This window comes from Vibrio sp. D173a, assembly GCF_030248475.1.
In genome coordinates this window covers 1-43,983 of sequence record NZ_JAHGAH010000178.1, presented here as the reverse complement: position 1 = coordinate 43,983, position 43,983 = coordinate 1, and the positions used below count along the sequence as shown (strand labels likewise).

Sequence of the window (43,983 nt, the reverse complement as noted above, 5' to 3'; positions counted from 1 at the left end):
CATTGGGGTCCACTTCTATTTATAAACACGCTGCTATTTGCGTAAACCGACACAAAAAAACCCTTGGCATCACACCAAGGGGTTTTCGTTTAAGTTTGCTCTGGATCGCAAAAGCAGAAATTACTCGTCTGCAGGAATGTCCGCAATTTGTTGCAAGCTGTACGCCGTTAACGGGTCTATCTCTTTTACGATTTCTTCAACCTGCTTAATCGCGTCTACAGACGTGCTGGCTTTACGATAGCTCAAATAGATAGGACGGTACCAATCTTCTACGCCAGACACCTTGTGGAGCTGCCCGCTTGCAATAAACGGCTCTACCAGAGACGCTGGTAGGTATGCACTGCCACCTTTCTCTAAAACGAAGTCTAACGCGATACGAGCGGTAGAAGTACGAAGGTAAGGCGCTGGGATTTTCGGGTGACGTTCTGCGTGTTCTGAAGCGAAGCGCGTGCCCCAATCCACATACACGTATTTCTTATCAAACACCGTATCAAGAGAATCTTGCTCGGTAGACACCAACACCAACACCACGTCAGCGACTTTCTTGCAGTTAAGCTCATCCGCTTTGATTTGATCGAAGGCGAACGCCATATCGAGAGTGCGCTCAAGCAGGCTGCGGCTTAGCATCTCACGCCCCATGACTTCAGCCATAAAGCCGTAACCACCAAATGAGTCTGTTACCACACTCAAACAGTTTTGCAGATAAGCGTCCCAAATGTTCGGCGTACCACCCATGGTGAGCTGCAACGCTTTGCCATCTTCAAGGGATAATTCGAGTTTGGCTTGCTGCAAGGTGGTCACCATCACCTCGGCATAGCCTATTAAACGCTCACCTGCGGAGGTCAACTTTATGTTATTTCGATCACGAATAAACAACTGCGTATCGAAATAACTTTCGAGTTGTTTGATGCGTGCGCTCACAGCGGCTTGAGTAATGTACAAGTTCTCAGCAGCTCGTCCGAAGTGACGAACCTTTGCCAGCTCTAAAAATGTTCGAAAGACCTTTACATCCATAAACCATCTCCTGGTCAATATAAAACCAGATTAACAACTAATTAAAATTTTGACGACAAAAAAGTTTTGTTTTTCTTTTGTTAGCTTTGCGCCTAATTTTCGCCGTAATTCATCACATTCATCAATAACGGTTACAGAGGCTGTTGATATGTCTGACACTGAATTTCGTCATGGCAAAAAACGTTTTTACGACAACGTAAAATTCCCACGCGGCTTTGCAAAGTCTGGCGATTTTACTCTTTCAGAAGAGGAAATTCTAACAATTTATGGGGATACTATGCTTGGCCTAGAGTCAGGCGAGTTGACACCTGAGAACAGCGAAGAAAAACACTTCGTAAAAGTTCTGGAAAACCCAGGCAAAGCGAAAACTAAGATCGAGCGCACTTGGCTTAAATACGTACAGCTAGCTCGTGGTCGCAAACGCTTCCACACGCTAAACGGTCGTAACAAACCAGAAGCGTCAGATGACTACGCAGAAGAGAGCCTAGCAGAAGACGATTAATCGACACTGCCAAGTTTTAATGCTTGGCTAAACTGCGGAACGATTCGTTTTGTGGTGTTGCAAAAAACTTTTTCTTTTCCAAAAAGCCCGCAGGTGGAATCCCTTAGGGCTTTTTCATTTTTAATAAACCCATTATTTGGCGAGTACTCACTTCGCCAGCATGGCGACCTTCTTCAAGAAGCTGTCTTTGAGGTGCTCTTGGTCGTACTCTAGATGATAGGTATTGTGGAAGCCCACCTTTAACTCCACGCCATTGCCTCTAAGAAACACGTTATAGCCATCGTAATCAGAAAAGGCTTCTACCCCTTCATACATCTTGCCAAACTCAGAAGGTGTGCCGTTGTTCATCACACATTCGTATGCTTGCAGCACTTTGGTTATGTCTAATTCGTTTCTCATTGCGATTCCCTCAGCAATAAACACTCTTTAATTACGGTTAAGAAAAAAACGCCGTGCTACACCATAGATTGCGTGAGATCATATGTTCGACATTTTTCTTCCCTCTCTACTACGCAGCTCGGTTCAATTTAGCTCGCTCATTCAATCAAAAAACTTAATTTCAGTCATAAATTTTAAACGCTAATCAACTAACCTAACTTCTTTATATAAAAGGGTAACGGCGAGAAGCAAAGGTAAAAACTGTTGATAAAAGCAACATTGGTTAAAGAAAAAGCAAATTTTTGACCTAAAACAATAGCAGATTGTCATCACTTATTTTATAATGCGAATTAATGTTTCAGGACATCTTAAATTCCAATAACTAGGGGCACAAAATGAGACTTATCCCGTTAGCTCAAGCAGCACAAGTAGGCAAGTGGGCAGCAGCACACATCGCTAAGCGCATCAACGACTTCAAACCAACTGCTGAGCGTCCGTTCGTTCTGGGTCTACCTACTGGTGGCACTCCTCTAGCAACTTACAAAGCATTGATCGAACTTTACCAAGCTGGTGAAGTGAGCTTCGAACACGTTGTGACTTTCAACATGGACGAGTACATCGGTATCCCTGCGGATCACCCAGAATCATACCGTTCATTCATGTACACAAACTTCTTCAACCACGTGAACATCCAAGAAGCGAACATCAACCTTCTTAACGGTAACGCGGAAGATCACGAAGCGGAATGCCAACGCTACGAAGACAAAATCAAGTCTTACGGCAAGATCAACCTATTCATGGGCGGCGTAGGTAACGACGGTCACATCGCATTCAACGAGCCAGCATCTTCTCTGTCTTCTCGCACTCGCATCAAGACACTAACTGAAGACACTCGTATCGCGAACTCTCGTTTCTTCGATGGCGACATCAACCAAGTTCCTAAGTACGCACTAACTATCGGTGTTGGTACGCTACTAGACGCTGAAGAAGTGATGATCCTAGTAACTGGTCACAACAAAGCACTTGCTCTAGAAGCAGCTGTAGAAGGCAGCGTAAACCACCTATGGACGGTTTCTGCACTTCAACTTCACCCTAAAGCAGTGATCGTTTGTGATGAGCCTTCACAACAAGAGCTTAAAGTGAAGACAGTTAAGTACTTCTCTGAGCTAGAAGCGGAAAACATCAAAGGTTTCTAATCCTTCGGGTAACAACCAAAAATAAACACTGAATACACAAAACCCGTGAGTCATCACGGGTTTTTTCGTTTTTAAAGATTAGCAGGTTTAAAGGTTTAGGAATTTAAACAACCGCTAGCGAAGCGTTTAATAAGCTTGAATACCAAACTGGCGCAGACGTTTTGGTAACACCTCATCGAGCTTATCTAACTCGCTCAGTTCAACTTCAATGAGGTTGAAGTTATGCTGCTCGTACACCGCACGAATCTTCTCTCGCTCCGCTTCTAACATCTCGCCAGTATCGCTGCCCCAAAACTGCAAATAGACCTTGCCACCTGGTAGGTAGAAATCGCTTGTCACGTCTTGGTCGATCGGCAGCTGACGCTCATAAGTGTGTACTACTCCTGCCAAATACAGCCAGTTATCGATCAGAAGCTCCCCTTTAGAACGAACGTAGTGTCCGTCCAATGTACGGTGTTTGGCTTCAAACTTCTGGCGAAAACTAGAAAATGACTTATCAGTGGAATGGGACTCGGCATCTTGCCCTAAAAACTCAATCACAGACTGCTTGAGACGCTTGTTACGCAGTACTACGTCGTGCCACACCACGAAGGTATTCTGCGACTCTTTATCAGTTCTCTGCTGCCCACCAGCGCGGATTCCGGCTTCGGTCAAACTCCACCCTTCTTCGGATTTGCTGATCCAGCCTAATTCGCTTAACAGCTGGTTCATGCGCTTGGCATTGAGCTTAAGCTTCTCGCCCAACTGGGTTGCGCTATAGGTTTTGCCAGACGTCGCCGCAAGCTCGATGTGCAAGTTGGTCGGCCATACGATGAACTGCCCAAATTTAGGGTGATCGACATACTCACCGCCGAACTTGGCGCCCTCTTCGGTCAAAATCCATTTCTCGTCTTGGCGAACAATATAGCCAGCGCGTTTCAGCTCAGCAAACAGCAGCTTGGCTTCTATCTGACGCATTTTTGCCAGCGCCGACGTCGATATTTTTTCAGACACGATTCATGCCTCCCGCTACTGTTTGAAATAAGGTAAGAACTTGGATATTAACGCATTGATTTGATTGCTTGAAGTAAGAATAGATCGAATATGCTGATAGCAAAAAGCCAGTCTCACAGGACTGGCTTTTGTTTTGTGGAGCGAGGCAGGTTACTTAATAAAAGAAATACAGCCTTGCAGAATCACTAGGTTGACGATGTCGATAAAGAACGCGCCAACGATAGGCATCACCATAAAGGCTTGTGGTGATGGACCAAAGCGGTTAACGATAGAGCCCATGTTCATGACCGCCGTTGGGGTTGCGCCCAGACCAAAGCCACAGTGACCACTTGCGATGACTGCTGCATCGTAGTTGCTGCCCATCACGCGGAACGTCACGTAGTAAGCAAAAACCGCCAAAATCACCGATTGCACCGCCAAAATGATGAGGAACGGGATTGCTAAGTCGAAGATGTTCCACAGTTTTAAGCTCATTAGCGCCATCGCTAGGAACAAAGACAGCGAAACTGTACCAAGAATATCGACCGTTTCCACATCCACTTTGCGTACTTTGGTCACTTCCATGATGTTGGTGATCACCACACCAATAAACAGCGCGTAAACGAAATCTGGAATCATCAACCATTTGATGCCAAAGCTACTCACCCAACCTTCTAAGTAGCCAGCACCTGTGACACACAGCAGGATGATCGACAAGCTCTCGACCACTTTCTTCGCGGTTACGCGGTCTTCTTCGTGCTCGTTGTAAGTCACCAATTCAGGGAAACGTTCGTGAGTCTGGTTGGTGCGCCCGTATTCAGATTCAAGGTTGTGCTTATCAATCAAGCTCTGCGCTACTGGGCTGCCGATGATGCCACCAATCACCAAACCAAAGGTAGCGGATGCCATTGCCACTTCTAAAACGTTGTGCAAGCCATACATGTCTTGGAAGGTTTGCGACCATGCTGCGCCCGTACCGTGACCGCCAGACAGCGTAATCGAGCCTGCAATCAAGCCCATTAGCGGGTCTAAGCCGAGCGCCGTTGCCAAAGATACACCGACCGCGTTTTGGATAAGGATGTACACCGATGCCACAGCTAAGAAGATAAATACCTTAGCGCCGCCTTTAATCAACTGGGTGTAGTTCGCAGCTAAGCCAACGGTAGCGAAGAACATCAACATGAAAGTGTTTTGCAGCGGTAAATCGAAAACTAAATCCACGCCATTGAAATGCATCGCGGTGATCGCACATGCGACAATCAAACCACCCACGATTGGCTCGGGTATATTGAATTTCTTTAAGATCGGTAATTTAGCGTTAACGAATTGTCCCAAGAACAACACACAAATAGCGACGAGAAACGACTCTTGTGGACCGACAGAAATGGCCTGATTCATAAAACCTTTTTGTCTCCTTTTTCTCATCCTTTGAGTAAAAACTCGCAGGTTGAGCGGTATTTAGGCAGGTCAGAGTGCATACTGAACGTAGGTTTTCTAGGGTCTAAGCCCACTAAATTCTCGTTAGATAAGAAAGCAATAGCTCGGATATTCACCCAATTCTCACTCAATGAAAAAACACACTTTTTCACCAAGTTTTGTGGCGCAATTTTCTCGTTTTCATCGCCCTTCTCAACTTATGAGAAGTGAACAATTTTTTGCCAGCTTTTGAGGGCAAAAACGTATGCGATTGCGCGCAAATTTTGCGTGAAACTCCGATGCCAACTTTGGCGAAATGTCATCAACAAAAGAGATTGAGAAAATAACTCAAGAAGATTAGCGCTTTCTATCTCACCCTTAAGGTGTTATACATATATATAACACCAACCCAGCCAAGGAAACCAATCATGACGCATTGGCATGATCGCCAACCGATTTTCCGTCAGTTGGCTGACCAGATCACCCAGCAAATATTGCAAGGCACCTGGCAAGAGGGCGAAGCTTTGCCTTCGGTACGCAGTGTCTCTGCGGATATGAAGATCAATCACCTGACGGTCATGAAAGGCTATCAGTTATTGGTTGATGAAGGATTGGTTGAGAAGAAACGTGGGCAAGGCATGTTTGTCGCCCAAGGTGCAAAAAAACAGCTGCTTGCTGATGAAAAAGCACGTTTCCTTGAACAACAAATTCCGCAGATCGCCGACACACTCCAACGTCTGGATATGTCACTTGATGAATTTATCCAACAAATCCAAACACATATTGAAGGTGACCAATGAGCGCATTAGTCAGTGTAAAACACGTCTCCAAGCAATATCGTCAGCAGGGTGAAGCGCTGCATGACGTGAGCTTTGATCTACAAGCGGGTCAGGTGCTTGGCTTGCTAGGTCATAACGGTGCGGGTAAATCGACTCTCATTAACGCCCTACTCGGTGCACACGAATATCAGGGCACCATTCGCATCAACGGCTTTGAGCCAATCATGCAACGCGACAAAATCATGCCGAGCTTATCTTACATTTCGGATGTGAACGTTCTGCCAAACTGGATGACGGTTGCTCAGCTGCTCGATTACACCGAGGGCGTACACCCAGGTTTTAATCGCAGCAAAGCCGATGCCATGCTTCGTCAAACCGATATCAAGCCGCGTGCACGCATCAAATCCCTATCGAAAGGCATGAAGGTGCAATTGCACTTGGCTGTCGTCATCGCGACCAATACGCAGATTCTGATTCTAGACGAGCCAACGCTTGGCCTGGATTTGGTTTATCGCGATACCTTCTACCGTCATTTGCTGGAATGGTTCCACGATGGCGAGCGTGTGTTGATCATAGCGAGCCATGAAGTATCGGAAATCGAACACCTACTGACGGACGTGCTGATCCTTAAACACGGCCGACCTGTTCTGCAAACCTCAATGGACAGCATCAGCGAAGATTACTTCATTCTTGATGCCAGTGATGAGCATCGCGCACAAATCGAAGCGCTGAAACCACTGTCATCGCAAAAGGGCTTGGGCACGACTAAATGGTTGCTGTCATCACAATACGCAGAACAAGTTGCAGGGCTGGGTAATGTGTTTGGCGTCAAGCTTGCGGATCTGTTCTTAGCATTGCAGAAGGAGGCAGCATAATGAAATCGATTGTCGCGATGTTGCGTAAAGAATGGCTAGAGAACCCATTGGTTACGCGCGTGCCATTATTTATGTTTGCCTGTGGCGTGCTGCTGTTTGTCAGCTTAATGAGTAGCTCGACACTGCAACACAATATGTTCTTCCAAATGAGCTTTGGTGGTGATGTCAGTGATATCCACAAAGAGCTCGGTGATGACGTCAACATGCTGATCACAGGTGGCATTGGTTTGTTGTCTATCCTGCTTGGCACTCAATACTTCCCAAGAACGCTACGTAAAGAGCGCTCAGAGGGCAGTATCATGTTTTGGCGCAGTATGCCTGTCAGTGACGTAAAAACCCATCTGGTGAAGCTGGCGTTTGGTTTATTGGTGATTCCATTGGTGTGTTCGGTATTGGTTTTCGCTGCGGACTTTATGCTGTGGATGTTGAATGTTTCAACTGACCACCAGTTGGCGTTGTTGTATCGCCAGGCATCATTGGGTTTCGTGCTGCTGAACTGGATTGAATTTTTACTTCGAATGGTAGTGGCTGGCGTGTTGTTATTGCCGCTTGCACTGACCGCAATGGCAATCTCACAGAAAGTGAACTCACCACTGTTGGTCATCTTGATTGGTATTTACGCGCTACGCTGGATGCCGATTGCGATGTTCAACTTCTATGGACTGGATGATTTCTTCTCAGCGATTTTCTATCTACCGCTGCACGCGATTCTTGCACCAAACCCGTTCAGCGCGATTCCAGATGCAGGTTGGATGAACGTTGGGATTTACGCCTTCATCGGTGTGCTTGCTTGGACGGCTAGCATCAAGTTCAGCCGCACTGTGAACTAACAAGCACAAGCAAAACAAACCCATCAAAAGCGAGGTACTGTCCTCGCTTTTTTATTTCCGAACCCATTTTATTTCCGCACCCAGGCAGCATTTGCGCTAAACCACTTTGACTAAACTAGGTAGCAAAGCGTCGATGTTTTTCACTTCATCGAACTGAGCCAACTTTCGCTTTATCTGCTCTGCTGGCAGCGGTTGTGCTCTTGCGATGTAGCGATTTTTCAACAGAAACGCCACTTGATCCCATTGTTGTAAATGGGAATGGGCCATCAGCAGGTATTGTGAGATAACGTCTTGCTGCGCGTGACTTCCCCCCAGCTTGCTGTGCAAATCTCTCACCTGGTTAATCAACTCAATGCAATGACGGTAGTTCGAACTGTGGTACGCCTTGATGGCCTGCATCAACTTGCTGCCTGTCATAAACTCCACTTCCTGAGTTTGTAGTGGCGAACTGATAATTTGCGTTATATTAGCATCTAACTGGTCATGATGATCGGTTTTCGCTAACACCATGGCATTGTGAATTTCAGTAAACATGATAGTGCTGTCGGCCGAAATCTCTAGCGCTCCGGCACTCAATCGATTCCAACGTTCTCCAACATCAGCTCCCATGAACTCCAAGCGAGCCAGCAACGAAGCTGCGTTTTGAATATCAAGGTATATCGAAGACTCTGCAGGATAGATGTGCTGATCAAACAAAGCCAGGGCATCATCAATATTACCTTCCTCAAGATGGAACAACGCAAGGTGCCACCAAAGGTGACCTCGAAAGGCATTGTGATTCGCAAATGTACTCGCATGACCTTGCAAGAACTCGATGCCCTCTTTCGCCTCGCCTTGCATCTCAAAAATATGAGCCATCGTATGCTTGGCGATTAGATCTTGATGGTTCAACCCTAACGTCTGGCGCGCAAATGCTTCGGCCAATTCATATTCCCCCGCCTCTTCGAGTGCAAAGGCATGAGCGGCGGCAAACATCCAATATCCTGGTGTCTGCTCATCCCAGTAGGGTAAAACTTGCAAAGAAACTTGCAGTGCCCGTTGCTTTTGGCCAAACCAAAATGTTTGCCCCGTAAATTGGCGATAGGCAATGATATCCAAAGGCCAAAGACTCAGAATATGTTGCCATGTATCCAGAGCCCCCTTCAGATTGCTTTGGCTCCATTGTTTCAACGCATGCATGTGCAGCGCTTCACGTTTGGTTGCCGATTGCGCGAACTTATCCAACTGTGTAGCCATTTTAGCCACGATGGGTAAAGTAGAACGACGCCCATCACTCGCATGGCTGTACGCCTTAAAAATCCATCCCATCATAAAGTCCGGATAGCGCAGTAGCAGCTGATCGAGATCGCTCATTGCACTGGGAAGAAAGGTCAACGTATCTTCGAGAATCCGTTCAAATTGTTCTGCGCCTGCGGCATCAATGCCGTTCATCTCTAGCGCTCTTTTGTCTTTAATCATTACATACCTACCAGTAGATAGTTATTGGATTTAAAATAATACCCGCACTTATCGCGGGTAATATTATGAAAATATTAGCGTTTAAGGAGTGCGAGACAACTCGCCTTCACGCTACGAATGTAATCAGCATCTTTAAACTGAGAAAGTAACATACTGCCTTCCAGCGCAACAAAGATTAGCCTTGCAACTTGGGCGGATTCCACTCGTAAGCCAAACTCTCCATTTTCTGCACCCTGATCAATGATTTTTTGTAGCCATTGCTCATTCGTTTGTACAAAGCGCGACAGCAGCCCTTCTAGACCATCTGCCAAAGAGTAAAAGTCAGAAGCGTACATGCCACACAAACACAGCTTATCTTGCTCGCGTACACCAATAAAAATATCAGCCAACGCTTCAATTTTTTCCTCAGCACTGCTTGGTTGGCTCTCGATCTGAATTAACGCCGCTTCGTAGTTTGCGAGATAGCGTTCAAACACCGCTTCCGCCAAGTCTTGCTTGGTTTTGAAATGGTAGTGAATACTCGCGGTCTTGATACCCAGTTCATTTTGGATATCGCGAAAGCTAAAACCATTAAAACCTCGGCTTTGTATGTAGCTTTCAGCAAGGTCGGCAATCTTTGCAGCCGTTGGGCTAAGTTCTTTCATGTGGCTTCCACCTTAAACATTTTCGCAAAAGATAGCATGCCCTCACAAATCTGTCTACCTACCGATAGGTATTGTTTATTTTTCAAAAAAGACTTAACCTACCTATCAGTAGATAATCAACATCAAGGGCAAACAATGAAATACGATTTTATTATTATCGGAGGCGGTTTAAGCGGTCTCTACACTGCAGCGTATCTAGAGAAAACAGAGCATAGCTACTTGCTACTTGAGGCAAGAAGCAGACTCGGTGGTCGAATTATTTCTTCTGCGAGCTTGGCTGCACACAGTCAAAGTGACCAATTTGACCTCGGTCCATCGTGGTTTTGGCCCAACATGAACCATCGCGTCATGAGGCTTGTCGACAACTTATCGCTGCCCATCTTAGAGCAGTACGAAACTGGCGATATGTTAATCGAACAAGCCGGGTAGGCTGGTATTCGTCAAGTTTCGAATCAATTTTTTTCTTCTCCTCAATCCATGAAGGTATCGGGTGGCATGGCGCAATTGGTGGCAGGAGTAGCAAAGTTACTCAACCCAGAAAACATCAAATATGGCCATCAAGTACACGCAGTAAGCCATACTGAAGCTCAAGGTTATAGCGTCGATGTTACCCACCAAGCAGAGCAGTTGACTTTAGAGAGTGAGAACATCATCTTTGCGCTCCCTCATCGTTTGATTGCTAATAACATCCGCTTTACGCCAGCCCTTCCAGAAACGGCGTTGAACGCGCTGGACAAAACGCCCACATGGATGGCCGCTCACGCGAAATTCTTCGCCATTTATGACCGACCTTTCTGGCGTGAAAACGGATTGTCTGGTTACGCAAACAGCCAAGTTGGTCCATTGGTGGAAATTCATGACGCCAGTGCTGAAAATGGTCATGCCGCCCTGTTCGGTTTTATCGGTTACGATGCTCAAGCTCGCGCGAAGTTAGGCGCTACCGAATTGAAAACCATGGCCGTTGAGCAACTAGCGCGACTCTTTGGTCCTGAGGCCTATAACGTCACGGAAGTAAAACTGCTGGACTGGTCGAAAGAGGCATACACAGCGGTTGAAAAGGATCACACCATGCCAACTCATCATCCACGTTATGGGCTCAACGCATCACTGGAGCAATTAAGCCAGCAGGGCATGTACTTTGCGGGAACGGAATCGGCAAAAGAGTTCGGCGGATTTATTGAGGGCGCATTAGAAGCAGCAGAGAGTGTGATCGAACAGCTCGCCGCTCGTTAAATTGCATTATCCATTCATTTATGGGGAGATTACTGCTCCCCGTAACCCAATCGTCCCTTACTTCTACTTCTACTTCTACTTCTACTTCTAAAAAATATTGTGATAGTACTTCTGGCGGGTTAAGTCCATAATCCCACGCTCAACGAGCATCGAGCTCTTATCCTAAAACCATTAAGTAGAACAACAGCAATGACAGCACAGTCAACGGTCATTCTTGGACTGTATAACCCTAAAGATCCAACCAATGTGGGCGCGGTGATGCGCGCAGCAGGGTGTTATGACGCCACGCAAGTTCGTTATAACGGCACTCGCTATAATCGCGCGGCAAAATTCCGAACCGACACCAAGAACATGCACGAACGTATCGATTTGGTTGAAATGGACGATCTCACTGCTCACCTTGCTGAAGACGTGAAAGTGGTGTGTGTTGAGTTGGCCGTCGGCGCTACAGCGTTGCCTCTTTTTGCACACCCAGAAAACGCGGTGTATATCTTTGGCCCTGAAGATGGCTCACTTCCGCAAGAGGTTGTCGATAAGGCCGATCACGTGGTGTATGTACCCACCAATGGCTGCATGAACTTGGCGGCAACAGTCAATGTTGTCTTGTATGATCGTTTGGCGAAAAACCTTGGCACGATTGACGACCATCAACAAGTGATGGCTAACCGAGACAACAAGAATCGATTGAAGGTCAAAGACTGCGTAACAGCGCAATAATTTAGATTCGGTACTGCTGAATAAAAAAAGAGCCTATATCGAAATATAGGCTCAAAGCAGTGAAAAAGTGTGCGTGATTTTTGATTAACGTTTTAGTTATGCAACGATAGCTGAAACTTTCACCGCATCGCTAATGGTGCGGTAGTTTGGAGAGAACTGCTGTACGCTCGCAATGACTTCGTCATAATCAGCCTGAGTCCCCTCACCTTTTACTTCAAATTGAAATTGGATTTCATCAAAGCCAACCGGCGCTTCTTCGCTCACATTTAGGAAGCCACGTAAATCCAAGGCACCTTTGATGGTTAGTTTCACAGCGTCTAGCTTGATACCACGAGCACTCGCACCCGCAACAAAACCCACCATCATGCAACCAGCCATGCCGCCCAATAGGTAATCTTGAGGTGTTGGGTATGCATTGTTGCCCAATAGCTCTTCTGGTTCACCAACTTCGAAACTGAAGTCTTTGACGATTTCTTTTCCGCCAACCTTTTGATTCAAAGTACGGATTTCACTGTGAACGCCGCCTTTCCATTCGGCAACAATGCCGTATTCAGAGATCGCCTGCGTTGCGTCTTCAGTGATCACTTGAGTGTAAGCTGCTAGGTCATCGAGTTTAATGCCGTTTAGTGGTGAGTTATCCATGATATGTCCTTGTTATTATTTGATGTCGTGTTTACTACTGAATTTTTAATTGGGGCCTTTAGGGATGGGGTGAAAGGCCCCAATTTGCACGTTTAGTGAGGTTAGTTACGGCCAGCCATTACGCCGCCGTCGACGTTAAGTACTGTGCCAGTTACCCAAGATGATTTGTCTGACAGTAAGTACTCAATCGCGTCCGCCACATCTTCTGTTGAACCGATACGGCCGATTGGGTGGAAGTCATTGAAGCCTTGTAGTGCTGATTCGATTTCTTCTTCCGCGATAAATGACTTGTAAATCGTCGACATTACAACAGCTGGTGCTACAGCATTTACGCGTACGCCGTGATCACCAAGTTCGATTGCTAGGTTTTTCGTCAGAGCATGAAGACCTGCTTTTTGCATTGAGTACGCTGATGATGGCGTTGCTTTAATTGCTTGGTGAGCCCACATAGAACCGATATTTACGATCGCACCGCCACCGTGCGCTTTCATGTTTTTCGCCACGGCCTGAGTGATGAAGAAAAACGCGCGGTTCATGTCTAGTTGTAGGTCGTAATCACGCTCTGAGTGGTCAAGGAAATCAACTGGTTTGAAAAAGCCAGCAGCATTAACCAAGTAACCAATATGACGTTTTTCAGCATTCAATTGTTCGATGAAGCTTTTCACTGCACTTGGGTCATACAGGTCAACTTGAGCGGTCTCTACCTGACCTTTGGTCACACTTTCTAAATCCTGTTTTGCTTCAGCGAGGTTGTTTTTATCGTGTGAAAGAATCATAACAGGTACACCAGCTTTAAGAAGTCGTTCTGCTGTCGCTTTACCCATACCTGATGAGCCGCCTACGATAAGTGCAATTGAAGATGTGTTGAACATAATACGTTTCCTTTCCCTTATTTAACTACCTACTAGTAAGTAGGTGGTGTTTTTATTAAAAAAGGAGGTGGTTTGGGGCCCAGCTCCTCGTCAGTGGTTGCTACTTTAAGATCATATTATTTTTACGTCAACAACTTTATCTACCTACTGGTAGATATATTTTATCATTTATTTATTATTCAATACTTTAATGCTAAATATTTTTTATTTAATCCGCTCAAATCATCAATAAATACAAAAAAGGCCACAGATAAACTGTGGCCTCTATAAGCATTTTTATCAATCTAACCAAGGAACGAGATGTAGCCCTGTAGAATGATCAAGTTAACGATGTCGATAAAGAATGCACCAACAATCGGCACAACCATGAACGCTTGTGGTGATGGACCAAAGCGGTTAACGATTGAACCCATGTTCATTACCGCGGTTGGGGTTGCACCCAAGCCAAAACCACAGTGACCGCCTGCAATAACTGCTGCGTCGTAGTTGCTACCCATCACCTTGAACGTTACGTAGTAGGTGAAGATAGCCAGAATCACTGACTGCACGCCTAGAATCACCAAGAATGGGATCGCTAGATCGAAGATGTTCCATAGTTTCAAGCTCATCAAAGCCATCGCTAAGAACAGGGACAGCGATACCGTACCTAACATATCGACCGTTTCGGCATCGAGCTTACGAATCTTGGTCACTTCCAAGAAGTTAGTGATGATCACACCGATGAACAACGCGTAAACGAAGTCTGGAATCATCAACCATTGGATGTCGTAAGTGCTCACCCATTGTTCTACGTACTTAGCACCGGTTACACAGATCAATAGGAAGAACAGTTTCTCAACCACTTTTTTCGCGGTTACTTTGTCTTCTTCGTACTCGTTGTATGTCACCAACTCTGGGAATTTCTCGTGGGTTTTCGCATCTCGACCACCACGTCCATACTCAGATTCGATGTTGTTCTTTTCGACCAGACGCTGTGCAACCGGACTGCCGATGATACCACCGATGATCAAACCGAATGTTGCTGACGCCATCGCGATTTCCAATACGTTATTCAAACCGTAAACGTCTTGGAAAGTTTGTGACCACGCCGCACCTGTGCCGTGACCACCTGACAGAGTAATCGAACCAGCGATAAGCCCCATCAGCGGATCTAAACCCAATGCCGCTGCCAGTGAGACACCGACACCGTTTTGAATGATGATGTAGAACGACGCGACGGCTAAGAAAATGAAAACCTTAGCGCCCCCTTTCATCAACTGAGTGTAGTTTGCTGCCAAACCAACAGTAGCAAAGAACATCAGCATGAATGTGTTTTGCAACGGTAAGTCGAACTCCAAGTCGACGCCGTTAAAATGAAGAGCAGTAATGATGCAGGCGACAATTAAGCCCCCGACAATCGGCTCAGGTATGTTGAATTTCTTTAAGATCGGTAGCTTAGCATTAATGAAATGCCCCAGGAAAAGCACACTGATCGCAACCAAAAAGGACTCCAGTGCACCTACAGATATTAAATGATTCATATCGCCTCTTATTATTGTTCTCTTCATCCTCCGTAATGATTGAGTGTTAGTTTAACCTTCGCTCAATAGCAAATTTTCTCGCTATATTTTTTCGAAAATACTCAAAGGTTGTGTTAAATGCGCCTTAGGCTAGTTTAAGGGACGGTCGTTAAGCGATGTTCTGATTTACGCGCTATTCGCAAGCCCTAAAATGTAAAAGGAGCCTGTTAAGCTCCTTCTTATCCTCTTCATATACAAACAGAAATGACTGATTGCAGAAAGTGGATATCGTGTTGTGAGTATTGTCGAGTGACACTTTCTGAACCGCTGTCGGGCTCCCTTACTTAAACAGAAAGTGATCATCACTATCGAGCAAAGTTCCTCCCGTCATAACGAATAGAGCGCCGAAGTGGCGCTCTAACATCTGGGTTTGCTTGTATCCCATCGTAGTTCAAAAACTCTGACTCATGGTGTTTGGAACGAGCCGAATCCCGGGAAATTCTCAAGCTTGCAACAAGTGTTCTCGTTACAACGGAGCGAGATTATAACATATCGCTGAAAATTTTCCTCATTTCAGTGATATTCGCCACTTTCATAGTTTGCTTCAACAATGATCAACTGCCCAATATCATTACTACAGATAAAAACGCGAAGCGACTCAAACTTGGCTTCATCACACATGTAGCTTTGTGGGAGGAGCCGTTTATCAATGGTACCTTACTCGATGAAATTGATAGGGGTTACTGGCGCAATAGCAAAGAGCTCTTCCAATTCAATGATGGCAACGCCCGAGATAATTGGCTGCATTGCTTGCAACACAATGAACTAAAAGAAAAATAATCGCGTAAAAAGAGGAGAACAACCAACGATGAGCTCAACCATGACCAAACTTACCGTATTTTATGATGGCACTTGCCCCTTATGCGCTAAAGAGATGAAAGCGCTAAAACAACGTGATGCCAAGCAGCAAATCAAAACCGTCGACATCTACAGCGAGGCTTTCGCCGATTATCCGCAAATCGATCCTGAGCAAGCCAATACCATTTTGCACGCCCTCAACGAGAAAGGGGAGTTGCTGCTTGGGTTGGATGTCACTCATCGAGCATGGCAACTGGTTGGTCGCGGTTGGATGTACGCACCACTGCGTTGGCGCATGGTCAAACCCCTTGCAGATTGGCTATACCTCAAGTTTGCCAAAAATCGCTACCGCGTCTCTTATTGGTTAACGGGCACTTCTCGCTGCAATAATGATTCGTGTTCACGTTAATTGTGATCCTGCTTTAAAATGCTACGACCTTAGTCTAGATTTATAAATTTCCAGCACTTCTGATTGATTAACTCGGTTAATCTCTAAGCATTACAACAATAAGTATTAATGATTGTATCAGGCAAGCTTGTTCAGCTTGTTACTTGTAACGCTGCGCCGAGAGAAGGACATCTCTATGAATCTGACGATCAGAAAACGACTATATATCCTTTCAATAATTCCAATTCTAACCATGGCAATAGGCATGATGTGGTTTACCTATCTGCAAACCACGGCCTATAACGAACAAGAAATTGAGCAGACTCGAAGTCAAATGATGGAGATGAAAAAAGCTGAGCTCAAAAACTACGTTCAACTCGCTCGCTCTGCTATTGAGCCATTGCTCGCTCAAAACGCCCCACTAGAAGAAGCATTGCCTATTTTGCAGCAGTTGGAGTTTGGCCAATCCGGCTACATCTTTGGCTACGATTCAAAAGGCGTTCGCGTTGTGACGGGTCAAAACACCAAAGGCATCGGAGAAAATTTCTATAACTTGCAAGACAAGAAAGGCAATTACCTGATTCAGGATTTGCTCAACAATTCCACAACCGGTGAGTTCACGACTTATTACTTCCCGAAACTCGGTCAGAGCGAAGCACTACCGAAACTGAGCTACTCGGTGTTTATTCCTGAATGGGATTTGATGCTGGGTACAGGCTTCTACACTGACGATATCGACGCCATTATCGCGAGTATGGAAGACTCAGCGCATCAAGCCTTGAATACCACACTGACAGCAATCGCCCTGTTCTGTGTCTCGATTGCCGCCATCGTTGCGATCTTCGCGGTGTTCGTTAACCGCAGCATCATGAAGCCGATTGAACAGTTTGATGCTTCGATCCACTCTTTCGCACAAGGCGATGCAGACTTAACCGCACGCATGGAAGAATCAAGCGTACCGGAGTTCACCCAGCTTAGTCGCAACTTCAATACCTTTGTTAAGAGCCTACAAAGCATCATCAAGAGCGTTAGCCACGTAGGGCAAGAAGTGGTTTCAGAAACCAATCACATGTCACAGCGAGCTTCTCAGGTGGATGAGCTGGCGTCTGGCCAACGAGAAGAGACGGAACAAGTCGCTGCGGCAATGACTGAAATGACGGCAACAGCGCACGAGATTTCAAGCAACGCTAACCAGGCAGCACAATCCGCCAAGGACGCCGATGAAAACTCACAGCAAGCGAAGCACATTGTTGATTCAGCAGCGAACTCCGTCGAAGCGCTCGCTTTAGAAGTTTCAGAAGCCAGCACGGTGATTTCTCGTTTAGAGAGCGATGTACAAAACATTTCTTCTTCGCTAGAAGTCATTCAAGACATTGCCGAGCAAACCAATCTATTGGCACTAAACGCAGCCATTGAAGCAGCACGTGCAGGTGAACAAGGTCGCGGCTTCGCAGTCGTTGCCGATGAGGTTCGTAAACTGGCGAGTCGCACTCAAGACAGCACAGGCGAAATTCACCAAATGATTGAGCAGCTGAAGTCTGGCTCGGATGCGGCAGTGAAAGCAATGGGCTCAAGCCAAGCGCGTGGTGAAGCTACGGTTGAAGAGGCAAGAGCTGCCTCTGCCGCACTGCAAGAAATCCAAGCCGCAATTGCTAACATCATGGATATGAACACGCTGATCGCTACGGCAACCGAAGAGCAAAGCCAAGTTGGGCAAGAGATTTCACAGCGCATCGAAGTGATATCTCAACAAAGCAGTCAGTCGGCAAGCCTTGCGAATCAAAACCGTGCAGGCAGTGGCAACCTTAACCACAAAGCCAACGAGCTGTACGACTTAGTCGGTCGCTTTACGGTCTAGAGCTTTACTCTAGCACTCAACATGCAAACAGCGACGCCAAAACGTCGCTGTTTTTATTTCTGCTATCGTAATGCGACTTAGCTATAATGCCGCCAACGTAGCACCTACAAGGGCAAAACAAGATGATTATTATGACCACCAACTTCGGTGATATCGAGATTGAACTGAACCTAGAGCGAGCACCTGTTAGCTCAAAGAACTTCAAAAAATACTGTGAAGATGGCTTCTACGACGGCACCATTTTCCACCGCGTTATCGACGGCTTTATGATCCAAGGTGGCGGTCACACCGAAGACATGGCAGAAAAGCCAACGCGCGCTCCGATCGCGAACGAAGCAAACCGTGGTCTAAAGAACCTTGTTGGCACTATCGCAATGGCGCGTACCGATGCACCACACTCTGCAACAGCTCAGTTCTTCATTAACTTGGAAGACAATGATTTTCTAGACCACACTGCAACCACCAACCTAGGCTGGGGTTACGCGGTGTTTGGTAAAGTGACCGCGGGTATGGATGTCGTAAACCGTATCGCGAAAGTGAAAACGACCTCTAAACTTGGTCACGATGATGTGCCATGCGATCCAATCATTATTGAGAAAGTGACAGTCAGCGAATAAGCCCATTCGCCTCTTCGGAGAAATCGTCGCTCCAAAACTAAGAAAGCGCCTAATGTCTTATGACCTAGGCGCTTTTTGTTTTTATTGCTGAAAAAAATGAGCAGCGAGTTTACAGTGTAAAGAGTGAGCAGTTCTAGCGATTACATCCCTTTGAACAAACTTTGAGATGCACGGCTCGCAGGGAGCTTGTTTTCTCCAACGTGAACAAACATTCTGCCTGCAAAGTCTTTGTTTACTTTGCTAATTTTGCACACTTGCACCACGCTTGAACGGTGCACTTGCCAGAACTGTTCTGGGTTAAGCTGCCCTATCAACTCTTTCAACGATGTACGAATCAAATACTCCTGCACTTTGCCTTGTCCTTGTTGTGCATACACAGAAACGTATTTTTCTTCCGCTTTGAAATACAACACATCAGACGTGGCAATCAGATGAATATCTTCCCCTTGCGTCGCTTTGATCCACTGAAGATATTGCGGCGTTTGTGGCGCGGATAATTGTTGTAACTGTTCTAACAGGCTGCTCATCTGCACATTACTGCTTTCTTGCTCTCGCTTAGCAAGGCGTGCTTTCACTCTTTCACACGTTGTCAGGAGGCGCTCATCCGAGATAGGCTTGAGCAAATAATCGGCGGCATTTTGTTCAAAGGCTTTGATGGCGTAATCATCGTACGCAGTGACAAATACAATCAAAGGTGGGTTGGCGAGTTGATTGAGTTTTTGCGCTAATGTCATACCATCCAAAACTGGCATACGAATATCAAGAAACGCAATGTCAGGTTGGCTTTGCTCAATGGCTTGCAACGCTTGTTCACCATCCGCGACTTTGGCTATCACCTCTAGCTCAGGCCACACTTCAGCTAGGCTTTTATCTAGATGACGCCTCAATAACGGTTCATCATCAGCAATAATCGCAGTAAACCCAGTATTCATTTATATCTTTCCCTAATCACGATTCAATTGGCCAACTCAAGCGAATACAAACGCCACCTTGAGCAGACTCACTAATGGAGACCTCTCCCTTACCTAAAAACAAAGCTTCAACTCGCTGCTTGAGATTACTTAAACCCACGCCAGAGCCCATGTGCCCACTAACGTGATTCAAGCCAACACCAGTGTCTCTGACTTCAATCTGCAAGTTCTGTTGTTCGCGCTTAATCTGCAAACTCACTTCGCCACCTTCACGCTTTGGCTCAATACCATGGATGATGGCGTTTTCGATTAAAGGTTGGAGCATCATCGGCGGTAATTCGGTTCTGCCTAACCCCTCTTCCACCTCAATCTTGTAACGCAGTCGATCACCCAAACGAGTTTGTTGGATGCCTAAGTAAGCCTCAAGTAACGCCGTTTCATCGTCTATGGTGGTGCGTTCTTCACGTGAGCTTTTGAGCGTCGCGCGCAGCAGCGCGGTTAACTGTTCTAGCATTAGCTTGGCTTTATCGACATCTTGCGACATGAGCGCACTGATATTTGCCAAGGTATTGAATAAGAAATGCGGTTCAATCTGGCTTTGCATCTGCTTAAGCTGACTCAGCAACAGCGCACGATCTTGCTCTGCTTTCTCGCGTTTGATGGCTTCCAACTCTCGTTGAGCGATTGCATGTTGCTCGCGTGAGTAGAAATAGAAAAAGCACATGGCACTGAATAACAACCCCATGAGACCAACCGACAGCATACTTGAAATACCAAAGTATTCCCCAAGCCAAAGCTGGGCGTTCACCACACCAAACAATAGGCATGCTGTCAGCGAGATAGCCACTTCCGCCAAACGAGGAATGGTAGGAAACAGGCGGTCGACAAGCCATGAGAAGAAGATAGCCGAATAGCCAAATCCAAAGCTAACCGCTACATGAATGTAAAATGGACCGCCCCAAACCGAGAGCGTCATTGCTGCGATAAAGAGACAAAATGCCGTGGTCACTAATAAGCTACGCGGCCATCCACTTTTCACCACTGATTTTGCTGAACACATTTAGAATTTCCCTTTGATGTTAAATACAATCATATGCTTATCATTGATTTGTGCGTAAGCAGATTGGTCGTCTCCGGTTAAAAAGCGTGCGGCAACTTCCACTTCTACACTTTGATCGCCAGTATAAATCCATCGGTAGTTAAGCCACTGCGTGACGATCACACCGCCATCTTGCGGCGACAGCATGACATCCAACGTGGGGGTTACATCACTTAGCCAGCCCATATCCGCTTTACCGTTCCATGCAGCCCATGCTTCTAAATCCCAACTCCAGTGCAGCATTACGTTATGCTGAACGATATTGGCATGCTGAAACCCTTGGGCGTAGCTTGTCGCAAGTAGAGGTACATTAGGATCAGAGATCTGAGAGAGAAATTCGCCACGCTCTATTGCTTGTTGCCATTCGCTTTTCGACCATGCTCGGCTGTCGTACCAATATTCCGCAATCACGTTGTGTCCGGCTTGGTTTGCCCAGTTCAGTCCAACTAAGGCTTGGAATGCGCTGCCCTGCTCCTCAACCGAAACGGGTTGGTAAAGATCATCCTGCTGAAACTGATAGCCGACACTTTGCTTTTGCCACAGCATTGAGCCGTGCATGGCGATGGATTCATCCCACACGGCAATGGCACTGGCTCCGAGTAAACCTCGGCGCACATCATCGTAATAACCAATAAGTTGATACTCGGTGTCACCCACCAGCGCATAACGGCGAATACCAATACCTTGTTGCTCTGCGGCTTGATCAAGTGCACTTTGGTCTTGTTGCCCCCAGCTTGAATCGGTCGCAATGACGGTCCATTCGCCGGCCATATCGTAGTGTGAAAGTGAAAACACGCCCGCGCCCTCTTCTGCGACTAAGCCAACCGGGTTTTGTCGATAAGGCTTAAACAGATCCAAAGGTCGGTAGCCATAACCCACGCCCCAATCCACGCACAACTTACCCAAACTCACATCAAGTGTGGTATCACCGACTTGCCACTCCCCTAGCCAAGCCAGCTCTCTAACCAACAATTGGTTATCAGCTTCACTCCACCAATCACTCTTTCCTTGTTGATTGAGGTACAAACCTTGGCTATACAGAGCGAACAAACCACTGAAGTTCTGATAATTCACCTGCACATCCAACAGTGCATTAAGTGAATCACGAGAACTGCCCTGCGCCTGCATAAATGCGCTGTCACGCTGCTTGGCAGTTTCGTAACTGACAGCCCAATCCCACTCAAAACTCAGCTCATCATTGGCAAAAGCAGGGGCTGACGCGCCCACACACAATGAGGCAGCAAGCAACAAACTGGTGCTTTTGTTAAGGTTAGACTGGTGCGATTTCATGTGACTTCCTTGCTCGTTTTCATGGTTCTATTTACGAAGCTCGGGCTAAAGCTGAGTCGTATTGGCTTTAGGCAGATAGCTTGGGTTGTAGAACTTATTGTCCAGCTGCCAAGGCACGATTTCTTGATACTCGATAACGGTCTTTTTGCTCGGCTGAATGCTATCAAGCAAGGTCATCTCACTGACGTAGTCTTCACCGTTGTCGGTTGCACGTCCGTATTGCGCTTGCTTGGCGAGTTTGCCAGAGCGCAAGTAAAGATCGGCTTTGATTGGAAACGCATCTTGCTCAGACAACCACAAGTCGATCTTCTGATAGCTCGCCCCTTTGGTCTTCGCGGTTAGAGCAAGATGATAAGCCGCGACACTTTCTCCGTTCACCGAAACGGTTTCTGTCGCTTTCCATTCACCTTGATAATCTTGGCTCCACGTCAGGGTTGAGATGTCGCCGATAGACGCTTCCCCAAGCAGCTTTTGCATCGGCGTAATACGAATCGGACGGCGGCTCTTAGGCATTTGCAGCCAGTAGTTGTCGCCCATCATCAGCATCTTTTGCCCAGCTTCGACTGCTGATTTGAACACCACCAGCGATTCACGATTTGGACGCGTGTACACGTGGTAAAGGCGGGTTTTATCTAACTCTTGGTCTTGATATAAGCGCACCAGAGACACCACTTTGGAGGAATCATCGTGCAAGCGGTAGCTATCCGCTTTTTCAATCAATTGCGCGACTTGCTGTGCATCTAGCGGTGTTTCATTAGCACTGGCATTCATGCTTGCAACGCCAGTTACCGTCAGCAATGCAATTGGTAATAGTGATTTGAAATTAAACATAAATCAGTGCCTCCGTAATTGGCTTGTTCACCCCTTTGCGCGCCGAGAAAAACGCCGCAACCAAACAAATCATCAATACTGCGAATCCTGCAACAGCCACCAGCTCCCAAGAAAAGTAAATCGTCAATGGATAACCTTCTGTACGTCCTGGCGGTGGCGGCATTTGCACATCCACTACCGTCAGTAAGACGGTAACTAACCCAGTAAACAAAGCACCGATTAAACTGCCAATCACCGCAAGTAACCCTGCTTCGCGCAAGAACCCAGCAATGATTTCACGAGGGTAGCTACCAAGTGCTGATAATGTGCCGATTTCACGTGTACGCTCGGTGACCGACATGGTCATTGTGTTGAACAGCGCAACAAAGACCACTAACGCCATTACTGCGCCCATGATGCCAAAGATACGGTCGTACAAACCTTTCACTTTTAGATAGAAGAACGCACGTTCTTGCCAAGGCGTAATCTCAATATCTTGATCACCAAAGTTCTGTTTATTCTTACTCAGAACCGAAGCCACTTGTTGCTCGACTTGGTTAGTTAAACTGGTGTCGAACAGGAAGACAGATAACGCACTGACTTTGTCTGAACCGAGCAGCGATTGCGCGCTGTTGATATGCACGTACAGTTGCCGTTTATCAAGCTCAGGTACGCCAGTTGAATAGATGCCACGAACTTTGAAGTCATACGCGTTCAATGCACCGTCGGTTGTGGTCGCCAGCAGGGTAATCCAATCGCCAACGTGCACGCTTAGGTTGTTCGCTAAATCAACACCGAGCATCACTTCTGGCTCTGCAGGGTCATAACGCGATGCATGAATGTTGGACAGCGTTTGCCCTTCGCGCACATCCAAAAACGGTCCTTTCATATCGAATTCGCGTTCGTTCACGCCAATGCCGATAAAGATCGAGGACTTGTTGCCGTTGGAAATCAAACCGCTGAACTCAACTCGTGGCTGCACGCCTCGCACTTCATTCAAGCCAATCAATTGCTTGGTGATGTCGTCTGCATGAGTTAACCCGTTACTCAGCGGCATCTCTTCTTCTTTAGCGAAGTAACCTGGCGTGGTTAACGTCAGATGCCCCGTGTCACGCGCTGTCGATTCTTTCAAACTGTCATAGGTGTACAGACCAAAACCGCCCGCACTGGTTAACGCAAACACGGCAATGGCGATGATCAGCATCGACAACAAACTGCGGCGGTGATTGCGTTGCAGGTTCAACCAAGCAAGGCGAACAGAAACGGGAATTAGCTTGCCCATGAAACCTCCTCCACACTTGCGTGCGTTTGGGTAATTTTTCCATCCACCAATTCAATGGTGCGATCACAACGGGATGCCATGCGAGAGTCGTGAGTGGCGACGATAAAAGTGGTGCCAAGCTCGTGTCCGAGTCCTTTCATAATGTCGATGACCTTGTTGGCCGTTTGGCTATCAAGGCTTGCGGTTGGCTCATCAGCAATCACCAACGCTGGTTTGTGCACTAACGCACGAGCAATCGCCACGCGTTGTTGTTGACCGCCCGATAGTTTATCGGGCATATGATGAATAAACTCGCCCAAGCCAACGTGTTCTAGCATTTGTGTAGCGAGCTCAGTTTGTTCTGCTTTTGAAAAGCCGTTGAGGTGTAGCGGATAAGCCACGTTCTCCAACGCTGTCATCACAGGGACAAGATTAAATTTCTGGAACACAAAGCCAAGCTTTTTACGGCGCATTTTCGCAGCTTGCATTTGTCCGGTTGGATATGGGCTGCCTGCAAATGTCACCTGACCTTGGTATTTAGTATCCAGCATGCCAAGCACATTAAGTAAGGTGCTTTTTCCTGAACCAGACGGCCCACACAATGCCACCATTTCGCCGGCAAATACTTCACCAGACACGTCTCGCAAGGCACGCACCGTTTGGCTGCCAAGGGCGTAATCGCGACTAAGTTGATTAAAAACGATCATGACGCCTCCCTAATACTTAGCTAGTAGCGCTTTCGCGGTTTGCGTTTCTAGATTGCTGTCACCCAATTGCTCCATTTGCGCTAACCATGTTTTGGCTTGTTGAACATCTTCAGCTCGTAGTGCTGCTTCAATGGCATAACGGTAAATCCATGAAGTAGCCGCAAAAGGTTGTTGGCTAAAACTCGGTTCATCAAGCAGAGAAAGGTACAGCTCGTAGCCACGCTCAAAATGATTGAACATGTCTGGCAGAGAGGTAAACGTAGTGGCTGCCATGGCGGTAGCTAGCTGGTATTCCGGCAAGCCTTGTAAGCGTTGTTGTTCTTGCAGTGGTAATGGCTGATTCGCCATTAAATCCAAACCTTTTTGGATTGTGGCAAGACCCCGCTCGGTGAACTTCATCTTGTTCCAAGGCATAAACGCTTCACGACCTTGCAACGTCTCCGCACTGCCTAAATACACCAAGGTCACTGGCGTTGCGCCCTGCTCTTCGAGTTGTTTGGATAATTCGCCGTAAACGGTATCAACTAAGCCGGAGTCACCCTGCGCTGCTTGGTTGAATTGACTGAGTGTGCGCTCGCTTGGATTAGCCAGAGCCAGATTGCTGCTGAGTGCAAATGCGGCGATAAACGTACTTGCCAGTTTAAGAGCTTTGATTGAGCGAGATTGAGAAACCATCCTGTACTGTCCTTAGTTGAACGTGATTTGATGGTTTCAGATTAAGGGAGACGATCGCACGCTGCTTTTACATGCGACCAATGGCAGTTATGCGGAGTGAATGGTATTGAGAGAGGATGAATGGTTTCGCTCCTCTGAAGCCTGCAAAATCGCTTCGACCATTAAAGTCAGCGCTTTAGGCTGATAGTTACGCTGACGATAAACCAAATAGGCTTCGCGATCCCCGCGGCTATAAGATGGCGCAACGCGCACGAGATTCAATTCAGGCTTAACGTGGCGTAATGGGATCGACGCAATTCCCAAACCGTTTTCCACCGCTTTGATCACCGCGGTTATGTCATTGACCACTAAGCGCGGCTTGCAGTTGAGCATGTCCACCAGCTTGTCTTGCTGATAGATAGGCACTTGTGTGGTGTGTGTGCTGGCTACCCAGTCTTGCTTGGCTAAATCTTGTAATGTTTCAATATTGCCGCCCGCTTGCGCTAGATATTCAGGGCTAACAAAGAAAGCGTGCTCTACTTTAAACAATGGGCGCGCGATCATGTCGTCCAAACCATCCAAATCGAACGTCACCACTAGATCACGATCGGTTTCTGGAATCGAATTCACTTGGCTAAGCAGCAGATCAATGGTCACTTTTGGGTAGGTTTTGATGTAATCCTCAACCACCTTATCGACTAAGTCATTGTAAAAGCGGCTTGGCATCACCAATCTAATTCGCCCTTCGACTTGTTGGCTTTGCTGGTTGAGCTGCAAGATGCCGGATTCAATCTGCGCCATCGCACTGCTGAGCTGCTCAAACGCCTGTAAACCTGTCTCAGTTGCCACCAACTCACGTCCTTTCTTCTCCAGCAATCTCAATCCTAGGCGCGCTTCCAGCGCGGATAAACGACGAGACATAGTAGAGACCGGCAGTTCGAGCTTTTTCGCCGCCGCGAGCAGAGAGCCTTGCTCAACCACTGAGCAAAACAGGTAAAGATCATCAACGTTTCCAAATATGGAATTCATAATTCTTCCATTGGTTATTTTTTCCAATTTTAGATAAGTATAACCTAGCCCACGTAGAAAAGAGACCCGAATATGCCGTGAACGCGGCGCGTAATAACGAATGAATACTAGGTACAGACGTGAAAGAAAATTTTTATAAATACGCGATATACACTGTTTTTTCAGCGGCAGCTTTGTTCTCCACTTTTTTAGTCACCTCAGACAATGTTTCCCCTTTCACCACCCAAGCGACACTGCATCGTAACGTCGCAACCATTGCGCCGGAGGTATCTGGCGTGATTACGGATGTGATGGTGAATAACGGTGAATTGGTTGAAAAAGGTCAGCCTCTGTTTGCTATCGATGCCAGCAGCTACCAATTGAAAGTGGCACAAGCGAAAGCCGAACTGCGCCAAGCGCGTGAATCAGATTCCGCGAAATGGCAACAATTGGCAGCAGCGAAACAAACCCAAAGCCAACGCGAGTTCGAATACCACAACGCGAAGCAAAAACTGACGCGTAACCAAAAACTGCGCAACAAAGGGCTGGCAACTGAGCAAGAACTTGATGACGCGATCACCAATACACAAGTCGCCAGCAGCGCGGTTGAAGCAGCGAACGCAGAAGTGAAACGCATTGAGGCAGAGCTTTCTACTCAAGACCGCACAGCGGCTATTGAATTGGCAGAAACAAAACTTGCCAGTGCGGAGCTCGACTTAAGCCATACCCAAATCGTGGCGCAAACTGAAGGCGTGGTAACGAACTTGCAACTGCAATCAGGCAGCTACATCACACAAGGCACAGCTTCGTTGCTGCTGGTGGACGAAGCTCATGCGTGGATCAGTGCGGACTTCAACGAAAAAGGCATTGATAAGCTAACTAATGGTCGCGAAGTGTTGGTGTCCTTCGATGCGCTACCAGGCAAAGTATTTACTGGTGAAGTCAGCAGCCAAGAGCGTGCGATTTACGATACCAACAATGCTAATGGGCAGCTTTCTAGCGTGACCAATGATACTCGCTGGATCCGTGAGCAACAGAAAGTGCGTACTCGCATTACAGTTAACGAGTTGGATCCTTCTATGATTTCTGGTTCACGAGCAAGTGTGATCGTTGAAAGCGGCAATCCAATAATGGATGTCATTGGCTCAGCTTGGATTCACTTGGTAGCGATGTTCCGCTACATCTACTAGGGGGTGAACCATGTGGACCTTCGAAAGCCTGTTTCAAAGTCGTTCTGAGCGCAATGAAGCACTGCGTGTCGCCCTTACTGTGACAATTTGTATGGTGCTAGGCAAACTGCTGAACCTTGATTCTCCAGTTTATCTGGCGCTGTACCCAACCATCATCATGACCAAGAACAAAGACTACTCTTGGCTTGGTCTGCTTCGCACCTTGCTACCTACGTTATTAGCAGCAAGTACAGCATTGGTGGTAACTGAAGTGTTTTCACAACATCCGTTTGTGGTGTGGACCATTAGCTTGTTCTTCTTCGACTTTATGCGCCGCAGAGCGACCACGCCGCCGAAGAAAGGTCAGATGCTAATGCCAACCTTTAACTGGATTTTGATTGTGGTGTTTGCTCAGCACACCACCATGGACATGCCGATGCGCATTCATGAGATCTTGCTGTCGATGCTGATTACCATGGTCGTCGCAAAAACCATGGTAGCTCTATTCCCTGTTGAACGTGGCGGCAAACCACCAGCATTTGAAGAAGAGCCTGTTACGTTTGAGAACCGAGCGATTTCACTCGCGTTGATTGGTCTTGGTGTGGCGTTCTTAATGATTGTCGACATCATCTCAGCAACGTTTTGTTTGGTGCCTGTGATTGCCGCAGCAACGCAAACCACACACAAAAGCTTTATCGACGTGGTTGACCGCCGTTTTCAAACTCAAGTGGGCGGCTGTGCATTAGCTTCAGTGTTCACCTTGTTGATGGCTGGGCATCAGTCCACGTTCGGTTACTACACCATCGTATTAGGTCTGCTTGCCTTTATGATCACCGCATCAATGGCAAAAGCGAAAGGTTCAGCCAAAGACGTTCATGCTGATGCGTTATTAGCGACCATGCTGCCGATTCAACTCTACATGACCAGTAAAGAGTTAGGCTTGGAAAGCACTTTCCTTCGAGCTTGGGAGCTTACCGTGACTTTGTTTGTACTGTGGGCGTTATACCATTTCACGCACAAACCAGAAAAAGCCCAAGCCTAATCATGCCATCGCCTTAAGTGCTCAATACTTAAGGCGACTCTTGTTCTTATCGCGCTCATTTCATTGCGCTGTCTGTACCAATTTCCATTTCAACCTTATAAAAAGTGTGGCGTAAAACCTCAGCCTGGTGTATTTATCCATCCCACGGCTTTCCAGGTCAGCTTACCCATAACAGGCGGCGTCGCACACTCCTCTCTTGCACACCTTTGCGTGGTGTCTGTTATCTCCAAATTGGATTCTTAGCATCGGAATAGTTTGAGCTCGCAGAGTTCTGGTTGTTTTCGCCCCGCGTTGGGGCGTTTTTAGGTTGTAGAAGATGAACAAGCGTTTCTTCCCTAGGATTGATTTGCCACTGCTGATGGCGATCATTCCGATCATGCTATTGAGTTCACTCACTCTCTGGAGTGCCAGTGGATTCAATGAAGCTATGCTCTTTAAGCACCTCGCTCGATGCGGTTTGACGCTGGTGTGTATTTTGGTCATGTCGTCGATTCCTGCGTCCAGTTATCAACGTTCAGCGCCTTATTTGTATCTGGTTGCGGTTTCGCTCTTGGCGGCCGTTGCCCTGTTTGGTGATAGCACCAATGGCTCACAGCGCTGGCTTGATATTGGCTTCTTCCGCTTTCAACCCTCAGAGCTGATCAAGCTCTCCATTCCCATTATGATCGCGTGGATGCTGCATCTAGAAGGTGGGCGACCAGACATTCGCAAAATTGCTTTCTGTTTGCTGATCACCTTTGTGCCTGCGGGCTTGATTGCCTTACAACCAGACTTGGACGGCGCTATCTTCACCGTGATTTACGCGTTGTTTGTGCTGTTCTTTGCAGGCATGAGCTGGAAGATAATTGGCGGCTTTTTAGTGAGCATTCTAACGCTGGCACCAATACTTTGGTTCTTTGTGATGGAAGCGTATCAAAAGAGCCGTGTAACGCAGTTCTTGCATCCTGAATCGGATCCACTGGGTTCTGGCTACCAAATCATCCAATCATTGATTGCGATTGGTTCTGGCGGCATGAAAGGTAAAGGCTGGATGAATGCTACTCAAGGTACGTTAGGGTTTATTCCAGAGAGCCATACTGACTTTATCTTTTCGACCTACGCAGAAGAATGGGGCTTTATTGGTTTTGTGGTGTTGTTAGCGTTGTATTTATTCATTACGGCGCGTGTGATGCTGCTAGCGTGCCAATCCGAGCACTTCTTCAGTCGCTTAGTGAGCGGCGCATTGGCGATGAGCTTCTTCCTTTACGCCTTCATCAACACTGGCATGGTAAGTGGCTTGTTGCCAGTAATGGGCAGCCCACTACCGTTCTTTAGCTACGGTGGTACTGCGATGCTAACCCAAGGCATCTGTTTTGGCGTGATCATGTCTCTGTGTTACTCCAAGTACCGCAACACCTAAACGCTAGTCACAATAGAAAAGACAAACAACACGATCAAAAAAGGCTTCCCTCGGGAAGCCTTTTTTACAACTGGAGAACCGAATTACAGTTCGCCGTTGTGGTATACCTGTTGAACGTCGTCACAGTCATCTAGAAGGTCTAGGAACTTCTGGAATTTCTCTGCGTCTTCACCCGCTACTGGCGTGTGAGTTTGCGGAACGAATGTGATTTCTTCAACGTCGATCGTTAGATCTGGGAATGCACCGTTAAGCGCAGTTTTTGTTTTGAAGAACTCTGTATGAGGTGCGAATACAGTGATAACACCGTCTTCTAGCTCAACGTCAGTAACGTCCACGTCTTCCATCATTAGCGTTTCTAGGATGATTTCATCATCTTCGCCTTTGAACTGGAATACCGCTTGGTGATCGAACATGTGAGAAACCGAACCTTCAACACCAATTTTCGCACCCACTTTAACAAAGCATTGGCGAACGTCTTGGAATGTACGGTTACCGTTGTCTGTTAGACAGTCTACGATCACGCTTGTGCCACCAGGGCCAAAGCCTTCGTAACGTGCTGGTGTGTAGTCTTCACCACCGCCGCCGTTCGCTTTGTCGATCGCTTTATCGATAACGTGTGCAGGAACTTGGTCTTTTTTCGCTTTTGCGATCAGGTGCTTCAGAGACAAGTTCATGTCTGGATCACCACCACCGTTTTTCGCGCACATGTAAATTTCTTTACCGTATTTGGAATAAACTTTAATTTTTGCGCCTGCAGTTTTCGCCATAGAGGCTTTGCGCACTTCAAAACTTCTTCCCATCGGGATGTCTCTCTAAATTCAAATTTAATGCGAAGGATTTTAGCAAAGAGTGAACAGTTTTACCTTTCACCTTGCAAAGGAATGGGGAGGAAACCTCATTCGCCGCTGTGGTTTACACCAGAGCCACGGTTCGCTTTATGCGACACCCATTACTCGTTTGTACTTATCGACCGCCTGTTGAAAAAAGACTTTTTCGTCAGCGTCGTTAATCTTAGACAGCTGTTCTTCTATTACCTCTGGACCAGATTTCGCTTCTTTAAGCTTCCAAACCAAAAAAGACGCTTGTTTATCAAGTTCGATTTTGTTTTTCTCGTCAGGCGGTAACAGGGATAGATTGAACGACATTCACAGCCTCAAGGTACTTTAATAAATACTAGCCGCGCACTATAGCATACAGATTTGACTTTTAAGAAGTGAAACGCACTTTACTTGATCAATTTCAAGTTGCTTGTTTCGGATTCGATCGCGTTTGCAATGACTCTGGTAGGTATCGCTCAAAGATTTGCTGCAAGCGCTCTTTTGTCACCGGTTTGGCAACAAATTCGTTCATCCCTGCATCAAAGCAGCGTTGTTGATCTTCTTTAATTACATTGGCACTTAAAGCAATGATCGGCACTTGCTGTCCCCACTCGCCCATCTTACGAATGTTTTCAGTGGCAATGAATCCGTCCATGACTGGCATTTGGCAGTCCATCAGAATTAAATCGAACTGATGAGTTTGGCATTGTCGAAGTGCATCTTTACCGTGTTCGGCGACATTCACCTGCATGCCAAGTTTCTCTAACATCATTCGCACGACTTTCTGATTCACCGCCGTGTCTTCAACGACCAGAATCCAAGGCTTGCCCACATCTTTGGTCGTTTGGATATGCTCAGCAACAATTGCATTGCTCATCCCATTCGGAAAATCAAACACGTTAGGCGTCTGAGGAGAGATAGACTTATCACAGACGATATTGAGTGGAATGGTGAATTCAAAGTAGCTGCCTAAACCAGGTTCACTGGTCAGACGGATTTCCCCGCCCATAACTTCAACTAAACTGTTGCAGATTGCTAAGCCCAAACCAGTGCCGCCGTATTTACGCGTGGTACTGCCATCGGCTTGCTGAAACTTCTCAAATACCGTTTGCTGGTTTTCTTTAGCAATGCCAATGCCTGAGTCCACCACTCGAAAATGCACGCTGGCAATATCTGTTTTCCGACTCACCAGTGACACCATCAACTTGACGTGTCCACGCTCAGTGAACTTCAATGCGTTACTGAGCAAATTGCTCAACACTTGTTTGAGTCTGCCCATATCCCCTTTCACCTCTAACGGTAACTGAGGGTCGATATCACAAACCAGTTGTAGACCTTTCTGCTGCGCTTTGACGGTATGAAGACGCCCTACCTCGTGAAGTAAATCGAGTAGATTGTAGGTCGTGGCTTCCAGTTCAATCTTACCCGCTTCAATTTTCGAAAAGTCGAGGATGTCGTCTATGATCACCATTAGCGAGTTGGAAGAGCTATTGATTATGGATACGAAGTCTTTTTGTTGCTCATCGAGTTTGGTATCTCCGAGCAACGAAGCAATACCAATAATGCCGTTCATTGGTGTGCGAATCTCATGACTCATGGTGGCAAGGAATTCGCTTTTCTTTCGGTTTGCGACTTCAGCTTTATCGCGCGCTTGTTCAATTTCTAATTGGTGTTCACTGACACGCTCAACGCTTCGGTTGTATTTGCGCTCCAACAAACTGACTTCATCAAAGAACCAACGTTTGGGCAATGTCACTTTGCTTGGTACATGGCCCCCGCTGAAATCGCTTACGGCCCCAGAGAGCAGCTCTAGAGGCTTCACCATCAAGCGAAACGTGACCCACAAAACACCTAGGATGAGTAAAAAGATCTTGATCGCTTCCGCGATCACCAGAAAAAAGAAGGTTTGCCATAACCCTTGATAGATCGGGGTAAGATCCGTTTGAACTGTGACTTCAGCAAGATCATAAGTTTTTACCCCCATATCGTATTGCAAGGGCCACTGCCGCTCGATCCGATCTTCCGTTAATGCGCTGCCTAGTTCGAAGATCACTTCATCTGGCGTCGCAATTCTTAAATAATCCACCGAGGGTAAACGCATTGCTCCTTCTGCCTGAGTAAGTAATAGCTCTCGATCTTCAACCCACAAACTGGCAGAAAAACTGGATAAGTAACTGGTTTTCACCTGCTCAAGCTCACTATCCAGACGAGCAAGATCATCGTTGAAATCACGATATAAACTGATGGAAGAGCTAATTATGGTAAAGATTAAACTCAACACAAAAATCGCCAGCATCAATTGATTTCCGATACTAAATCGGCGCTGAGCTCGCTCTTTTATCTCCATATGAAATCGCTCCCTTAAACTTGCGCTAATATAAATATAGTCAGGTCGCGACAATAATCGAGGTTAGGATGAAAGGACTGTTACGAACATTAGGCTTTAGTTTTATAGCCTTAAGCTCTTACGCTATGGCAAGTGAAGTGAATTATTACGTGATAGCTGATCAAGCCAGACCATTTCAAATTGAGCAGCAAGGTGAACAGCATTCAGGAATTGTGACAGACATTGTTAGTGCTATCTTTGCCGAATCCGATTATGAAGTGAAATACCACACTTACCCATTCAAGCGCATGATTTCGGTACTCGAAGCGGGGGGAGAAGAAAATTGGGTCACTTACGGCAGTCCAAAGTGGGGGAAGGTTCAATCGGAAAATCTCTCAGAACAACCTATTTACACTGTAAAACACGTATTAGTATCGAGCAGTAAAGCACCATTCAAATTCAACGATATGCAGCACATGCAAGGTCGTTCAATTGTGCTTCTGCTTGGCTTTGATTACCCGAATCTCAGCCCTTTCTTTGAAAACGGTACCGTCAATGAAATGCGCGTCAAAGATTACGAGGCCGCCTATCGCGTTTTACAACGAACCCCTGGCGATACCGCGTTTGTCGAAATGGAATCGCGCGTGGTGTACAACATCCATCATTTAGAACTGCCGATGGGCGACTTCCAGATTCAATCTTTCAGCGCAGTGATACCAGACTACGCCATCTATCTCGCTTTCTCCCCTAAGATGAACCCCAAAGAGCAGAGCTTTATCAATAAACGCCTAGCAGAACTAAAAAGTTCCGGGAAACTTGACGACATCATCAAAAAATATATCTAGCTAGCCGCTCACGCCCAATCTGTAACAAAAACCGCCAGCTTCGATTAGCTGGCGGTTTGATTTTTATATCGTCTCTATGATTAATCTTGTTCGAGCGCTTAATCTTGTTCGACAAATTTGGGGTCAAACATATGGCCAAGCTTATTGGCTTTGGTTTGAAGGTAGTGTTGATTATGGGGATTATTGCCTTCTTGCAGTGGTACCCGCTCAACCACATTGATGTTCACCTTCTTCAGCGCTGCAAGCTTACGTGGATTGTTGGTCATCAAACGCACTTTATCGATTCCAAGGTGCTCCAGCATCCCCTTACAAAACTCGTAATCACGCATATCAGTAGCAAAGCCCAGACGTTCATTGGCTTCGACAGTGTCTGCGCCTTCATCTTGTAAGTGATAGGCACGAATCTTATTGATTAAGCCAATTCCCCTGCCCTCTTGGCGTAAGTAGAGCAGCACGCCACAACCTTCTTCGACAATGTTTTGCAATGCACGGTTAAGCTGGAAGCCGCAATCACAACGCGTACTGAACAGCGCATCACCAGTTAAGCATTCTGAATGCAGGCGAATCAGCGGCGCTTTAGTGTTTGCAGGGTCGCCATACACCAAGGCGAGATGTTCTTTTCCTGTCGCGTTCTCGATAAAACCATGCATGATAAACGTGCCCCATTGGGTAGGCAGTTTGGCTTTATCGACAAAGCGCACCAAGTTATATGGCTTCACATGCTTTAGCTCTGCACGTACGTTCATCAAAATCTCTCCTAAATGGTTTTCTCCAGAACCGTCCCCCCCATCGCCCCAGAATGCATCTTTGTGCGAATGTTCGGTAAGCCACGCGTTGCCGGTCTGCATCAACTGTTTCGCAAGCTGAGGGTTTTGCAGAAACTTCTCACGAACGATAAACGCCATCACGGAGAGTTTGTCGTCATCCCAATCTTCTCTTACTAGGTGCTGATATTTGCGGCTTAAAGCAAAGGCTTCGTCGGGGCTTTTGGCTAAGAAGATTTTGTTTTGCAGTTTGAGGTCACTGAATTTTTGGGCTTGGTAATAGTGTTCGCTAGTGGGCCAAGATTGGGTAGAGACTTTGATAGGAGCTTGGCAAAAATTGGAGAGGAAACCGTGGGATTCATCGGGTTCGTAGAAAAGGATCTGATCAACCATAATCGTATTCCTGACGTTGCTACTGATAGTCAACAAAAAGCATATTGCTATTGATATAATTTTTAGTAACGTAGGATAAGAAAGTCAAACAATGGGTTATAAAACAAAAAATGAAAAGGGCAGCCTTATGACTACCCCGTGGTTTTATTCCGCAGTGCGAGAATTAGTGAATTAAGCCAAGTTCCCTTGCCTCTTCGATGCTCAAGCCGCTTTCACGGATCTCACGAAGTGCTTCAATACGACGTCTTGCTTCGGCTGATTTCACGATTTTCTCAGGTCTCACAACGGTTTCTTCTTCTGGGAGTTCCCATTTGTGAGCGATGTTGCTCATCTCTTCATGGTCGATAGAATTAATGGACATATTTCCTCCGAACACACCATGTTTTCGATGGATAATCTATAGCAAACCACCAATGCAGAGGTAAGAAAAACTGTAGGGAAATGTGACCCCTTTCGACCTTTCATCAACTCGTTAATAGATTAATCATTTAGTTTTTGCAAACCCGCTTTTTAGCGTTTAGATTTGAAGAATTCCCCCTACGAAAAGTGAGCTGATCCAGCTCTCATTTTTCCCCCACAAATTCACACTTCCTTAACGGAAAAAATTCTTTTTATTACACTCAACTTTCGAGTCACTTCACTGATCAGACGGTTTTATCTTTCGCAAACCTTACACACCTGATAATGATAATAATTATCTTTTGTATTGGTAAGGTGTAATTATGAGTGAACTAAACCTGAATCAGGCATTCCATTCTGATCCCGTCATTCAGATCAGAAACTTATGCGTGGACTACATCACCGACAACGGTGATTTTAATGCCGTGAAATCGGTAAGCTTCGATATTGGCAAGGGCGAAATATTTGGTCTGGCGGGAGAGTCCGGCTGTGGCAAAAGTTCCATAGCTTTCTCTATCAACCGTCTACACAAGCCGCCTGCATTTATCTCTGGGGGACAGATTCTATTTGAAGGCAAGGATATCCTTCGTCTGCCTGACAATGAGCTAAGTACGCTGCGCTGGAGCGAGATTGCCATGGTGTTTCAAAGTGCCATGAACTCACTAAACCCCGTTCTCACCGTTCAAGAACAGTTTGCCGATGTATTACGCCACCACAAAGGATTAACCAACGAGCAAGCCAAAGACCGTGCAGAGAAGCTTCTCGACTTAGTCAACATTCCGAGAAATCGTCTGGGCGAATACCCACACCAGTTCTCCGGAGGAATGCGTCAGCGTTTGGTGATTGCAATAGCCCTATCCCTCAACCCAAAGCTGATCATCATGGATGAGCCAACCACAGCGCTCGATGTGGTGGTTCAGCGCGAAATCTTGCAGCAAATCTATCAACTACGTGATGAGTTTGGTTTCTCTGTGCTTTTTATTACCCATGATTTAGCGCTCATGAGCCAATTGTGCGACCGCATTGCCATCATGCGCCACGGCAAGATTGTTGAAGTAAACAGCTCATACGAAATCCGTAATAATCCTCAACACGAATACACCCAAAAACTTTGGGCTTCATTCCCAAATATTCACGATGTACACAAACAGCCACAAACGGAAGGAGCGCCAGCATGAGTGAACCGATCATCCAAATGAAAAACGTGATCAAGGAATTCAAAGTCGGTGGTGGTTTTGCCAAAGAAGAAACCTTTCGCGCACTTCAAGGTGTAAGCTTTGATCTTTATGCAGGCAAAACCCTTGCGCTGGTGGGCGAATCCGGCTGCGGCAAAAGTACTTGTGCACGATTAATTACCAAGGTATATCCAGTCAGCGATGGTGAAATTCTTTTCAACGGCAAAAACATTAACGACATTACTGCCCGCGGCGAGATTCAGGACTACCGCAGCAAGGTTCAGATGGTGTTTCAAGATCCTTTTGGCTCATTAAATCCAACCCATACAATTCGTCACCATTTAACACGACCGCTTAAGATCCATAAGCAGGTGAAGAGTGACAAAGAAATCCCAGCCAAACTGCTAGAGCTGCTGGATTTGGTCGAACTGCCAGAGGAAACGCTCAACAAATTCCCTCACGAACTCAGTGGCGGTCAGCGTCAGCGTGTCAATCTCGCCCGTGCTCTGGCGGTAGGTTCACAGCTCATTCTTGCTGATGAACCGACGTCGATGCTGGATGTATCGATTCGTTTAGGCGTACTAAATCTGATGCAACGTATGAAGCAAGAACTGGGGATCGGGTTCCTATACATCACTCACGATCTGGCAACCGCGCATTACATCGCTGAAGAAACCGCGGTGATGTATAAAGGACAGATCGTCGAATGGGGAGACACTCAAGCGATCTTAAAGAACCCACAGCATCCATACACTAAGTTATTGCTCTCGGCAGTGCCAGATCCTGATCTACCATTTGGCAACCTTGTAGAAAGTGAACCAAACTATTCAGTAGATGCCGATGAGATCCGCAGTCGCAGCAGCGTTGTGGTCGAAGACTATGATCAAATCGGACCAAATCACTTTGTAAAACAATGGACTGAGGCAGCCTAATGGATTTGATGACCTGGCAAGATCAACTATCAGATTGGTATGACAATCGGAAGCATGATCAAGTAGAAAGCTTAGAAGCGATCTTATACCAAGCGCCTGTTGCTGTGTTTGGTCCAGAGTTGACGGACGAACAGAGTAAAGCTATCGCTTGTTGGCTAGATGGCTGTCTAAGAGTCTTTCAACACGCTAGGCATCAAGACCATCAAAAAGCCTTTCAAATCCTGCAATACACTGGGGCAAAGCTCGAACAAGCGGCTTGCCAGCCGATGACCGATATTCTTATCAAGGATTGGTGTCTCAAACGTTTGCAGCATTTGACCGTTCTGGCGCTAGAGTTCTGCAATCAGCAACACGATCAAAATGAGTGGCAGCAGCAGGCGAGCAACTTGATCGAGTCACACGTTGCATTGATGCGATCGTTAAATTGGAATGAAACTCGGAAGCATGATCAAGGATTACGTCATTAATCCGGAAAGATGATCAAGGTTGCTTGATGGTTCCGAATGAATTTGCGAATGCACAAGACAGGAATTTTAGATAAAAAAAAGCGAGTTTCTTGAGGAGAAACTCGCGAAGTCTATTCAGAATGAATGTAACAATATGAGCCAATCTATTAATCATCAGAAAGGACAAAAGGTTGTCTATTCGGGATAAATCTTAGTCTGCCCTCGGAACCGCAATGTCAGTGATTTGTAAGAGTTAGGTCTGATTTCCATCAGTGCAATTCATTGTTACATTCTGAACCAATTAGTCATGCTTATTACTCAAAAAGCATCCGCTTGATTCATATTAAATCGCCATTTCATCAAGTGCTCTGAATACCATCTCATCCATGTGTCCCTCAAAAATCTGGCGACACACTTTTCGGCGAACGGCTAAGCCTGCGATTAGACGCTCAATGGTGAGATGTTTGACATCGTTTTGGCTGTTAAACAGCTCGACTGTTTTGCTTAACGTCTCGTAAGGCAGAGGGGCATCCCCTACTCGCAAAAAATCGAGCTTGTCTATGAAGTCAGAACACTCTTCTTTGATTGAGGCATAGGAATGCCCTGTCATCGCCGATAAAGCCGTTATACTGCGTTCTAGAGCTTCTGTAGAGGTATATTTGGATAGAGTAATGGTTATCTCGTCCGCGTTGATCTCAACTAAGTGCTTTTTCTGCTTCACTCGGCGGCCCAAATTACCACGTGGAGAGGGAGCTTTACGCTGAATAGGCTCAAATTCGCCGTCTATGATGCCTGAGAGCTCGTCTAGCTGCTGCCTCGTAACCATCTCATTACGAAGTGGGTTTGGCAGCGTAGGGGCCATATTACGCTTTCCTGCGTTGGTCGTACGAGCACGCGAGTAACGCAATACTTCTTCCACATCGCATTTGATGTCGATTTGGTAGTCCATCACTTTGCCATTTTCGATCATAGTCTCGATCGTTAAGTGATAGCCCCATAAGTTCACAACAAAAAGATCTTCCGTCCCTTTGCCATCAGACAGGCGCTTCAACTCACGGATCAGATCCATTGAGAAACGACGCCATTCGATGTTTCGTGCCAGTTTTTGGTTCAGCTCACTCAATAACATGCAATCGGTGTGTCTACGCACCATACGACTACGGAAGAACGAGTACAACTGGAACACCAAGGTGTGTTGTTTCAGAATTTCAGGCGGGAACAAGAAGAAATAATCACGCGTAAGCAGTTCTTCATAGAACGACGGTTCCCACACGAGAATGTAAAGGTTTGGCTTAATGCGAATTTCACCGTCAGCGCCTTCTGTTGGTGCTTCTTCCGATGCAGTGATGGTTCGAGCAAGAAAACGGAAACGATCACTCTTGAAGCCTTCTGGCATGTTTTCACTCAGCCAACGGCCAGTGAGCTCGTGCAATTGAAAATCAGTAAACTCGATACGATCAATACTGTCGCGGATTGAATCTCGTGCAGGGCCACTGTCTTTCTTGCCACGTAATGACAAGATATCCGTAATGTACAACGGTGTTTTGTTGGGCACATGCGCCGCGTCCATGTGGTACTGATCTTTGTGATGATCATGGTATTGCACAGTCAGCGTAAACAGAGCAAACAAGGTCATCAGATCGTCCACTGTCATGATGTTTTTCGACGATCGTGTTTCAATCACGGCTTTGGTGCCAGAGATCGAAACCATGGATTTCTGGTAACTCTTGCGAGTGCGTGGAGGCGCTAAGGCTTGGTCGATGATCCCTGCCCAATTAGTTGGAGAAACGACAAATTGATCCGCTTCATCCTTCATCATCGGTGGGGTATTCAAACCATGTTCATTCAACAGGCGCTTGTTCACTTGAGTTTGCGCCAAGGCCTTAGAACGCTTTTGCTTTTCGCTCTGACGAACTTTTTCTGTAACTAAGCTGGTGGCACCTAACGCTGAGATCAGCTGGTTCGGGTTGACGAACTTGTGCAGCATGGTTTTGCCAGCAAGGCCTTCTTCAAAACGTACTGGTGTTTGATGAAACAAACCAATGTTCACTGCAGCACGTAAGCGCTGTTGTAAGGCGGCTCTGGTCAGTTGACCGTCGGTTGCTTCAACAATTTCTGTTGTCGATACCAAACCGTCTTTGCTGCTGAATCCTCGTAAAGAGATCAGATTAAGCAACTCTAAAATGCTCTTGGTTACCCCTTTGAAGTGTTGGTATTGTTCTACCCAATCTGCAGAAGATTCGTGTACCTCAAAAAGGTGCCCATCCTTGTGGCTTCTTGGCGCTTTAATCAGAATTTTTTCATCAGCGGTCATTTTAGATCCAGATCACACTAGCCGTAGTTTTGCTATGGTTCCGAAGAATAAAGAAAAACAGATCATAAATAAAGAAAAAATCTTTATTTTTTAAATAACTGATCTTTTTGATTAATCTGATCTTATTGTTTATATGATCTAATGATCTGAAGATTTTTCTTGCGTAAGTTGCTGTTTTAAAGGGGTATTTTGAAGTGGCACTCTGGAACTATGATCATGAACATTCCGAAACGATGATCAACAAATCCCTGAAAGCATGATCACAAAGTCTCGTAAGCATGATCATTAAGTTTCTGAAAAGATGATCAAAAAGGTCCTGAAACGATGATCATGATGTTTGTACAACTTATCCACAGAAATACCGTGAAGGCTTGGAAAAGTTTGTTCTGATTTGTTGTAAAGCAAGGGTGTTTGACCTTCGGATCAATGATCAAGAGCGTCGCTTTCCATCGTTCTGCAATGAACTGTGAATACAATTTACGCAAATGCTGAAATATTCCTCAGTTTTAAGCTAGCCGCCTTGTTCCTTGTTGCTATCTAGAAATTGGCGGAAGCATGATCATGATATCGCGTTCTACATTTTGTTTTCGATTTATTTTCATCGTTCCACGTTTTTATCTCTGATTTTGCCTCTATCCCCCAGTCTATCTGCATTCAGCCGTAAATTGACCGTGAAAAATCATGCTTCCGAGGACAAAACACACTTGATCATTTTTCCAGTAAATTGATCGCATTGAAAAATCGATGTGCGGCGTACAAGGACGCATATCTTCCTTGATCATGCTTTCGTATTTTCTGTTCTTACCGGAAGTATGATCATGAAGACTCCTTGATCATACTTCCGTTTAATATCGCAGTTTTACATGCCTAAACATACTGGACGCATGATCAAGGCTGGTTTTCCTTGTATTTTCAAATTAAAACGCTGAGCCTCCATCAAACACTAGATTCATCTCACTCGACCCGTAATTTAGTGCCTTTTTATAATCGTTCCGGAAAAACGTTAGATTTACATTGTAAATACGTGACAGTGTGACAATTTTATTCTTTCAAGGTTTGAAGCATTTTATTCGCATAGATTTGATTAAATTTTGTGATGTTTTTAAGGTGAAATCATAAAACAGGCGTTTGTGAGTATTTTTTATGTGATGGTCATTCAAAATGTTTGTGCACCTTTTTGTTGTTTTAGGATTGCAGTGCTGTACAATTAAAAAGAGATATCCTTCCTACGGAATTTGGCATGAAAAGAGAAACAACGATTGAAAATCTCCAAGAGTTAGCGGAACTTACCCAACAAGTTCAAGCTGACCGTATTGAGATTGTTTTGGAAGAGCGTAGTGACAACTACTTCCCACCAATGTCTAAGGCAATGATGGAAACCCGCTCAGGTTTGACTCGCCGTAAGCTGGACGACGCTATCGGTAAGATGGAAGCGGAAGGTCATCAATTTACAAAGAATAATGCCAACCATTATTCAATCACGCTTGAAGAAGCGCACATGCTAATGGATGCGGCAGAAGTGCCTAAATTCCATGAACGTAAAAAGAATTCTGAAAACAAACCGTGGATAATTAACGTACAAAACCAAAAGGGTGGTACGGGTAAGTCCATGACAGCGGTTCACTTAGCGGCATGTCTGGCGCTAAACCTAGATAAGCGTTACCGCATTTGTTTGATTGACCTTGACCCTCAAGGCTCTCTGCGTCTGTTCTTGAACCCACAAATCAGTGTGGCAGAGCACGACAACATCTATTCAGCGGTTGATATCATGCTTGGTAACGTGCCAGATGGCGTTGAAATCGATCGTGATTTTCTACACAAGAACGTGTTGTTGCCAACGCAATACCCGAACTTGAAGTCGATTTCTGCTTTCCCAGAAGACGCAATGTTCAACGCAGAAGCGTGGCAAACACTCTCTGAAGACCCATCGCTAGATATCGTTCGTCTGTTGAAAGAGCAGTTGATTGACAAGATCGCGAATGACTTCGACGTGATCATGATTGATACCGGTCCACACGTTGACCCGCTAGTATGGAATGCAATGTACGCATCAAACGCGCTTTTGATTCCTTGTGCTGCGAAGCGTCTTGACTGGGCTTCTACAGTAAACTTCTTCCAACACCTTCCAACGGTTTACGAGATGTTCCCAGAGGATTGGAATGGTCTTGAGTTTGTTCGTTTGATGCCTACCATGTTTGAAGACGACAACAAGAAGCAAGTTTCTGTTCTAACTGAAATGAACTATCTTCTAGGTGACCAAGTTATGATGGCCACCATTCCTCGTAGTCGCGCATTCGAAACCTGTGCTGACACCTACAGCACCGTGTTTGACTTAACCGTAGGCGACTTCGAAGGTGGTAAGAAAACACTCGCGACTGCACAAGATGCGGTACATAAAAGTGCACTAGAACTAGAGCGCGTACTGCACTCTAACTGGCCGTCACTGAATCAGGGGTAATGAATAAATGGCATTGAAAACGTCAGAATTAAACGCGAAATTATTTGGTAAAACCAATAAGCGTCGTGTTGCGACACCTCAAGAAGCGCAAACGGCAGCAAAAGACAAAGCACAAACCATCGAACTTGCTGTCGCTGGTGAGAGTACGGTTCAATTTGAATTGGTACGAATTCCTGCAGATAAAGTGGCGACAGACACTAGCGTATTTGCAGAGAACGCTCGTGAGCAATCTTTCCTAAACGAACACGCTCTATCGGATGTGTTGGTGACGTTGAAAGAACGTGGTCAACAATATCCAGCGGTTGGTCGTCGTACTGAAGATGGCAAGATTGAAGTATTAGACGGTAGCCGCCGTCGTATGTCTTGTATCTTAGCAGGTCAGGATTTCTTGGTTTACGTTGGTGACGGCATCAACACAGACCACGCGAAGTTCCTTTCTGATGTTGCAAACGCGCACAAGCCACTGTCTCTATACGAAAAAGGTAAAGAGATGCAGGCGAAGCTTGAAAGTGGCGAAGCTGAAGACCAAAAAGCGTTGGCAAAAATGTTCCAGTGCAGTGAAGCATTGGTGAGTGGCGCGTTAAAAGCCGCTGCACTTCCACTTGAACTTCTGCAAGCTTACCCGAATGTTGGTGATTTAGGTCGTCCAACGATTGTTAAGCTGCATAAGCAATTCTCGACGTTGAACGGCGAACAACAACAAAACTTGTTGGATAAATGTCGTACGTCGGAAGGTTATTTGTGGCAGCGCAGTACAGCTCAAGGTGTCGCCCGTCTTACTAAAGAAGTGACAGAAAGCATCGAAAGCTGGATTGCAGAATTAGCGCCTGCGAAGCCGGCTAAGAAAGCAGAAAAAGTCGATTTAGTTAAAGGTCGTGCAAGCTACAGCCGTAAAGGTAACAACCTTGCTCTTAACTTGAAGAAAGTAGACGACAGCTTGATGGAAGAAATTCTGGCTTTCGTTGAGAGCAAAATGAAGTAAAACTCTTCTTGTTTGAAACCGCCTTCGGGCGGT

General features: G+C 46.1%; 42 protein-coding genes and 1 pseudogene. 20 read left to right on the top strand and 23 right to left on the bottom strand.

Features of this window, described 5'->3' with window-relative positions; genetic code table 11:
* Positions 1–120: 120 nt before the first annotated feature.
* Complete coding sequence (locus KIV40_RS18010) at positions 121–1,014, bottom strand: LysR family transcriptional regulator (RefSeq protein WP_050906632.1); 894 nt, start codon at positions 1,012–1,014, stop codon at positions 121–123.
* 148 nt (positions 1,015–1,162) lie between these two features.
* On the opposite strand from KIV40_RS18010, the gene KIV40_RS18005 reads away from it, so the two are divergent.
* Positions 1,163–1,516, top strand: a complete 354-nt coding sequence (locus KIV40_RS18005; RefSeq protein WP_010453583.1) for a DUF413 domain-containing protein — start codon at positions 1,163–1,165, stop codon at positions 1,514–1,516.
* A 147-nt stretch (positions 1,517–1,663) separates the two neighbouring features.
* On the opposite strand, the gene KIV40_RS18000 is transcribed toward KIV40_RS18005, so the two are convergent.
* The gene (locus tag KIV40_RS18000; protein ID WP_005531215.1) at positions 1,664–1,915 is read right to left on the bottom strand and encodes a DUF3081 domain-containing protein; all 252 of its coding nucleotides are present in this window, start codon (positions 1,913–1,915) and stop codon (positions 1,664–1,666) included.
* Positions 1,916–2,289: 374 nt separating this feature from the next.
* Between KIV40_RS18000 and nagB the strand changes: the two genes are divergently transcribed.
* Positions 2,290–3,090: a glucosamine-6-phosphate deaminase gene (gene nagB / locus KIV40_RS17995; RefSeq protein WP_005531216.1), complete on the top strand. Its 801-nt coding sequence runs from the start codon at positions 2,290–2,292 to the stop codon at positions 3,088–3,090.
* Positions 3,091–3,216: 126 nt separating this feature from the next.
* Here nagB and KIV40_RS17990 read toward each other — a convergent pair whose 3' ends face one another.
* Together KIV40_RS17990 and gltS (KIV40_RS17985) are read right to left on the bottom strand one after the other, a co-directional pair.
* Positions 3,217–4,083, bottom strand: a complete 867-nt coding sequence (locus KIV40_RS17990) for a glycerol kinase (RefSeq protein ID WP_285350557.1) — start codon at positions 4,081–4,083, stop codon at positions 3,217–3,219.
* A gap of 150 nt (positions 4,084–4,233) precedes the next feature.
* The gene (gene gltS / locus KIV40_RS17985) at positions 4,234–5,460 is read right to left on the bottom strand and encodes a sodium/glutamate symporter (protein ID WP_285350555.1); all 1,227 of its coding nucleotides are present in this window, start codon (positions 5,458–5,460) and stop codon (positions 4,234–4,236) included.
* A 446-nt stretch (positions 5,461–5,906) separates the two neighbouring features.
* Between gltS (KIV40_RS17985) and KIV40_RS17980 the strand changes: the two genes are divergently transcribed.
* From KIV40_RS17980 to KIV40_RS17970, 3 genes are read left to right on the top strand one after another with little or no spacing between them, the layout of a single operon-like run.
* Positions 5,907–6,278, top strand: a complete 372-nt coding sequence (locus KIV40_RS17980) for a GntR family transcriptional regulator (RefSeq protein WP_069217830.1) — start codon at positions 5,907–5,909, stop codon at positions 6,276–6,278.
* Positions 6,275–7,132, top strand: a complete 858-nt coding sequence (locus tag KIV40_RS17975; protein WP_285350550.1) for an ABC transporter ATP-binding protein — start codon at positions 6,275–6,277, stop codon at positions 7,130–7,132. The genes KIV40_RS17980 and KIV40_RS17975 overlap by 4 nt, the downstream gene beginning before the upstream one ends.
* Complete coding sequence (locus KIV40_RS17970) at positions 7,132–7,962, top strand: membrane protein (RefSeq protein WP_005428845.1); 831 nt, start codon at positions 7,132–7,134, stop codon at positions 7,960–7,962. Before KIV40_RS17975 ends, KIV40_RS17970 begins: the two co-directional genes overlap by 1 nt.
* A 96-nt stretch (positions 7,963–8,058) precedes the next feature.
* Here the strand turns inward: KIV40_RS17970 and KIV40_RS17965 are convergent, their stop codons facing one another.
* Entirely contained in the window at positions 8,059–9,420 is a 1,362-nt protein-coding gene (locus KIV40_RS17965; protein ID WP_285350549.1) for a tetratricopeptide repeat protein, read from the bottom strand.
* Between the two features lie 74 nt (positions 9,421–9,494).
* Positions 9,495–10,064, bottom strand: a complete 570-nt coding sequence (locus KIV40_RS17960; RefSeq protein ID WP_285350547.1) for a TetR/AcrR family transcriptional regulator — start codon at positions 10,062–10,064, stop codon at positions 9,495–9,497.
* Positions 10,065–10,199: 135 nt separating this feature from the next.
* Between KIV40_RS17960 and KIV40_RS17955 the strand changes: the two are divergent.
* Together KIV40_RS17955 and KIV40_RS17950 are read left to right on the top strand one after the other, a co-directional pair.
* Positions 10,200–11,297, top strand: a pseudogene (locus KIV40_RS17955) (flavin monoamine oxidase family protein).
* A 189-nt stretch (positions 11,298–11,486) separates the two neighbouring features.
* On the top strand, positions 11,487–12,014 hold the full coding sequence (locus KIV40_RS17950; protein ID WP_012130328.1) for an RNA methyltransferase: 528 nt from the start codon (positions 11,487–11,489) through the stop codon (positions 12,012–12,014).
* Positions 12,015–12,110: 96 nt separating this feature from the next.
* Here KIV40_RS17950 and KIV40_RS17945 read toward each other — a convergent pair whose 3' ends face one another.
* From KIV40_RS17945 to gltS (KIV40_RS17935), 3 genes are all read right to left on the bottom strand, one after another.
* Positions 12,111–12,656, bottom strand: a complete 546-nt coding sequence (locus tag KIV40_RS17945; protein WP_038869862.1) for an OsmC family protein — start codon at positions 12,654–12,656, stop codon at positions 12,111–12,113.
* Between the two features lie 101 nt (positions 12,657–12,757).
* Positions 12,758–13,528 carry an SDR family NAD(P)-dependent oxidoreductase gene (locus KIV40_RS17940; RefSeq protein ID WP_005531275.1) on the bottom strand — a complete coding sequence of 257 codons (771 nt, stop codon included), beginning with the start codon at positions 13,526–13,528 and terminating at the stop codon, positions 12,758–12,760.
* Positions 13,529–13,812: 284 nt separating this feature from the next.
* Entirely contained in the window at positions 13,813–15,048 is a 1,236-nt protein-coding gene (gene gltS, locus KIV40_RS17935) for a sodium/glutamate symporter (RefSeq protein WP_005428854.1), read from the bottom strand.
* A 453-nt stretch (positions 15,049–15,501) separates the two neighbouring features.
* Here gltS (KIV40_RS17935) and KIV40_RS17930 point away from each other — a divergent pair, with 453 nt between their 5' ends.
* From KIV40_RS17930 to KIV40_RS17915, 4 genes are all read left to right on the top strand, one after another.
* On the top strand, positions 15,502–15,867 hold the full coding sequence (locus tag KIV40_RS17930) for a hypothetical protein (protein ID WP_285350541.1): 366 nt from the start codon (positions 15,502–15,504) through the stop codon (positions 15,865–15,867).
* 40 nt (positions 15,868–15,907) lie between these two features.
* The gene (locus tag KIV40_RS17925) at positions 15,908–16,294 is read left to right on the top strand and encodes a thiol-disulfide oxidoreductase DCC family protein (RefSeq protein ID WP_038888744.1); all 387 of its coding nucleotides are present in this window, start codon (positions 15,908–15,910) and stop codon (positions 16,292–16,294) included.
* A gap of 175 nt (positions 16,295–16,469) precedes the next feature.
* Positions 16,470–18,131, top strand: coding sequence for a methyl-accepting chemotaxis protein (locus KIV40_RS17920; protein ID WP_285350539.1), 1,662 nt, complete (start codon positions 16,470–16,472; stop codon positions 18,129–18,131).
* A gap of 122 nt (positions 18,132–18,253) precedes the next feature.
* Positions 18,254–18,748, top strand: coding sequence for a peptidylprolyl isomerase (locus KIV40_RS17915; RefSeq protein ID WP_010644425.1), 495 nt, complete (start codon positions 18,254–18,256; stop codon positions 18,746–18,748).
* 140 nt (positions 18,749–18,888) lie between these two features.
* Here the strand turns inward: KIV40_RS17915 and KIV40_RS17910 are convergent, their stop codons facing one another.
* The 8 genes from KIV40_RS17910 to KIV40_RS17875 all read right to left on the bottom strand — a co-directional run bounded on the left by KIV40_RS17910 (position 18,889) and on the right by KIV40_RS17875 (position 26,509).
* Positions 18,889–19,680: a LytTR family DNA-binding domain-containing protein gene (locus KIV40_RS17910; protein WP_285350536.1), complete on the bottom strand. Its 792-nt coding sequence runs from the start codon at positions 19,678–19,680 to the stop codon at positions 18,889–18,891.
* Between the two features lie 16 nt (positions 19,681–19,696).
* Entirely contained in the window at positions 19,697–20,719 is a 1,023-nt protein-coding gene (locus tag KIV40_RS17905) for a sensor histidine kinase (RefSeq protein ID WP_012130337.1), read from the bottom strand.
* Positions 20,720–22,048: a hypothetical protein gene (locus KIV40_RS17900; RefSeq protein ID WP_285350533.1), complete on the bottom strand. Its 1,329-nt coding sequence runs from the start codon at positions 22,046–22,048 to the stop codon at positions 20,720–20,722.
* A 45-nt stretch (positions 22,049–22,093) separates the two neighbouring features.
* Positions 22,094–22,879: an outer membrane lipoprotein-sorting protein gene (locus KIV40_RS17895; RefSeq protein ID WP_045465981.1), complete on the bottom strand. Its 786-nt coding sequence runs from the start codon at positions 22,877–22,879 to the stop codon at positions 22,094–22,096.
* Positions 22,872–24,140, bottom strand: a complete 1,269-nt coding sequence (locus tag KIV40_RS17890; protein ID WP_285350530.1) for an ABC transporter permease — start codon at positions 24,138–24,140, stop codon at positions 22,872–22,874. Before KIV40_RS17890 ends, KIV40_RS17895 begins: the two co-directional genes overlap by 8 nt.
* Complete coding sequence (locus KIV40_RS17885; protein WP_285350529.1) at positions 24,128–24,826, bottom strand: ABC transporter ATP-binding protein; 699 nt, start codon at positions 24,824–24,826, stop codon at positions 24,128–24,130. The genes KIV40_RS17890 and KIV40_RS17885 overlap by 13 nt, the downstream gene beginning before the upstream one ends.
* A gap of 9 nt (positions 24,827–24,835) precedes the next feature.
* Complete coding sequence (locus KIV40_RS17880; protein ID WP_012130341.1) at positions 24,836–25,501, bottom strand: hypothetical protein; 666 nt, start codon at positions 25,499–25,501, stop codon at positions 24,836–24,838.
* An 87-nt stretch (positions 25,502–25,588) separates the two neighbouring features.
* Positions 25,589–26,509 (bottom strand): LysR family transcriptional regulator, encoded by a 921-nt coding sequence (locus tag KIV40_RS17875; protein ID WP_285350528.1) that lies wholly within the window; start codon positions 26,507–26,509, stop codon positions 25,589–25,591.
* A gap of 119 nt (positions 26,510–26,628) precedes the next feature.
* Here KIV40_RS17875 and KIV40_RS17870 point away from each other — a divergent pair, with 119 nt between their 5' ends.
* The 3 genes from KIV40_RS17870 to rodA all read left to right on the top strand — a co-directional run bounded on the left by KIV40_RS17870 (position 26,629) and on the right by rodA (position 30,098).
* Positions 26,629–27,678: an HlyD family secretion protein gene (locus tag KIV40_RS17870; protein ID WP_012130343.1), complete on the top strand. Its 1,050-nt coding sequence runs from the start codon at positions 26,629–26,631 to the stop codon at positions 27,676–27,678.
* A 10-nt stretch (positions 27,679–27,688) separates the two neighbouring features.
* Positions 27,689–28,699 carry a DUF2955 domain-containing protein gene (locus KIV40_RS17865; RefSeq protein ID WP_285350526.1) on the top strand — a complete coding sequence of 337 codons (1,011 nt, stop codon included), beginning with the start codon at positions 27,689–27,691 and terminating at the stop codon, positions 28,697–28,699.
* Positions 28,700–29,015: 316 nt separating this feature from the next.
* The gene (gene rodA / locus KIV40_RS17860) at positions 29,016–30,098 is read left to right on the top strand and encodes a rod shape-determining protein RodA (RefSeq protein WP_012130346.1); all 1,083 of its coding nucleotides are present in this window, start codon (positions 29,016–29,018) and stop codon (positions 30,096–30,098) included.
* 83 nt (positions 30,099–30,181) lie between these two features.
* Here the strand turns inward: rodA and KIV40_RS17855 are convergent, their stop codons facing one another.
* The 3 genes from KIV40_RS17855 to KIV40_RS17845 all read right to left on the bottom strand — a co-directional run bounded on the left by KIV40_RS17855 (position 30,182) and on the right by KIV40_RS17845 (position 33,263).
* Positions 30,182–30,898, bottom strand: coding sequence for a YebC/PmpR family DNA-binding transcriptional regulator (locus KIV40_RS17855; protein ID WP_005428886.1), 717 nt, complete (start codon positions 30,896–30,898; stop codon positions 30,182–30,184).
* Positions 30,899–31,033: 135 nt separating this feature from the next.
* Positions 31,034–31,243, bottom strand: a complete 210-nt coding sequence (locus tag KIV40_RS17850) for a DUF3283 family protein (RefSeq protein WP_005428896.1) — start codon at positions 31,241–31,243, stop codon at positions 31,034–31,036.
* 94 nt (positions 31,244–31,337) lie between these two features.
* Entirely contained in the window at positions 31,338–33,263 is a 1,926-nt protein-coding gene (locus KIV40_RS17845) for an ATP-binding protein (protein ID WP_285350525.1), read from the bottom strand.
* A gap of 68 nt (positions 33,264–33,331) precedes the next feature.
* On the opposite strand from KIV40_RS17845, the gene KIV40_RS17840 reads away from it, so the two are divergent.
* Entirely contained in the window at positions 33,332–34,087 is a 756-nt protein-coding gene (locus tag KIV40_RS17840) for an ABC transporter substrate-binding protein (protein ID WP_285350524.1), read from the top strand.
* A 98-nt stretch (positions 34,088–34,185) separates the two neighbouring features.
* Here the strand turns inward: KIV40_RS17840 and ribA are convergent, their stop codons facing one another.
* Complete coding sequence (gene ribA, locus KIV40_RS17835; RefSeq protein ID WP_079401581.1) at positions 34,186–35,244, bottom strand: GTP cyclohydrolase II; 1,059 nt, start codon at positions 35,242–35,244, stop codon at positions 34,186–34,188.
* A 163-nt stretch (positions 35,245–35,407) separates the two neighbouring features.
* Entirely contained in the window at positions 35,408–35,605 is a 198-nt protein-coding gene (locus tag KIV40_RS17830; RefSeq protein ID WP_005428900.1) for a hypothetical protein, read from the bottom strand.
* 361 nt (positions 35,606–35,966) lie between these two features.
* Here KIV40_RS17830 and KIV40_RS17825 point away from each other — a divergent pair, with 361 nt between their 5' ends.
* Genes KIV40_RS17825 through KIV40_RS17815 form a run of 3 tightly spaced genes read left to right on the top strand, consistent with a single transcriptional unit; the run spans position 35,967 to position 38,217 of the window.
* Positions 35,967–36,821, top strand: coding sequence for an ABC transporter ATP-binding protein (locus KIV40_RS17825; RefSeq protein ID WP_285350523.1), 855 nt, complete (start codon positions 35,967–35,969; stop codon positions 36,819–36,821).
* A complete protein-coding gene (locus tag KIV40_RS17820) occupies positions 36,818–37,750 on the top strand; it encodes an ATP-binding cassette domain-containing protein (RefSeq protein ID WP_285350522.1) in 933 nt (310 codons plus the stop codon). The genes KIV40_RS17825 and KIV40_RS17820 overlap by 4 nt, the downstream gene beginning before the upstream one ends.
* Complete coding sequence (locus tag KIV40_RS17815; protein ID WP_255902346.1) at positions 37,750–38,217, top strand: transcriptional regulator; 468 nt, start codon at positions 37,750–37,752, stop codon at positions 38,215–38,217. The genes KIV40_RS17820 and KIV40_RS17815 overlap by 1 nt, the downstream gene beginning before the upstream one ends.
* Positions 38,218–38,539: 322 nt before the next feature.
* Here the strand turns inward: KIV40_RS17815 and KIV40_RS17810 are convergent, their stop codons facing one another.
* Positions 38,540–40,510, bottom strand: a complete 1,971-nt coding sequence (locus KIV40_RS17810; RefSeq protein WP_285350520.1) for a replication initiator protein RctB domain-containing protein — start codon at positions 40,508–40,510, stop codon at positions 38,540–38,542.
* Positions 40,511–41,750: 1,240 nt separating this feature from the next.
* Here KIV40_RS17810 and KIV40_RS17805 point away from each other — a divergent pair.
* Together KIV40_RS17805 and KIV40_RS17800 are read left to right on the top strand one after the other, a co-directional pair.
* Entirely contained in the window at positions 41,751–42,968 is a 1,218-nt protein-coding gene (locus tag KIV40_RS17805) for an AAA family ATPase (RefSeq protein ID WP_285350519.1), read from the top strand.
* Between the two features lie 7 nt (positions 42,969–42,975).
* Positions 42,976–43,950: a ParB/RepB/Spo0J family partition protein gene (locus KIV40_RS17800; RefSeq protein ID WP_005428915.1), complete on the top strand. Its 975-nt coding sequence runs from the start codon at positions 42,976–42,978 to the stop codon at positions 43,948–43,950.
* Positions 43,951–43,983: the final 33 nt, after the last annotated feature.

Bases quoted from the DNA above. Each gene is read 5' to 3' on its own strand.
- KIV40_RS18010 (WP_050906632.1), bottom strand. From the start codon at position 1,014: ATGGATGTAAAGGTCTTTCGAACATTTTTAGAGCTGGCAAAGGTTCGT.
- KIV40_RS18005 (WP_010453583.1), top strand. From the start codon at position 1,163: ATGTCTGACACTGAATTTCGTCATGGCAAAAAACGTTTTTACGACAAC.
- KIV40_RS18000 (WP_005531215.1), bottom strand. From the start codon at position 1,915: ATGAGAAACGAATTAGACATAACCAAAGTGCTGCAAGCATACGAATGT.
- nagB (WP_005531216.1), top strand. From the start codon at position 2,290: ATGAGACTTATCCCGTTAGCTCAAGCAGCACAAGTAGGCAAGTGGGCA.
- gltS (WP_285350555.1), bottom strand. From the start codon at position 5,460: ATGAATCAGGCCATTTCTGTCGGTCCACAAGAGTCGTTTCTCGTCGCT.
- KIV40_RS17980 (WP_069217830.1), top strand. From the start codon at position 5,907: ATGACGCATTGGCATGATCGCCAACCGATTTTCCGTCAGTTGGCTGAC.
- KIV40_RS17975 (WP_285350550.1), top strand. From the start codon at position 6,275: ATGAGCGCATTAGTCAGTGTAAAACACGTCTCCAAGCAATATCGTCAG.
- KIV40_RS17970 (WP_005428845.1), top strand. From the start codon at position 7,132: ATGAAATCGATTGTCGCGATGTTGCGTAAAGAATGGCTAGAGAACCCA.
- KIV40_RS17965 (WP_285350549.1), bottom strand. From the start codon at position 9,420: ATGATTAAAGACAAAAGAGCGCTAGAGATGAACGGCATTGATGCCGCA.
- KIV40_RS17960 (WP_285350547.1), bottom strand. From the start codon at position 10,064: ATGAAAGAACTTAGCCCAACGGCTGCAAAGATTGCCGACCTTGCTGAA.
- KIV40_RS17950 (WP_012130328.1), top strand. From the start codon at position 11,487: ATGACAGCACAGTCAACGGTCATTCTTGGACTGTATAACCCTAAAGAT.
- KIV40_RS17945 (WP_038869862.1), bottom strand. From the start codon at position 12,656: ATGGATAACTCACCACTAAACGGCATTAAACTCGATGACCTAGCAGCT.
- KIV40_RS17940 (WP_005531275.1), bottom strand. From the start codon at position 13,528: ATGTTCAACACATCTTCAATTGCACTTATCGTAGGCGGCTCATCAGGT.
- gltS (WP_005428854.1), bottom strand. From the start codon at position 15,048: ATGAATCATTTAATATCTGTAGGTGCACTGGAGTCCTTTTTGGTTGCG.
- KIV40_RS17925 (WP_038888744.1), top strand. From the start codon at position 15,908: ATGACCAAACTTACCGTATTTTATGATGGCACTTGCCCCTTATGCGCT.
- KIV40_RS17920 (WP_285350539.1), top strand. From the start codon at position 16,470: ATGAATCTGACGATCAGAAAACGACTATATATCCTTTCAATAATTCCA.
- KIV40_RS17915 (WP_010644425.1), top strand. From the start codon at position 18,254: ATGATTATTATGACCACCAACTTCGGTGATATCGAGATTGAACTGAAC.
- KIV40_RS17910 (WP_285350536.1), bottom strand. From the start codon at position 19,680: ATGAATACTGGGTTTACTGCGATTATTGCTGATGATGAACCGTTATTG.
- KIV40_RS17905 (WP_012130337.1), bottom strand. From the start codon at position 20,719: ATGTGTTCAGCAAAATCAGTGGTGAAAAGTGGATGGCCGCGTAGCTTA.
- KIV40_RS17900 (WP_285350533.1), bottom strand. From the start codon at position 22,048: ATGAAATCGCACCAGTCTAACCTTAACAAAAGCACCAGTTTGTTGCTT.
- KIV40_RS17895 (WP_045465981.1), bottom strand. From the start codon at position 22,879: ATGTTTAATTTCAAATCACTATTACCAATTGCATTGCTGACGGTAACT.
- KIV40_RS17890 (WP_285350530.1), bottom strand. From the start codon at position 24,140: ATGGGCAAGCTAATTCCCGTTTCTGTTCGCCTTGCTTGGTTGAACCTG.
- KIV40_RS17885 (WP_285350529.1), bottom strand. From the start codon at position 24,826: ATGATCGTTTTTAATCAACTTAGTCGCGATTACGCCCTTGGCAGCCAA.
- KIV40_RS17880 (WP_012130341.1), bottom strand. From the start codon at position 25,501: ATGGTTTCTCAATCTCGCTCAATCAAAGCTCTTAAACTGGCAAGTACG.
- KIV40_RS17875 (WP_285350528.1), bottom strand. From the start codon at position 26,509: ATGAATTCCATATTTGGAAACGTTGATGATCTTTACCTGTTTTGCTCA.
- KIV40_RS17865 (WP_285350526.1), top strand. From the start codon at position 27,689: ATGTGGACCTTCGAAAGCCTGTTTCAAAGTCGTTCTGAGCGCAATGAA.
- rodA (WP_012130346.1), top strand. From the start codon at position 29,016: ATGAACAAGCGTTTCTTCCCTAGGATTGATTTGCCACTGCTGATGGCG.
- KIV40_RS17855 (WP_005428886.1), bottom strand. From the start codon at position 30,898: ATGGGAAGAAGTTTTGAAGTGCGCAAAGCCTCTATGGCGAAAACTGCA.
- KIV40_RS17850 (WP_005428896.1), bottom strand. From the start codon at position 31,243: ATGTCGTTCAATCTATCCCTGTTACCGCCTGACGAGAAAAACAAAATC.
- KIV40_RS17845 (WP_285350525.1), bottom strand. From the start codon at position 33,263: ATGGAGATAAAAGAGCGAGCTCAGCGCCGATTTAGTATCGGAAATCAA.
- KIV40_RS17840 (WP_285350524.1), top strand. From the start codon at position 33,332: ATGAAAGGACTGTTACGAACATTAGGCTTTAGTTTTATAGCCTTAAGC.
- ribA (WP_079401581.1), bottom strand. From the start codon at position 35,244: ATGGTTGATCAGATCCTTTTCTACGAACCCGATGAATCCCACGGTTTC.
- KIV40_RS17830 (WP_005428900.1), bottom strand. From the start codon at position 35,605: ATGTCCATTAATTCTATCGACCATGAAGAGATGAGCAACATCGCTCAC.
- KIV40_RS17825 (WP_285350523.1), top strand. From the start codon at position 35,967: ATGAGTGAACTAAACCTGAATCAGGCATTCCATTCTGATCCCGTCATT.
- KIV40_RS17820 (WP_285350522.1), top strand. From the start codon at position 36,818: ATGAGTGAACCGATCATCCAAATGAAAAACGTGATCAAGGAATTCAAA.
- KIV40_RS17815 (WP_255902346.1), top strand. From the start codon at position 37,750: ATGGATTTGATGACCTGGCAAGATCAACTATCAGATTGGTATGACAAT.
- KIV40_RS17810 (WP_285350520.1), bottom strand. From the start codon at position 40,510: ATGACCGCTGATGAAAAAATTCTGATTAAAGCGCCAAGAAGCCACAAG.
- KIV40_RS17805 (WP_285350519.1), top strand. From the start codon at position 41,751: ATGAAAAGAGAAACAACGATTGAAAATCTCCAAGAGTTAGCGGAACTT.
- KIV40_RS17800 (WP_005428915.1), top strand. From the start codon at position 42,976: ATGGCATTGAAAACGTCAGAATTAAACGCGAAATTATTTGGTAAAACC.